The sequence below is a fragment of the Streptomyces sp. NPDC004111 genome (assembly GCF_042874215.1).
Lineage (GTDB): Bacteria > Actinomycetota > Actinomycetes > Streptomycetales > Streptomycetaceae > Streptomyces.
In genome coordinates this window covers 481,028-535,473 of sequence record NZ_JBIAMU010000003.1, presented here as the reverse complement: position 1 = coordinate 535,473, position 54,446 = coordinate 481,028, and the positions used below count along the sequence as shown (strand labels likewise).

The 54,446-nt window shown below is 73.0% G+C and carries 65 protein-coding genes and 1 pseudogene (1 of these 66 cut by a window edge); 23 read left to right on the top strand and 43 right to left on the bottom strand.

What is annotated here, in order from left to right; translation table 11 throughout:
• The 16 genes from ACFYVL_RS09430 to ACFYVL_RS09355 form a co-directional block, all read right to left on the bottom strand.
• Positions 1-987 carry the 5' portion of a type IV secretory system conjugative DNA transfer family protein gene (locus tag ACFYVL_RS09430; RefSeq protein WP_389242449.1) on the bottom strand. It extends 801 nt beyond the left edge of the window, so only the first 987 of its 1,788 coding nucleotides appear in the window; its start codon is at positions 985-987; the stop codon falls past the left edge of the window.
• 22 nt (positions 988-1,009) lie between these two features.
• A complete protein-coding gene (locus ACFYVL_RS09425) occupies positions 1,010-1,579 on the bottom strand; it encodes a hypothetical protein (RefSeq protein WP_389242447.1) in 570 nt (189 codons plus the stop codon).
• A 215-nt stretch (positions 1,580-1,794) separates the two neighbouring features.
• Positions 1,795-2,625, bottom strand: coding sequence for a DUF317 domain-containing protein (locus tag ACFYVL_RS09420; RefSeq protein ID WP_389242445.1), 831 nt, complete (start codon positions 2,623-2,625; stop codon positions 1,795-1,797).
• A gap of 72 nt (positions 2,626-2,697) precedes the next feature.
• Complete coding sequence (locus ACFYVL_RS09415; RefSeq protein WP_389242443.1) at positions 2,698-3,498, bottom strand: DUF317 domain-containing protein; 801 nt, start codon at positions 3,496-3,498, stop codon at positions 2,698-2,700.
• Positions 3,495-3,869 (bottom strand): hypothetical protein, encoded by a 375-nt coding sequence (locus tag ACFYVL_RS09410; protein WP_389242441.1) that lies wholly within the window; start codon positions 3,867-3,869, stop codon positions 3,495-3,497. The genes ACFYVL_RS09415 and ACFYVL_RS09410 overlap by 4 nt, the downstream gene beginning before the upstream one ends.
• A 258-nt stretch (positions 3,870-4,127) precedes the next feature.
• A complete protein-coding gene (locus ACFYVL_RS09405) occupies positions 4,128-4,877 on the bottom strand; it encodes a hypothetical protein (RefSeq protein ID WP_389242439.1) in 750 nt (249 codons plus the stop codon).
• Between the two features lie 26 nt (positions 4,878-4,903).
• Positions 4,904-5,575 (bottom strand): hypothetical protein, encoded by a 672-nt coding sequence (locus ACFYVL_RS09400; RefSeq protein ID WP_389242437.1) that lies wholly within the window; start codon positions 5,573-5,575, stop codon positions 4,904-4,906.
• A 33-nt stretch (positions 5,576-5,608) separates the two neighbouring features.
• Entirely contained in the window at positions 5,609-6,469 is an 861-nt protein-coding gene (locus ACFYVL_RS09395; RefSeq protein WP_389242435.1) for a relaxase/mobilization nuclease, read from the bottom strand.
• Entirely contained in the window at positions 6,466-6,900 is a 435-nt protein-coding gene (locus ACFYVL_RS09390) for a hypothetical protein (protein ID WP_389242433.1), read from the bottom strand. Before ACFYVL_RS09390 ends, ACFYVL_RS09395 begins: the two co-directional genes overlap by 4 nt.
• A 102-nt stretch (positions 6,901-7,002) precedes the next feature.
• Complete coding sequence (locus tag ACFYVL_RS09385) at positions 7,003-7,452, bottom strand: hypothetical protein (RefSeq protein ID WP_389242584.1); 450 nt, start codon at positions 7,450-7,452, stop codon at positions 7,003-7,005.
• A gap of 285 nt (positions 7,453-7,737) precedes the next feature.
• Entirely contained in the window at positions 7,738-9,537 is a 1,800-nt protein-coding gene (locus ACFYVL_RS09380) for a hypothetical protein (RefSeq protein ID WP_389242431.1), read from the bottom strand.
• Entirely contained in the window at positions 9,534-10,625 is a 1,092-nt protein-coding gene (locus ACFYVL_RS09375; protein WP_389242429.1) for an AAA family ATPase, read from the bottom strand. Before ACFYVL_RS09375 ends, ACFYVL_RS09380 begins: the two co-directional genes overlap by 4 nt.
• A 243-nt stretch (positions 10,626-10,868) precedes the next feature.
• Complete coding sequence (locus ACFYVL_RS09370; RefSeq protein ID WP_389242583.1) at positions 10,869-11,093, bottom strand: hypothetical protein; 225 nt, start codon at positions 11,091-11,093, stop codon at positions 10,869-10,871.
• A gap of 70 nt (positions 11,094-11,163) precedes the next feature.
• Positions 11,164-12,402, bottom strand: a complete 1,239-nt coding sequence (locus tag ACFYVL_RS09365; protein WP_389242427.1) for an MFS transporter — start codon at positions 12,400-12,402, stop codon at positions 11,164-11,166.
• A 98-nt stretch (positions 12,403-12,500) separates the two neighbouring features.
• Positions 12,501-13,598 (bottom strand): hypothetical protein, encoded by a 1,098-nt coding sequence (locus tag ACFYVL_RS09360; RefSeq protein ID WP_389242425.1) that lies wholly within the window; start codon positions 13,596-13,598, stop codon positions 12,501-12,503.
• Between the two features lie 594 nt (positions 13,599-14,192).
• Positions 14,193-15,299: a hypothetical protein gene (locus ACFYVL_RS09355; protein ID WP_389242423.1), complete on the bottom strand. Its 1,107-nt coding sequence runs from the start codon at positions 15,297-15,299 to the stop codon at positions 14,193-14,195.
• A gap of 736 nt (positions 15,300-16,035) precedes the next feature.
• Between ACFYVL_RS09355 and ACFYVL_RS09350 the strand changes: the two genes are divergently transcribed.
• Positions 16,036-16,389 carry a hypothetical protein gene (locus tag ACFYVL_RS09350; RefSeq protein ID WP_389242421.1) on the top strand — a complete coding sequence of 118 codons (354 nt, stop codon included), beginning with the start codon at positions 16,036-16,038 and terminating at the stop codon, positions 16,387-16,389.
• Between the two features lie 172 nt (positions 16,390-16,561).
• Positions 16,562-17,158, top strand: coding sequence for a cadmium resistance transporter (locus tag ACFYVL_RS09345; RefSeq protein ID WP_389242419.1), 597 nt, complete (start codon positions 16,562-16,564; stop codon positions 17,156-17,158).
• A 154-nt stretch (positions 17,159-17,312) separates the two neighbouring features.
• Here the strand turns inward: ACFYVL_RS09345 and ACFYVL_RS09340 are convergent, their stop codons facing one another.
• From ACFYVL_RS09340 to ACFYVL_RS09245, 20 genes are all read right to left on the bottom strand, one after another.
• Positions 17,313-17,648, bottom strand: coding sequence for a YnfA family protein (locus ACFYVL_RS09340; protein WP_389242417.1), 336 nt, complete (start codon positions 17,646-17,648; stop codon positions 17,313-17,315).
• 50 nt (positions 17,649-17,698) lie between these two features.
• A complete protein-coding gene (locus ACFYVL_RS09335) occupies positions 17,699-18,481 on the bottom strand; it encodes a MerR family transcriptional regulator (protein ID WP_389242415.1) in 783 nt (260 codons plus the stop codon).
• A 59-nt stretch (positions 18,482-18,540) separates the two neighbouring features.
• Positions 18,541-19,311: a glycosyltransferase gene (locus ACFYVL_RS09330; RefSeq protein ID WP_389242581.1), complete on the bottom strand. Its 771-nt coding sequence runs from the start codon at positions 19,309-19,311 to the stop codon at positions 18,541-18,543.
• A gap of 47 nt (positions 19,312-19,358) precedes the next feature.
• Positions 19,359-19,778: a hypothetical protein gene (locus ACFYVL_RS09325; protein ID WP_389242413.1), complete on the bottom strand. Its 420-nt coding sequence runs from the start codon at positions 19,776-19,778 to the stop codon at positions 19,359-19,361.
• A gap of 165 nt (positions 19,779-19,943) precedes the next feature.
• Positions 19,944-20,660, bottom strand: a complete 717-nt coding sequence (locus tag ACFYVL_RS09320; RefSeq protein ID WP_389242411.1) for a hypothetical protein — start codon at positions 20,658-20,660, stop codon at positions 19,944-19,946.
• 94 nt (positions 20,661-20,754) lie between these two features.
• The gene (locus tag ACFYVL_RS09315) at positions 20,755-21,630 is read right to left on the bottom strand and encodes a hypothetical protein (RefSeq protein ID WP_389242409.1); all 876 of its coding nucleotides are present in this window, start codon (positions 21,628-21,630) and stop codon (positions 20,755-20,757) included.
• A 214-nt stretch (positions 21,631-21,844) separates the two neighbouring features.
• Positions 21,845-22,309 carry a hypothetical protein gene (locus ACFYVL_RS09310; protein ID WP_389242407.1) on the bottom strand — a complete coding sequence of 155 codons (465 nt, stop codon included), beginning with the start codon at positions 22,307-22,309 and terminating at the stop codon, positions 21,845-21,847.
• Between the two features lie 32 nt (positions 22,310-22,341).
• Positions 22,342-22,776: a hypothetical protein gene (locus ACFYVL_RS09305; protein WP_389242405.1), complete on the bottom strand. Its 435-nt coding sequence runs from the start codon at positions 22,774-22,776 to the stop codon at positions 22,342-22,344.
• 153 nt (positions 22,777-22,929) lie between these two features.
• Positions 22,930-23,283, bottom strand: a complete 354-nt coding sequence (locus ACFYVL_RS09300) for a hypothetical protein (protein ID WP_389242403.1) — start codon at positions 23,281-23,283, stop codon at positions 22,930-22,932.
• 98 nt (positions 23,284-23,381) lie between these two features.
• Positions 23,382-23,894, bottom strand: a complete 513-nt coding sequence (locus ACFYVL_RS09295) for a hypothetical protein (RefSeq protein ID WP_389242401.1) — start codon at positions 23,892-23,894, stop codon at positions 23,382-23,384.
• Positions 23,891-24,073 (bottom strand): hypothetical protein, encoded by a 183-nt coding sequence (locus ACFYVL_RS09290; protein WP_389242399.1) that lies wholly within the window; start codon positions 24,071-24,073, stop codon positions 23,891-23,893. Before ACFYVL_RS09290 ends, ACFYVL_RS09295 begins: the two co-directional genes overlap by 4 nt.
• A 111-nt stretch (positions 24,074-24,184) precedes the next feature.
• Positions 24,185-24,922: a hypothetical protein gene (locus ACFYVL_RS09285; RefSeq protein WP_389242397.1), complete on the bottom strand. Its 738-nt coding sequence runs from the start codon at positions 24,920-24,922 to the stop codon at positions 24,185-24,187.
• A 503-nt stretch (positions 24,923-25,425) separates the two neighbouring features.
• On the bottom strand, positions 25,426-26,928 hold the full coding sequence (locus ACFYVL_RS09280; RefSeq protein WP_389242395.1) for an ATP-binding protein: 1,503 nt from the start codon (positions 26,926-26,928) through the stop codon (positions 25,426-25,428).
• Entirely contained in the window at positions 26,925-27,404 is a 480-nt protein-coding gene (locus tag ACFYVL_RS09275) for a DUF6238 family protein (RefSeq protein WP_389242393.1), read from the bottom strand. The genes ACFYVL_RS09280 and ACFYVL_RS09275 overlap by 4 nt, the downstream gene beginning before the upstream one ends.
• Positions 27,405-27,454: 50 nt before the next feature.
• Positions 27,455-28,048, bottom strand: coding sequence for a hypothetical protein (locus tag ACFYVL_RS09270; protein ID WP_389242391.1), 594 nt, complete (start codon positions 28,046-28,048; stop codon positions 27,455-27,457).
• Entirely contained in the window at positions 28,045-29,517 is a 1,473-nt protein-coding gene (locus tag ACFYVL_RS09265; RefSeq protein ID WP_389242390.1) for an SCO6880 family protein, read from the bottom strand. The genes ACFYVL_RS09270 and ACFYVL_RS09265 overlap by 4 nt, the downstream gene beginning before the upstream one ends.
• Positions 29,518-29,592: 75 nt before the next feature.
• Entirely contained in the window at positions 29,593-30,909 is a 1,317-nt protein-coding gene (locus ACFYVL_RS09260) for an ATP-binding protein (RefSeq protein ID WP_389242388.1), read from the bottom strand.
• A 35-nt stretch (positions 30,910-30,944) separates the two neighbouring features.
• Positions 30,945-31,634 carry a hypothetical protein gene (locus tag ACFYVL_RS09255; protein WP_389242386.1) on the bottom strand — a complete coding sequence of 230 codons (690 nt, stop codon included), beginning with the start codon at positions 31,632-31,634 and terminating at the stop codon, positions 30,945-30,947.
• On the bottom strand, positions 31,634-31,957 hold the full coding sequence (locus tag ACFYVL_RS09250; RefSeq protein ID WP_389242384.1) for a DUF6112 family protein: 324 nt from the start codon (positions 31,955-31,957) through the stop codon (positions 31,634-31,636). Before ACFYVL_RS09250 ends, ACFYVL_RS09255 begins: the two co-directional genes overlap by 1 nt.
• A gap of 111 nt (positions 31,958-32,068) precedes the next feature.
• Positions 32,069-33,187 carry a C40 family peptidase gene (locus tag ACFYVL_RS09245; RefSeq protein ID WP_389242382.1) on the bottom strand — a complete coding sequence of 373 codons (1,119 nt, stop codon included), beginning with the start codon at positions 33,185-33,187 and terminating at the stop codon, positions 32,069-32,071.
• A 493-nt stretch (positions 33,188-33,680) separates the two neighbouring features.
• On the opposite strand from ACFYVL_RS09245, the gene ACFYVL_RS09240 reads away from it, so the two are divergent.
• The 21 genes and pseudogenes from ACFYVL_RS09240 (at position 33,681) to ACFYVL_RS09140 (ending at position 49,587) form a co-directional block, all read left to right on the top strand.
• Positions 33,681-34,436, top strand: coding sequence for a DNA-methyltransferase (locus ACFYVL_RS09240; RefSeq protein WP_389242380.1), 756 nt, complete (start codon positions 33,681-33,683; stop codon positions 34,434-34,436).
• A 235-nt stretch (positions 34,437-34,671) separates the two neighbouring features.
• Entirely contained in the window at positions 34,672-35,223 is a 552-nt protein-coding gene (locus ACFYVL_RS09235; protein ID WP_389242579.1) for a DUF4913 domain-containing protein, read from the top strand.
• Complete coding sequence (locus ACFYVL_RS09230; protein WP_389242378.1) at positions 35,220-35,687, top strand: hypothetical protein; 468 nt, start codon at positions 35,220-35,222, stop codon at positions 35,685-35,687. Before ACFYVL_RS09235 ends, ACFYVL_RS09230 begins: the two co-directional genes overlap by 4 nt.
• A 22-nt stretch (positions 35,688-35,709) precedes the next feature.
• Complete coding sequence (locus ACFYVL_RS09225; protein WP_389242376.1) at positions 35,710-36,402, top strand: hypothetical protein; 693 nt, start codon at positions 35,710-35,712, stop codon at positions 36,400-36,402.
• A 26-nt stretch (positions 36,403-36,428) separates the two neighbouring features.
• Positions 36,429-37,133 carry a hypothetical protein gene (locus tag ACFYVL_RS09220; protein ID WP_389242374.1) on the top strand — a complete coding sequence of 235 codons (705 nt, stop codon included), beginning with the start codon at positions 36,429-36,431 and terminating at the stop codon, positions 37,131-37,133.
• A gap of 309 nt (positions 37,134-37,442) precedes the next feature.
• The gene (locus ACFYVL_RS09215) at positions 37,443-37,922 is read left to right on the top strand and encodes a hypothetical protein (protein ID WP_389242372.1); all 480 of its coding nucleotides are present in this window, start codon (positions 37,443-37,445) and stop codon (positions 37,920-37,922) included.
• The gene (locus ACFYVL_RS09210; protein ID WP_389242370.1) at positions 37,919-38,347 is read left to right on the top strand and encodes a hypothetical protein; all 429 of its coding nucleotides are present in this window, start codon (positions 37,919-37,921) and stop codon (positions 38,345-38,347) included. The genes ACFYVL_RS09215 and ACFYVL_RS09210 overlap by 4 nt, the downstream gene beginning before the upstream one ends.
• 14 nt (positions 38,348-38,361) lie before the next feature.
• Positions 38,362-38,763, top strand: coding sequence for a hypothetical protein (locus ACFYVL_RS09205; RefSeq protein WP_389242368.1), 402 nt, complete (start codon positions 38,362-38,364; stop codon positions 38,761-38,763).
• Between the two features lie 37 nt (positions 38,764-38,800).
• Complete coding sequence (locus ACFYVL_RS09200) at positions 38,801-39,625, top strand: winged helix-turn-helix transcriptional regulator (protein WP_389242366.1); 825 nt, start codon at positions 38,801-38,803, stop codon at positions 39,623-39,625.
• Positions 39,622-40,131, top strand: coding sequence for a regulator (locus ACFYVL_RS09195; RefSeq protein WP_389242364.1), 510 nt, complete (start codon positions 39,622-39,624; stop codon positions 40,129-40,131). The genes ACFYVL_RS09200 and ACFYVL_RS09195 overlap by 4 nt, the downstream gene beginning before the upstream one ends.
• A 41-nt stretch (positions 40,132-40,172) precedes the next feature.
• Positions 40,173-41,492 (top strand): MFS transporter, encoded by a 1,320-nt coding sequence (locus ACFYVL_RS09190; protein WP_389242362.1) that lies wholly within the window; start codon positions 40,173-40,175, stop codon positions 41,490-41,492.
• Positions 41,381-41,680 (top strand): hypothetical protein, encoded by a 300-nt coding sequence (locus tag ACFYVL_RS09185; protein ID WP_389242360.1) that lies wholly within the window; start codon positions 41,381-41,383, stop codon positions 41,678-41,680. Before ACFYVL_RS09190 ends, ACFYVL_RS09185 begins: the two co-directional genes overlap by 112 nt.
• A 37-nt stretch (positions 41,681-41,717) precedes the next feature.
• A complete protein-coding gene (locus ACFYVL_RS09180) occupies positions 41,718-43,001 on the top strand; it encodes an acetyl-CoA carboxylase biotin carboxylase subunit family protein (RefSeq protein ID WP_389242358.1) in 1,284 nt (427 codons plus the stop codon).
• Positions 42,989-43,866 (top strand): annotated as a pseudogene (locus ACFYVL_RS09175) (DUF317 domain-containing protein). Before ACFYVL_RS09180 ends, ACFYVL_RS09175 begins: the two are co-directional and overlap by 13 nt.
• A 26-nt stretch (positions 43,867-43,892) precedes the next feature.
• Positions 43,893-44,369, top strand: a complete 477-nt coding sequence (locus ACFYVL_RS09170; RefSeq protein ID WP_389242356.1) for a hypothetical protein — start codon at positions 43,893-43,895, stop codon at positions 44,367-44,369.
• Positions 44,370-44,496: 127 nt separating this feature from the next.
• Positions 44,497-45,048, top strand: a complete 552-nt coding sequence (locus ACFYVL_RS09165; RefSeq protein WP_389242355.1) for a hypothetical protein — start codon at positions 44,497-44,499, stop codon at positions 45,046-45,048.
• A 103-nt stretch (positions 45,049-45,151) separates the two neighbouring features.
• Positions 45,152-46,132, top strand: coding sequence for a collagen binding domain-containing protein (locus ACFYVL_RS09160; protein WP_389242353.1), 981 nt, complete (start codon positions 45,152-45,154; stop codon positions 46,130-46,132).
• Positions 46,133-46,227: 95 nt separating this feature from the next.
• Positions 46,228-46,929 carry a hypothetical protein gene (locus ACFYVL_RS09155; RefSeq protein WP_389242351.1) on the top strand — a complete coding sequence of 234 codons (702 nt, stop codon included), beginning with the start codon at positions 46,228-46,230 and terminating at the stop codon, positions 46,927-46,929.
• Between the two features lie 320 nt (positions 46,930-47,249).
• Positions 47,250-47,537 carry a hypothetical protein gene (locus ACFYVL_RS09150; RefSeq protein WP_389242349.1) on the top strand — a complete coding sequence of 96 codons (288 nt, stop codon included), beginning with the start codon at positions 47,250-47,252 and terminating at the stop codon, positions 47,535-47,537.
• 16 nt (positions 47,538-47,553) lie between these two features.
• Positions 47,554-48,375 carry a DUF317 domain-containing protein gene (locus tag ACFYVL_RS09145; RefSeq protein ID WP_389242347.1) on the top strand — a complete coding sequence of 274 codons (822 nt, stop codon included), beginning with the start codon at positions 47,554-47,556 and terminating at the stop codon, positions 48,373-48,375.
• A 153-nt stretch (positions 48,376-48,528) separates the two neighbouring features.
• Positions 48,529-49,587 carry a hypothetical protein gene (locus ACFYVL_RS09140; RefSeq protein ID WP_389242345.1) on the top strand — a complete coding sequence of 353 codons (1,059 nt, stop codon included), beginning with the start codon at positions 48,529-48,531 and terminating at the stop codon, positions 49,585-49,587.
• 56 nt (positions 49,588-49,643) lie between these two features.
• Here ACFYVL_RS09140 and ACFYVL_RS09135 read toward each other — a convergent pair whose 3' ends face one another.
• From ACFYVL_RS09135 to ACFYVL_RS09105, 7 genes are all read right to left on the bottom strand, one after another.
• A complete protein-coding gene (locus tag ACFYVL_RS09135) occupies positions 49,644-50,324 on the bottom strand; it encodes a hypothetical protein (RefSeq protein ID WP_389242343.1) in 681 nt (226 codons plus the stop codon).
• 77 nt (positions 50,325-50,401) lie between these two features.
• Positions 50,402-50,851: a hypothetical protein gene (locus ACFYVL_RS09130; protein WP_389242341.1), complete on the bottom strand. Its 450-nt coding sequence runs from the start codon at positions 50,849-50,851 to the stop codon at positions 50,402-50,404.
• 383 nt (positions 50,852-51,234) lie between these two features.
• Complete coding sequence (locus tag ACFYVL_RS09125; protein ID WP_389242339.1) at positions 51,235-52,956, bottom strand: relaxase/mobilization nuclease domain-containing protein; 1,722 nt, start codon at positions 52,954-52,956, stop codon at positions 51,235-51,237.
• Positions 52,953-53,567, bottom strand: coding sequence for a hypothetical protein (locus tag ACFYVL_RS09120; RefSeq protein ID WP_389242337.1), 615 nt, complete (start codon positions 53,565-53,567; stop codon positions 52,953-52,955). Before ACFYVL_RS09120 ends, ACFYVL_RS09125 begins: the two co-directional genes overlap by 4 nt.
• Complete coding sequence (locus tag ACFYVL_RS09115) at positions 53,564-53,797, bottom strand: hypothetical protein (protein WP_389242335.1); 234 nt, start codon at positions 53,795-53,797, stop codon at positions 53,564-53,566. The genes ACFYVL_RS09120 and ACFYVL_RS09115 overlap by 4 nt, the downstream gene beginning before the upstream one ends.
• Before the next feature lie 88 nt (positions 53,798-53,885).
• Positions 53,886-54,077 carry a hypothetical protein gene (locus ACFYVL_RS09110; protein WP_389242334.1) on the bottom strand — a complete coding sequence of 64 codons (192 nt, stop codon included), beginning with the start codon at positions 54,075-54,077 and terminating at the stop codon, positions 53,886-53,888.
• A complete protein-coding gene (locus ACFYVL_RS09105) occupies positions 54,074-54,292 on the bottom strand; it encodes a hypothetical protein (RefSeq protein ID WP_389242332.1) in 219 nt (72 codons plus the stop codon). Before ACFYVL_RS09105 ends, ACFYVL_RS09110 begins: the two co-directional genes overlap by 4 nt.
• Positions 54,293-54,446 lie beyond the last annotated feature (154 nt).

Genomic DNA, 54,446 nt, shown 5'->3' with positions numbered 1-54,446 from the left:
GCCTTCGACGGTGCCCTTCAGCTGGGCGGCCACGGCGTGGAACTTGTTGTCGCGGAGGATGTCGAGCGGGGCGCGGTCGGCGGGGAAGGCGAGCCATCCCATCACGTCGGTGATCGGCCGCTCGTCCAGGGCGGCGGCCAGGAGCAGCTGGGCCAGGATGTTGGAGCCGGCCTTCGACCAGAAGTCGCCCGACTGCGAAGCGTCGACGGACGCGGCGAGGAAATGGCTGGCCAGCCGGTTCGCGCCGTCGAGGGTCTTTGCGGTGGCCAGCGGGTTCCACCACATGGTGCGTTCGGCGTGGGCGATCTGCTGCGGGTCCATCGTCCACGTCCGGCCCTTCTGCGCGCGGGCGTCCAGGCAGGCGGTGTAGGCGTCGTTGGCGGCCTTGTTGGAGGTGAGGAGGACGGGGCCGGGGGCGGCCAGGATCGACGGGATGGCCAGCGAGGTCGTTTTCCCGGAGCGCGGCGCCATGATCGCGACGGCCACGTCCTCGTACCCCATGCGCAGTTCGGTCTTCGTTCCCTGCAGATTGCCGATCAGGATGCCGGTGTCGGCCGGGGCGAGGGTCTTGGCGTCCTTCAGGCTCGGCCGCAGTGAACGGGCCTTGGCGGTGGTCGCCTTGATCAGCAGCGGCTGGATGTCTCCGCGTTTGGCCATCCCGGCGATGCGCTTCTTCTTGCCGCCGCCCGCGTTCTTGTACCGCTGCCACAGCAGGACGGTGGCCATGGCCAGGCCGGTGGTGAGGAGGACCGGGGCGATGCGGGAACCGATCAGCAGGGCGGTGCTGTCCGCGGTCGGCCAGAGCCGTTCGGGGTGCAGGAGGGCGGTGGTGGGCCGGTAGGGGGTGGTGGGGGTGCCGGTGAGCAGGGCGGTGAGGTTGCCGCCCAGCCAGGCGAAGTGGGCCAGCGGAACGGCGACGGCCATGGCCCCGAGGAGGGCCTTGAACAGGACGTCGGTGCTGTCGGTCGTGGAGGGGGCGGAGGGCAAGGAGATCCAGGGGCAGGAGTGGTCAGCGGGAGTGGCGGGCCGGGCCGCACGCGGGGCTCACGGCGGGAGCCGGGGCCAGTGGTGACGGGGCCTGCTGGGCGGCGGTGTTGATGTTGATCAGGGTGTGGCCGTAGGACTGCCAGTCGTCGAGGTGGCTCCAGGTGTCGGCGTGGTACCCGGCGAGCGCGTCGTCATAGGCCGCGGTGCCGGGCCCGGCACCTTCGGGGAGGCGGGCCAGGGTCACCAGCCACTCCTGCTGCACCTCGTCGAGGATGTCCAACGCCTGGCGCAGGAGGCCGAGTTGGTAGGCCCAGTGCTGGGGTGCTGTGCGCGAGGGCAGCCGCGCGAGCTGGGATGCGGCCGTGGCCAGCAGGAGAGGGGCGCCGTCGCGCACGTCCGCGAACGCGGCGTAGGTGTCGGCGTCGCGCCTGCTGGCACGCCGGTCGTAGGCATCGTCGTCGAGCGGATAGCCGTCGTCGTCCGTGTGCCGGTCGGTGTAGCGGTCCCAGTCGTTGAGGATCGTCGAGCTGCGCTGGAGGAAGCCGGCCAGGCTCTGCAGGTGGCCGCGGTGCGCAAGGTGGTCGGGAGGCATGGGGAGGGTCCGTTCGTTCGGCGGCGGGCGGTCGGCCGGGGGGCGCTGGCCGGTGCCGCGCGGGGGCTCGCGCTCCGGGTGTTCACCGCCGCCGGGGGTCTTCCTGCGGTACCGGGGCGCCAGCGCGACTGCTGACCGGGGGCGGGCGGGACACGGGATCTGTGCGGGAGAGGGCAGTTCGGTGCGGGGCGGCCGGTTGCCGCCCGGTCAGGGACTTACCGTGTGTTCGCGCCGGACGGGGCCGCCGTCCGTGGTGGGGCGGGGGTTCCCGGGGTGGTGGTGAGGCCGGTGCGGCGGGCGGCGCGGCGCCGGGCCGCGGCGGCCTTGACCCGTGTGCGGTGGGCGAGGGCCACCTGCCTGCCGCTGACGGTGCTGGGTTCCTGCCGGGCGGTGTAGTGGCCCATGCTCTCGCCCCAGGCGTGGCGCTGCAGCGGCTGCGGGTCGGCCAGGGCGCGCGCCAGCCCGGACATCAGGTGCGGGGGAAGTGTGCCGTTCAGGTAGCCGCGCCAGACCGGCGGGCCGTGTTCCCCGGCGACCTCGATGCGCCAGGTGAAGGTGTCGGGTACGTCCACGTAGGCCACTTCGCACTCCCAGCGGACCAGCTGGTCCGGGGAGGTCGCGCGGGCGGCTTCCCCCTCTTCGCGCACCTCCCACCCGGCTTCTTCGAGCACGGACCAGGCGTCCGGTACCGGGGCCTTGGCCGGTGCCGCCCACAGGGCGTCGGTGAGGCCGGCCAGGATCTCTACCGGGGTCTGCCGCCCGAAGCTGGCGTAGACGTGTCCGCCGTCGGGCGGCGAGCCGGTGAGCCGCCACCAGGCGCTGTCGCGGTGGGCGTTGCAGTGCAGTTCCCACCGCAGGTCCGGACTGACCAGATGGACGCTGGGGGCGGCGGGGTCCGAGCGCAGGCTCCAGCCCGCGGCGAGCAGGACGTGGGTGACGTGGCGGGCGTCCCCGGGGCCGGCGAGGACCCGGGGCTGGACGTCGTCCAGGATCAGGAAGGAGTGGTCGGAGTCGTAGGCGGCGAGCTGCCGTTCGCCGACCGTCACGGGGTCGGTGCGGCGGCGGGTTCGGTGTGGGGCATGGGCCTCCTCGGATGGCGAGCGTGCTGAAGTGCGGCCTCAGCGGCGGCTGGTGCGGGCGTAGCTGGTGGTGAGGCGGGTGGCGGCCGTGGTGCCGGGCTTTCCGGGACGCCAGTTCCGCGCCCACAGGGTGGCGCGGGCGGCGGCGGTGCGGGCTTGCTGCCACGCGCTGAGCTGGGAGGGCCGCACGGACACGGAGGTGGTGCGGATCTGCGGGCTGGCCGGGACGTGTCCGCGGGGGCGCAGGACCGGGTCCGGGCTGGCGAGTGCGGTGGAGAAGGCTTCGACGAGGTGCATCGGGGTGCTGGGGGTGAACGTCGCCTTCCAGCCGGTGCCGTGCTGGTCGCCGGCGGAGGCGCACCATATGGCGTGGCCGTCGGGATCCTGGCGGAACTGAAGCCACGCGGTGTTGTCGGGACTGGCGGCGGTGGGGTGCTTGGCGCCCGGGACGGGGCGCCAGTGCTGTTCCTGCAGCGGTGCCCAGACGTTGGGGGCGTGCGCGGTGCGGGGCCGGTCGAGGGCATCGGTCAGCCCGGCAATGATCTCCACCGGGGTCTGGCGGCCAAACGTGGCCGTCCAGGCGGCCTGGCGGGCGGTGGCCTGGCCGTGGACGGTCCACCCGCCGGGCTGGGTGTAGGGGTCGTAGCCCAGGCGCAGGGTGCGGTCGGGGCTGACCAGGACGAGGGGGCCGCCGCGTTTCGACTTGTCCGTCCACCCGGCGGCGCGCAGGTAGGCGGCGACGTGCTGGACGTCGCCTCCGCCACCGAGGCTGCGCGGCTGGACGAGGTAGTGCTGCTCGGCCTGTTCGGCGGGGCCCCAGCCCTGCCACTGCCGGGTCATCGGCGCCGCCGTACGACGAGCGGGGCGGCGGCGGGTGTGCCGGCCGGTGTGGTGGTCGGGCAGGTGCTCACCGCTGCCAGGGTGGTGTGGTGTTCGTCGAGGTCGGCGGAGAGGGTGTCGAGTTCGTTGGCGGCCCGGCCGAGGGCGAGCCATGCCTCGGCGGGCAGGGCCCCGCGTTCGGCCTGGTCCCTGGCGAACCGGCTGGAGGTGGCGACGAGGTGGGCGAAGCCGGAGAAGGCGCCGTTGGGGCTCAAAACACGGGCGATGACCTGGGTGGCCTGCGGGGCGGGGAGCTGGTCGGTGAGGGAGGCGAGCAGGACGAGCTTGTGGGCGATGTCGTCGGCGAGGCGGATGGCCGTGGGGTCAGGCATGGTCCTCCGGGACGGGCCGGGTGCGCCGGGTTTCGGCGAGGGTTCCTTTGGGGCGTGCCGGGGCCAGGGGGAGCGGCTGGCCGGGGCCGGTGATCAGGCAGGCGCGCAGGTAGCGGCGGAACAGGGCGGTGGCCAGGCGGGGTGTCAGGTGGCCGGCGAGCGGCGGGGGCGTGCGGGGTGGGACGGGGTTCTCCAGACGGCGGTCGGGCCCGGGGCCCCGGGCGGGTGCCGGGCCCCGGGCGGTGTACGGCGGGCGGGTTACCGGGTGTGCAGCGCCGGGCGGGTCGGCGGCGGCGGTGCCGGCGCGGTGGCCGTGGGGGCGGGCCGGGCCGAGGGGTGCTGGACCGCGGTGGTGATGCCCAGCATGGTGAACTGCCTGCTGACCTTGCGGACGGCGCGGGCCAGGGCGGTGGAGTCCTCGCCGTTCAGCCGGTAGGTGCCGTCCGGTTCGCGGGCGAAGCCGTTGGCCTGCAGGACGGCCTGGGCGGTGCCGCTGGTGGGGGCTGCGGTCAGGTCGCCGTTCGGCTGCCAGGCCAGGACGACCCGCTCGGTGGCGGCGGCGGAGGCGTCGGCCGCCAGGTCGGCGGCGTTGCGGCGGACCTGGGCGAGGGCGGCGTCGTGGCGGGCGAGCAGGTCACCGGAGACGGTGGCGGCGGCGATGAAGGGGTCATCGCTCAGGGCGATCCCGTGCGGTTCGACGATGCCGCGGAACGCCTCGGGGTCGAGGTTGGGGGACAGCGCGGCGATAAGGAAGCCGCCCCGCTCGTCGTGACGGTCCATCACCGCGAGCTGTGCCTGGTCGTGGACGCGGGTGAGGACGGCCGCGTGGTGCAGCGGGTGCTCGGCGAGCGAGGCGACGATCAGGTCCATGTCCCAGGTCCGGTCGGTGACGTGGGCGAGGGCGGCCTTGTCGTCCGACGGGTGGAAGGTGCTGGTCCAGACGTCGGGCAGTTCACCGGCGAGGATGTCGGCGAACGAGGCGAGGCGGTCGGAGTCGGGGGCGTGCATGGCGTCCTTACATAAAGGCGGGGAAGTCAGCGGCGCAGGCCGGAGAGGGCCGGGGGTGCGGCGGGTACGGGGCGCGGCGGGGGCGGGCAGGCGCACACGGCGGAGGCTTCGCGTTCGGTGCTGGGCACCTGTTCGGCGCAGGTACTGCGGCCGGGGTGCGGGGCGTGCCGGTCGGCGAGGTCGTTGCGGGTGTGGGCGAGGTCGCTGCGGATGACGGCCAGCCCTTCCTCGGCGAGGTAGCGCAGCCGGTCGGCGATGTGCTTGTCGACCGGGGCGCCGAGCCCTTCGTGGAAGACGGCGGTCGCGGTGAGGACCGCGTGGAGCCCGGCGAGGATGCCGTCGTGGGGAGCGGTCAGTTCGGTGAGGACCTCGGCCGCGTCCTCGGTGGTGGTGGCCGCATCCAGGCTCTCGGCGAGCTGGGCGACCTGGCCCCCCAGGGACGGATAGCGCGGCAGGCGCCGGTCGGAGTCGAAGGCATCGTCGCAGTCGACGGAGTAGCCGGCGGTCCGCACCCGGGCGACTGCCTGGGCTGCGAGGGCGTTCTCGGCGTCCTCGTCGAGGCCGGTGGGGGCGCGGTGGTAGAGGTCGTGCACGCGGTGGACCGGCACGAAACCGGTGCGCTGGAGGAGGCTGTGCGCCTCCGGATCACCGCCGCGGGCGAGGACCTCCGCGGAGTGGGGGTCGCGTCGGATGGTCACGTGGCGGTCGGCAAGGGGCAAAGAGCGAATCTCCTAGGGGGCGGGCCGCCCGGAGGGTGCGGCGAACGGCGTGGCGGGGAGGGCATGGTGGGGTGCGGCGCCTTGCGGGCGGGGCGGGGTGGTCAGGCGGACCACGACGGCATCGAGGTCCTGCTGGACGGCGTGCAGGCGGCGTGCGATCAGCTCCAGGCGGTGGGCCGCCTCGCCGTGCGCGGCCTGCGGCTGGCGGGCGAGGCGGTGCGCGGTGTGCTCGACGAGGCCGCGCACGGTGGCCAGCGGACCGCTCTGTTCGTCGACGAGCGGAGCAAGTACGCGTGCCAGCTGCTCCGCGGCACCATGCGCGGGCTGCTGCACGGACGCAGTTTCGGATCGGGCCGGGATCAGGTGGAGGTCCGTCTCAAGGCGACGTGCCTCGTCCGCGAGGCGGGGCAGCACACGGTGCGGGGCGTACCAACTGCCGTCAAGGCGGATCAGGTTGCCGAGCACGTCGAGGCGGGCGCGCTGGGCCTGGACGGCGATCCACCGGCAGCCGTCCCTGCCGGGGACCTCGATGCCGGCGCTGCGGGCGAGCCGGTGGCCGATCTCGGCCCACTCAGTGCCGGTCAGATCACGGTCGGCCGGGTGCAGGCGGACGGAGAGGTGGAAGATCGCCCGCCGGTCGCCCTGGGGGCCGGCGGCGAACGGCTGCTCCAACAGCGGGTCCTGCAGGTGTTCGGCCCACTGGGCGGCGGTCCACATGCGCTGCTCGTCGTCGAGGGTGTAGCGGTCCAGGCCCGGCCAGTGTGCGACGACGGTGTGCTCGGTGAGCCCGTCGTGCGGGGAGACCGGGCGCCCCAGGGCCGCGCTGAGCGGTTCGGTCGGGTCGTGGGCGCGCTCGTGCAGGCGCGGGATCACCGGTTGCCCCGGGCGTCGTCCATGTGCACCAGCTGTCCCAGCGCGGTGGTGGTGTACCAGGCGCAGTCGGTCAACGCGTTCGCGGAAGTGAGCTGGGGCAGGAGGTGGTCCTCCATGGCGCGCAGGTAGATCAGGCAGTCCGGGCACCGGCGGGTGAGGTGCACGAGGTAGCGGGGGTGGGCGGTGAGGTAGGACTGCTGGCCGCCAGTCGCATCGCGCAGCCGCCAGCCGTTCTCCTCGGTCGGGGTGTGCCAGGACGGGGCGACGACGCGCATCGCGTCGCCCCACAATTCCCCGCCGACCGCCCCCTTGAGCACGACCACCCGGTCCCCGGCCTGGAAGTGGCCGTGAGCGACGGTGCGGGTGGGGGTGAGCGGGTCGGGCAGCGGCACGGGTACCGGGGAGTTCGGGGGCAGGCAGGGCGGGGCCATGAAGACGTCCTTCCACACAAGGGGGCGGCAGCGGTGGGAGGAACAATGGTCCGGAGGAACGCCGGTTTGGCTAACCGGCGATCACCGGTTATGTTCCGGCGCTCAGCGGAACGGGTTCTCCGTCCCCAGGTCGGCTGCACTTGCGGCGTCGAGGAGTTCGAGCAGATCGGCGCCGTCCGCGTCGCGCTGGTCGATCCACCATCCGGCCCGGGCGATGCCACGGGCCTTCTCCTCCAGGTGCGCCCAGTCCGCCTCGTCCCAGGTCCCCTCCGCGACAAGCGCGGTGTGCGCGGCCGTCATCAGCTGGTGGCGGGAGCGCTCACCCCATTCCAGAGCCCGCTCGGGGCCCTCCAACGGCGGCATGTCGAACTGGAGGGCCCAGTCGGCGGCGGCCTGCTGTTCCTCGGCGCGCTTGGCCGCGAGCCACTCGGCCTTGGACTGGGTGTCGGTCTCCCGCGATGCCTTCCAGCAGTCGGTGCACTCGCGCCCGGCCAGCCAGCGTGCGTATCCGGCCCGCCGGTCGGCAGGGCGGTCGGACAGATCATGGACCAGGGTGTCGCCGCAGGAATGCTCGACGGTCCAGTCGGTCGCTACCCCCGGGGAATTCCTTTTGATGGGCGTTACTTTCGCGGTCGGGCGGCTGGTCGGGGGATTCAAATCGGGTGCCTTTCGTTGGCGGTTGGGGTGGTGGCCTGCGTGATTGCGGAGGGTCGTGCATCAGATGCGCGATTCATGCGCAGGACGGAGGTGGCCTGGAGTCCTAGGCGGTGGTCTCGGGGACTCTTCCGCGCGGTTGGTGCTGTTGCAGTGGGGGCGCCTTCTGTCTTCTGCGTCGTTTCAGCGTGTCCTGCGGATGGCGTCTGTGGCCGCCTTGGCGATGGCGACGGGAGCGCTGGAGGGCCGGGGCAGGTGCAGCAGGGTGGTCCCCGGCAAGTGGAGGGACTGTGCGGTGAGGGTGAGCTGGAGTACGGCGCAGCCGGCGGTCGTGAGCTGCTTGACGCGGGTGACGGCCTGAAGCGTTTCGGCGCTGCCGTATTGGGCGTCGGTGACGATGACCAGGAGGCGGCCGGCGCCGGGGCGGCGGAGGTCGAGGCCGTGGTCGAGCGCGTCGATGGCGTCGCCGAGGTTGTGGTGGCCGCCGTCGGCATCGAAAAGCGTCACGCGCTCTGGTGCCCGGTGGGTGGGGCGGATCAGGGCGGTCAGGTGGCGGTCGTAGGCGATGGTGGCGGTGAGGGAGTCGGGGTCGGTCAGGGCTGCTGCGCGTGCCACGATCCAGGCGGCGGACGCGACGGGCTTGCAGGCGGCATGCATGGAGCCGGAGACGTCGACGGCGATACCCACACGCAACGGTGGAGTGGGCGAGGTGCGGCGGCGGGTGTGGGTGAACGGTTCCGCGGTGGGGACCGACCCGGCCGCGCGTTGGGCGTCGCGGGCGAGGGCACGGCCCATGTTGAGGCGGCCGGGCGGGGTGGGGCTGGTGGTCCGCTCCTCGGTCCGCTCGCGGTAGGCGGCGGCACGCAGGGCGCGGCTCAGGCGCGCGGCGGCGCTCTGCTCGGCGGCGGTGGGCCGGCGGGTGCCGGTGACCGGGTTTTCGCGGGGTGCCGGTGTGCCGTCGGGGTTGACGGTGGCACCACGGGCGTTGAAGACGCTCTTGGCGGTGGCGGCGGCCTTGCGTCGCTGGCCGGCCCGCTTGGCGCGGTCCTGGGCCTGCGCCGTGGACTGCGCGGCCACGGCGGCGGTTGCCGCGGCCTCTGCCGCGAGCTCGGCGGCGTCGGTGGCGGCCGTGCTGTCCATGACGACCTTCACGGCGCCGGACAGCAGATCGGCGAGGCCCGCGGGCACGGGCAGGGCGGGCGCCGCGGCGTCCAGGGCGTCGCACCATTCTTGGCCGTGCGCGAGCATGGCCGTGGCGTCGTGGTCGGCGCACTGATGGGCTGCGCTCCAGATGCGGGCGAGGGTGGCCAGCAGGTCTGCGCCCAGTACCTTTTCGCACAGGTCGGCGACGGCCCGGGTCTCGCCGGCGTCCAGGATGCCGACGTCACGGCGGCCGAGGACCAGGGCCGCCACGGAGGCGGCCTGCTCGATGCCCTGGAAGGTGGGCTGGGCGAGGTCGGGCATGACCAGGGTGCGGGCGCTGGTGCGCAGGTAGGTGCGGTCCGTGGGCCGCGTGATCAGGTGTGCGCCTTCGACGCGGCTTTCCTCCAGCAGGAGCGCGGCCTCGACGACACGCCGGTTCGCTCCGGCAGGCTCCGTCCAGACGGAGTGGGCCGCGTGCGCGGCCTCGTGGACGAACACCCCCCAGGCGGCCGGATAGTTTCGCTCGTCGCCCACGATCCGCGGATGGATCTCGTGGGGCTTCAGCGGGGCGAACAGGCCGGCGTCGAACTCGACCTCTGCCAGAGCGGGGAAGTATGCGGCCGGTGCGCCGCTGCGCGTGCCGGGGCGGCAGGTGACGAGGAGGTCCTGGCGGCCGGAGAGGGCGACGAGTCGGTCGCCGAGTTCGGCTCCCACGCGCAGCCAGGCGGCCGGGGAGGTGCGGGGTTGTGCGGGCGGGGCGCCGTCGTCGTCCCAGCGCGCGAGGTCGGCGTCGTCGTCCCGTGTGGTGGCGGGGTGGTGGACGTGGCGGTGGGCGCTCATCGCGCGCGGCCCCGGTGCGCGGAGCCGGTGCTGCCCGGGGTCGGCAGCCTGGCCGAGGCGGGGAGCTGCTTGCCGAGGGTGAGGGGCGCGATCTTCTTGACACCGACCGTCTTGATGACGGCGTCGGCGACGGCGTCGCGGTCCTCCACAGGGGCGATGCCGACCAAATTCGCGAGCGCGGCATTGGTGCCGAGAACGGCCTCGGCCTTCTGATAACTGAGCAGCTCCCGCAGCTGGGGCGCCCAGCCCAGCTCGCCGAGGTCGACCTGACGGGCGAGGTGCCGGGCTACCCGGACCACCCGGGCGTCGATCTTCAGCGCCAGGGCGAGGTCATAGTCCGTGCCGATCTGGATCTGCACGCTGAACCGGCTCGCGAGCGCCTCCGTCAGCACCGCCCCGTGGACGCCGGGATTGTGGCCCGCCACCACGTAGAAGCCGGGCTCGGCCTTGATGGTCTCGCCCTTGTGGGCCTTGACCTGGATCTGTCGGCGCCCGTCCATCGCGGGATACAGCGCGGCCAACACTTTCGGTGAGATCAGGGTGGCGTCGTCGATCAGCAGGGCGCGGCCCTCGGTCATCGCGGTGACCAGTGGCCCGTACTGGAAGACGTAGCCGCCGCTGTCGGCCTGTGTGTACTCGCCGATCAGGTCTCCGACCGTGGTGTCGCCGTCCCCGGCGACGGTGATCAGGTCCGAGAACGCCGCCTCCACCAGCGATGTCTTGCCGGTGCCCGGAGGGCCGTAGAGCAGCACCGGTACGTCGCTGTCGCGCAGCCGGTGCAGCGCTTCGACGTCGGGCAGATCGGCCAGCTCCCGGGGGTGGTAGAGCTGGCCCCCCGCGCGGCGGATCGGGCCGGTCTGCTTCGGCGCGGTGGCAGCGGTGATGGTCGTGCGGGCCGTGGCCGCCTGAGCGCGGGCAGCGTGGGTGCCCGGTGGACTGATCACAGCGGCCTGCGCGGCTGCGGCGGTCTTCGCGTTCGCCCGGAACTCCGGCTGTCCGGTACCGCTTTGGTCAGCCTCACCGCGTGTCACCAAGGTGAGGGCCGCGTTGCGGACAGCGCCGTGGGAGTGGCCCAGCTGCCGGGCCATCTCTCCGATGGTGAACGTGTCCGCCGACCGGGCGGACAGGAAGCGAGCGACCTTGGCTCGTAGTTCGCCGCCCTTGGTCCGCGATGGGCTGGTAGGCGGTCCGGGTGTGGTCAATGAGGGTCCTTCAACAGATGCGTGTGCGGGTTGGGTTGGAGATGCGCTGGAGAGGCTGGCCGGTTTTGGCGTGGATCACGGACTGTGCCGACATCGGCGACCGGGCCAACCGGGGCGTTCCGTCGGCGCTCACCGGCCGACCGAGGTCTCGGTGGTCCAGGTGCAGGGGATGGCCGGCGACGAGCAGCTCGCCGGCTGTCGAGCAGGCCCGTGCGTCCGCTCCGTACCGGGGTCCGTCGCTCGGCAGGCGCAGACTGGCGCCTCCTCGAAGCCGTCCTGGAGCAAGATGCGCAGCGCTGCTGCGTTGTAGCCGGTGGTGGTGATCTCGCCGGTCATGGTGTGCCGGATCGGCATGAACGGCTCTGCTGGTTCGGGCACGGCGGATCTCCGATCGGTGGTGGCGGAAAGCGGTGAGGTGGTGGGGTTAGGCGGGGATGGCAGGGCGTGTGTGTGCGGTGCGCCGGTGGCGGCCCCGCGGCACGGAGCCGGTGGGCGCCAGTGCACGGCGGCCCGCGAGCAGGACGAGCGGGGTGGTGGCGGCTGCGGCGGCCGGCAGTGCCGCCCCCAGGGCGTGGTCTCCGGAGAGGTTCCCGGCGAGGGCGGTGCCGGCGGCCTGCCCGACCCCGACCGCGGCGATCAGCCAGGCGTACGCCTCGGTGAGGGTCCCGGCCGGGGCGAGCGTCTCGACCGCCAGGAACGCGGTGGTGATCGTGACGGTGAGGAACAGCCCCGGTAGCACCGGGGCGGCACCCGCCGCCCACGGCCCCGCCGCGAAGGTCAGCGGCAGCCACGCCATCGCGAAGGATGCGGCCGACACGGTGAGCTGGGCGCGGAGGGAACCGGGCCAGGTGCGGCGCCCGTACAGGAGGCCGCCCAGGAGGCTGCCGACCGACAGCGCTGCGGGGATCGCTCCGGACAGGAGGGCGATGCCGGTGCGGTCGGCCTGGGTTACCGCCCACACGGTGAGCGCGCCGAGCGCGGCCCCGGTGCCGGTGAGGGCGACGAGCAGCCACCGCAGCCCCGGGTCGCGCAGCGGCCCCAGCAGGCCGGTGGTGGCGGGTGCGGCGGCGGGCTTCCACCGGCGGGACGGGGCCGAGGTGACTACCAGCAGCGCGCCCAGCAGGCCGAGCCCGGCGGTGGCCGCCAGCGCTACGGCTGGCCCGGTGGTGGCGGACAGGACGGCCACCAGCGGGGGCCCGGCGATGAACACCAGGCCCTGGGAGCCGGTGTCCAGGGCCAGGGCGGCTCGCCGCTGGACCGGGTCGGGCAGCACCACAGGCCACAGCGCCCGCAGCCCCGCCTCCAGCGGAGGGGTGCTCGCCCCGGCCAGCAGCACCGCCGTGACCGCATACGCGGGCTGGGCGGTGGCGTCGGTCAGCGGCAGCACAAGCAGGCCGGCCGTGGTGACGAGCACCGCCAGCACGGTGACCAGGCTCTGGCCGCGACGGTCGATGATCCTGCCCAGCAGCGGCTGCCCGAGCGCGGCGGCCAGGCCGTAAAGCGCGCACAGCAGGCCGCCCTGCGCCAGGGTGCTGCCCTGGCCGGTGGCGAGCAGCAGGATCGCCACCGGGGCCATGCCGGTGGGAAGCCGCCCCACCAGGGTGCCGACGAGCAGGCGGGCGACGTACGGCTGGAGCAGCAGGCGGCGGGCGGGGGAGGGCAAAGAAGCGGGACCCTTCGGCTCGGGGCGGTCGGCCGGGCGGGCGCACCCGCCCCGTCTTCCGGAGGGCCGGGCCGCTGCGGGGCCCGGTGACAGGGGCGTTAGCGGGAGCGGGTGGGCGCCGTGGCGCGTCCCGGGGACGGGGGCGGCGCGGTGTCCACGGCGGGGCGTGGCCGGGCGCGCGGCAGCGGGGTGCGGTGGGGAGGCAGGACCGCGACGGTCGCGCCCAGGTCCTCGGCAGCCACCTGGACCTCGTCGGTGAGGAGGCCGAGCTGGCGGGCCAGCATGGACAGCCGGCCCGAGATCTGCTGGCCCTGGACGGTCTCCAGGGCGGCGGCGGCCTGGCCTGCGGTGTGCAGGAGTTCCTGCAGGCGGACCAGCGGGCCCGCACAGTAGCCGGGTTCGGTGGCGGTGAGCAGCGCGTCGCTGACCTCCCCGGCGCTCTGCGCCACGGTGATGTCGCGCAGCAATTCCTGCAGTCCGCGCTCCGGTGCAGGAGCCGGGTGGTCGAAGGGCGAGGCGTCGGCCCGGAACACGCCGGGCGGCACCGGGGCGGGCAGCGCCTGCCCTGCGGTGAACATGTCGTCGAAGTGCCCGAGGACCTGCCAGCCCGGGGCATCGGGATCCCCGGCCAGCGCGATCACGGTGGAGTCGTCGTCTTCGACCAGAAAGGCCAGGGTGATGATCCGCCCGTCGGCGGCGTACCAGGAGGTGTGCAGGTCGAGGTCGCCGCGTTCCTGGGCGGCCCGGGCCCGCTCGGTCCACCTCCGCCGCTCCTCCTCGGGCAGTGGGTCCGCCGGTGTGCGCGGCTGCTCGGCGAGTGCGGTGGCGACGGGGCCGTGGTCCGCCCAGGCGGTCAGGTACGGCCAGACCCGGGTCCTTCGCAGATGCTCGGCGTCCGAGCCCGGCACATCGGGCTGGGCGAGCACCTGGCGGATCTCGGCGTCCGCGTCGGCGAGGCTGCCGAGCAGGGCCCGCCATCGCGGGAGGTGCTGGGCGGGCGGCAGTTCGTCGAGGGCCGTGCGGGCGGCGGCGAGCAAGTCTGCGGCATGCGGGGCGAGGTGGCTGGCGTAAGCGTCGAGGGCCTCCTGGTGCTGGGCGGCCTCGATGGTGCGTGCGACGTCGGGGCGGACGGTGCGTCCGTAGCGGTCGCGGTTGGACGCCTTCGCGTCCTCGGCGCTCTGGTCGATGACTGCCATCCGTGCGCGGAAGGTCAGGGCGCCGGTGATGAGGTCGGCGAGGGCGGGCGGGGGCCGTTCGGGGATCGGGTGCTCCTTTGCAGCGGGGCGGGCGGAGGGGCGGATCCGCTACCGGGCCCGTCCGCCCGCCGGGGCCGTCAGGTGGACGGTCGGGGCGTAGGTGGGCTTCGGCGGAACCTGCCGGGCCGAGGGCGGCGAGGTGGTCAGGGCCGGGCCGTGTTGCGGCGAGTGCCGCGACGCGGCCCGCGAGATGCGCGCCCGGCGCCCCGTAAGCCCGTGTACCGGGGCTGGCCGTGTTGCGGGCGGAGGGTCGAGCGCGAGGTCGGCGTGCACGGTGAAACCCTGCTGGCGCAGGTCGTGGACTGCCTGGCGGGCACGGCGCGCGCCGTCGCGGTCCGGGTCCGCGAGCCGGTAGAGCCCCGGCAGTGCGGGGACGGGTTCGAACGTCTCGTGGTGCAGATACCAGTGGGCGAGGTGCCCGGAGACGGTGGCGGCGAAGGCGGCGACGAAGCCGTGCTCGGGATCGGTGCCGAAGGTGAAGTGGGGGCCGGATTGCAGCGGGGGGTTCTCCTCACAGCGGGGTGGCGGAGCAGGTCAGCGGCGCAGCGCGGGACGCACCACCGGGGTGTGGGGTGCGGCAGTCAGGGCCAGGGCCGGTCGCTTGTGCAGCGGCGAGGTGCGGGCCTGACGGTGGAAGGCGGCGCGGCCGTCGAGCCAGGTGCTGATGGCGGGCCAGGCCCGTGCCCGGTCCCCGCTGCGCACCAGGTCCCATCCCGTCTCGTTGTGCAGGAGGTGGGCATCGTCGAGGGCGTGGGACAGTGCGCTGAGCACCGGGGCGTCCTGCGGCCACGGGCCACGGCCGGGATCACACCGCTCCAGCACCGGTGCGGCATGCTCGGCGACGGTGCGAAAATTCCGCCAGGACGTGCTCAGGAACTCCTCGGTCAAGGCGCTGAACGTGTTCGCGCCGAGCACCGTCCCGTCGCTGTAGCGGCCGGAGAGCGCCATTGCCTTCCAGGCGTCGTGCTCGCCGCTGATGCGGTCGAGCGCCTCGCTCACCGCTGCGCTGCGCCGGTGGTGGACGGCCTGCTCGTAGGCGGGCAGGAACCGCTCGGTGATGATGCGGGCGCCCTGGTCGGGCGACGCGGGCAGGACGGCGCTGCGCGGGGCGTGCGGATCGTCGTATCCGGTCTCCAGGTCCGCCGGGGCGAATGCCCCGACGCAGTAGCCCGAGGGGTGTCCGGGGCGCTCGACGAGCAGCAGATCGATGCCGGCGTCGCGGTGGGTGAGGATCGCCGCGTACGGGAGGCGCTCCGTCTGGACGGCCCGGCCGAGTTCGCCGCTGTCCCAGACGTAGGACACCAGGTCCTCCTGTCCCGAGGGGTGGGAGTAGACCTCGATGTCGGCCGACCAGGTGCCGGGCAGCAGAGCGATGAGGTCGCGGGCGGCGTCCATGAGGAAGGGGCGGCTGCTCGTGCTCACGCTCGTGCGATGGCGGGCGGCACAGGAGACGAGGGCGCGGCTCACCATGGCGGGAGAGGCATCCGGGTCGTGGCCCGACAGGTGGTAGACGCCGGCCTCGCCCTGCTCGAATCCGCTCTCGGTGAGTGCGGTGCGTGCCCAGGCGTAGTTCTCGCCGGAGACGACCGCGACGATCCCCCGGTCTCTGCTGTAGGCGAGGGTGATGTGCGGGTCAGCCACGCGGGTTCTCCGGCGTCGGAGTTGTACCGCTGCTGAGGGGCCTGCGGGGGTTTGGGCGTGGGGAGCGAGGGTGCTTCGGGTGGGTGTGGTGCAAGCGGTCTTCCTGCTGTCGTGCGTGGAACGTGGATCTATCAAGGGGCACCAGGAACGCCGGTTGGGCCAACCGGGGCTCTTCGGCTATGTTCCCGGCCGGCCCCCGCACGAGGGGCGTCTCACGCCCTTAGGTTCCGCGACTTCGTGAGCACCGGCTGTCCGGCTACCTGGGGCGTTGACCGCAGTGAGCATTCTTAGACCTGGTGCTCGTCGCGCGATCATGAGCACTCGCCTTCGCGTTCGCTGCCCGGATGGTGGCTGCGAGTAACGGACTTCGTCCTGTGTCGCCAGGCTCGTGGTCGTGGTCGAGGTCGTGGTCGTGTGGGAGAAATGGGACTGCTCCTTCGACGGTCGGCTTCGCGGGCATGCGCGTGCCGACTCGCTGAGATTCGCGGCTGGAGGGGAGCTTCAAGTGTCGTGACGATCGCCGGTTGGGGTAACCGGCGATCGTCGGCTATGTTGCGCGCCGCGACGCTGCCGGTGGGTACCGCACATCAGGACCTGGTCAGGGCGAGGCGCCGATGCCGGGGCCGACCGCTGCCGACGCACCGTGTGCCATGCTGTGCCGTCGCTCCAGCGGCCAAGACCAGGGGCGGAACGACAAGGAGGGGGTGCGGTGGGACGGCGGGGGTGGCAGGTCGTCGTGCTGCTGGCCACCACGTTGCTGGTGTACCTGGTGATGCCGAACGACCTCGCTGTCCCTGTGACCGCGCCCCAGGATTCCTCGGCGGCGGACCTTCGTTCCGGCCCGGTCCTCTCGGATGTCATTCACGACGACTCTGGGCGCCCGATGGCGTTTTCCGACGAGGTGACGATGCCGCCGCGCGATCTGCCGCAGGCGCACCCGCCGTCCGCAGAACGAGATCCCGCCTGGCACTCGCACCCCGCCGTTCCCTCGTTCAGCCTCGGGCATCGCGCGGGCGCGGAGACGGTGAGCGACGGCGCCCTCGCCGCGCTCAGTCCCCAACTGGACGATCTGCAGATCCTTCGCTGCTGAGCGGCCCTTACAGGGGCTGCGGGCCGAAGGCTCGTGCGGCTCCATCAGCGTCCGGACCGCTCGACATTCGAAGGTTGATCATGAAGTTGCAGTCTCACTACACCTCTGGCCGCCGAAGGCTCGGCGGCCCCTCGGCCGCCCCGTCGTCCGTCTCCGTCCGGGCGGTGTGGGCGTGAATCTCGGCATCATCGGCCAGGCGGCGGGCTTGTTCGCCGTCACCAACATCGACGACATCCTGGTCCTGGCCCTGTTCTTCGCTCAGGGCGCCGGACACAAGGGATCGACCCGCAGGATCGCCACCGGCCAGTACCTCGGCTTCGCCGCCATCCTCGCCGTCGCCATCGCTGCGGCGTTCGGCGCCACCTTCCTTCCCGAGAAGGCCATCCCCTACCTCGGTTTGCTGCCGCTCGCGCTTGGCATCAAGGCCGCCGTGCAGGCGTACCGGCACCGCAACGAATCCGAGGACGAGAAGGAAGCGGCCGACGGCGGTCCGAAGGTCCTGGAGGTTGCCGCGGTTACATTCGCCAACGGCGGCGACAACATCGGCGTCTACGTCCCCGTCTTCGCCACCGCCGGCATCGGCGGCATGAGCATCTACGCCGTGGTCTTCCTGATCCTGCTCGCGGTGTGGATTGCGGCCGGACGCTACTTCGCGACCCGCCCCGTCATCGCCAAGGCCCTGTCCCGCTGGGGCCACATCCTGCTGCCCGTCGTGCTGATCGGCATCGGCCTGCTCATCCTCATCGAAGGCGGAGCCTTCGGCCTTTAACGGACATCAGCGAACGAGCGGCGGCGCTATCGGTGCCGCCGCTCTGCGATGCCCACGAGCTACACGGGCCGCAAGGCCGAGAGTGCGCCCGGGACTTGCCTCTTTCCGCGTCGCGGTCGGACGATCTCTGGCGCTGCCACGTCAGGCGGCCGGGTCACTGGCCGCGCGGGGCGTACATGATGACGGCCATCCCGGCGAGGCAGACCAACGCGCCGATGATGTCGAAGCGGTCAGGGCGGTAGCCGTCGGCGACCATGCCCCAGGCGATCGACCCGGCGACGAAGATCCCGCCGTACGCGGCGAGGATGCGGCCGAAGTTGTCGTCGGACTGGAAGGTGGCCACCACCCCGTAAAGGCCGAGCGCGATGACGCCGGCGCCGATCCAGATCCAGCCCTTGTGCTCGCGGATGCCCTGCCAGACGAGCCAGGCGCCCCCGATCTCGAACAGCGCGGCGACGACGAACAGGGCGATGGAGCGGGCGACGAGCACGGCAGGAACTCTCCGGAGCAGGGGAAGCGGGCGGGACAGACAGGGCGCGGTCAGGCGGCGCGGCCGAACAGGTCGGCGAGAAGTTCCGCACCGTCGGCCGGCGCTCGGACTTCCAGATGCAGGCGTGGGCCGTCGAGGTGGAGGCGGAAGTCGAAGAACGGGCAGCACTGCTGCTCGGCCGCCGCCAGCTCCGCCACCCGTGCCGTCCGGTCGACCGGCAGCGTCAGCCGCAGCCCGTCGGGCACCGTGATCCGCACGGCGCCGTCGACCGCCACGCGCCACTGCGCGGTCCGCTCATGTAGTCCGTCGCCAGCGAGGGAGCAGGCCACCGGCGCTGTCCGCCACGAGTCCGCCTCGGCCTCGGCTGCCTGGCGGCTGGGCGCGAGCACCACGTCGACCGGCCGCGGAACGGCGGCGGCCGGGGTCGGCGGGGCGAGGAAGCCGCACTCGGGATCGCACGGGCTCGCGCGATCGGGCAGCGCGTCCAGATGGTCCAGGGCCGTGTGCAGGGAGGCGGTGAACGCGGCCAGCTCGGCGGCGCGGGCCTCGGCCTCGGTGAGGCGGGCGGCGAGCCGCGGACGCAGATCGGCCTTCACATCCCGGCAGGCGCCCGCCTCCCACACCCCGAGCAGGTCACCGATCTCCTCCAGTGGCAGCCCGAGGTGCTTGGCCGCCCCGATGAACGCCAGCCGCTCGACCGCGTCCTCGCCGTACAGCCGGTAGCCGGCCGGGGTCCGGTCGGCGGGCAGGAGTCCGGCGCCCTCGTAGAAGCGCAGGGTGGTGGCCGGCACGCCGGAGCGCTCGGCGAGCTGAGAGATTCGCATCGTGCTCACACGATCGACGGTAGACCTTCGACTCGGGTCGAAGGTCAAGCCGACTCATTTACTGAGCGTCACCGCTGCCCATGATCACGCGGAAGTGCTCGCGGAACTGCGGAACCTACAGCCGTCGAGTGCCGCAGGATCGTGCGCAGGTTTTGGCCGTACTGCCAGGCGTGCTCGCGGGCAGCCGGTTCGAGCTGGTGGTATGCGGTCTGCTGCGTCATCTGGCCCTCGTGCTTGCGGTAACGGTAGACCGGGAGCGGTAGGAGCATTCCGGGGGCAAGGTTGGTGACGGCGAGCGCGCAGTAGTCCTCGCCCTGGACGAGGCCACCCATCGGGGCTGCGCGGACGAGGTCGGTGCGGGCGAGGACGGTGGTGGGCCCGAGGGGGATGGTGTCGGCGGGAGTCGGCCAGTACCCCCAGACGTCTCCGGCGTCATGGGGGCCGGGTGGGGTGGGGCACTGCCACAGGGTGGTCGTGCCGTCCGGGTGCAGGTCCTCGCTCCATCCGGCGCACCAGCCCAGGTTGTTGGTCTCCAGGGCCGCCAATCGGACGGCCATCGCGTGGTCTGTGAAGAGGTCGTCGTCGTCGGCCCAGTTGACGTACTTGGTGCGGACCATGGTGAGGGCCAGGTTGCGGGCGCAGGCGGCACCGACCGGGGGCAGTGCGAGGGTGCGTACCCGTGGGTCGTCGGCGAGTGGGACGGGCAGCCGGTCGGCGCCCACGCCGTCCAGGGCGATCACTACTTCGACCGGGACGGCCTGCCGGGTGAGGCTGGCGTGCATGGCGCTCAGGTAGGCGAGCCGGTCCTCGCGCAGGCGGGTGGCAATGACGACGGTGATCTGGGGCGTGGCGTGCGGCGACAGGGGGGGCTCCGGGAAGAAGGTGGCTAGTGGCGGGTGTTGGTGCGCGTGGCGGTGGCCTTCGCCGGTGCGGCGGTGGCGAGCGGTGGTGTGCCGCGCGTGTGCCGGGCAGCAGGGGCGGGCCAGGGGGCGGCGCAGACGGTGCGTGGATCAGCGCTCCAGGCCACGACGGGGCCGGGCTCCTCGTGAAACACATTGCGCACTTCGATGCCGTTGGGGCGCAGGATGTAGCCCCATTGGAAGTCCGACGTGATGACGGACTCCTGGTCGACCGTCATGCGCCTGGGTGGGGAGCCGTCGGGCTGGACCAGGTGGTCCAGGGTGCGGCTGGCCCATTGCTCGCCTCCGGTGAGCGCGATGAGCAGGGCGGGTGGTGCGCCGTCGAGGAGATCGGTGCCCAGGGTCTGCCAGCCGACCGCCACCTTGTCGATGAGATGACGGGACATGGCATCGAGGTTGTCGGCGAATCGGTGCTGGTAGGCCGCTAGCAGAAGGGGCAGGCAGTAGTCGGGGGTGCCGTCATCGTGGACGTGGATGCCATGGAAGCCGGTGGGGGTGGGGCGGGCGAGGTAGGCGCGTGTGGTCAGGAGGGGCTCCGCAGGGCACGGTGGTCAACGGACGGGGCGGGGCGCCGGGCGGATTGCCCGCGGCGGGGGCACGGAGGCAGCAGGTCCGTGGGGTGTGCGGACGATCGGGGTGAAGCCGAGCGCCTCCAGCTCCCGCACGGCCTGCCAGGCACGCTGGAGAGCGTTGTGGCTGCCGAGGCCGGCGGGCGGATGGCACCGGCCGGTCTCCGGATCGAGGCGGAAGTCCTCCTGGGCGAGCAGGTGATGCAGGGCGCGTGTGTAGGCGGTGGAGACGACGGGGCTGCCGTCATCGCCTAGGGAGAGGTGGACCGGCCGGTGAGGGCTGCGGCTGGCGTTGGTCTGGGCTTCGACTGCCGCGAGGCGGTAGGAGAAGAGCTGGCGCCGGCGGACGTGGGCAGCGGCCCGGACGGGATCGGCGGGGACGGTGATTCCGCGTGGGGCGCGGACACCGAGGGTGTGCCGGTGATCGGTTCCTGCGGGAAGTAGCGGGGCGACGATGAACTGGGCTTTGCGGCTGGGGTGGTTGAGGAGGTAGAGCTGCAGGCCGCCTGCGGAGGTGAGCACCGTGCGGTGGGGGCCGGAGGCGAGGAAGGGAGTGTGGGCGAGCGGGCCGGTGTCCCAGAGGCGGTGGCGAGCCGGGTCGCCCGCCATGGGGGTGGTTCGGTCGTCGGCGTGCCAGCGGCCGGGCAGTCGGGCGGCGAGGGCCGGGGCGAAGGCGAGGAGGTCGTGGTGCGCGGGCACGTGCGGGGCTGTCTCCCTGGGGCGGTGGCGCAGCGCGCGGCGGGCGCGGGCTGGGCGGTCGGGTGCTGGGGCGTGGTGCGGCGGGGAAGCCGGTTCAGACGGTGGTGCGGGTGCCGGTGACGTCGGTGCGGGCGCAGGTGTAGTCCAGGAGGCGGGAGGGGCCGCTGCCGTAGGGGACGAGTGCGGCGTCGTGGCACTGGAACGTGTAGCTGAGGTAGGGCTGGGGGGCCTTGCCGAGCCAGGCGCGGTCGCGCGCGCTGGGCACGATGCCCATCCCGGGCTTGGTGACCGTCACTTCCTGGACGTGTTCGTGGGTGTACAGGACGAGGGCGCCCTGGGCGGTCTTGAGGGCGTACGCAGCGAAGGTGGTGTCGGTGCCGCGGAAGGCGGTGCGGGCGTTGCCTGCGTAGCTCTTGGCGACGGCGCGGCTGGTGGTGATCTGCCGCTGACTTGCCGGGGTCGGGGTGAAGGTCCGTCCCCCGATCGTGCCGCCGGTCGCGTAGTTGTCCGTGGTGGCGTCGCGCAGCTGCGTCGTGGTGGCGGCGAGGTCCGTGCCGTTGGGGTTGACCGCGGTGGCGAGCCCGGAGCTGTCGAGGGTGATGGCGGGGAGCGGCTGGGTGAGCAGGGTGAGCGAGACCGCCTTCCACTGCTTGTTCGGCGTCTCGGCGAACACGGCGAGGCGCGAGGCGCCGGCCGGGCCCTTGTCGAGCGGGAACGCGGCGGCGAACCAGTGCGGTGTGCCGTTGCTTTGGAAGGGGCGGGCGGCAGGCAGGCGCGGGATGTAGAGGCGGGCGGCGGTGGCGTTGAGGGGCGGCGGCGTGAGGGCGGACCGGTCCTTCGCGGGCAGCGAGGCCGCGTCCTTGTACCGGGCCAGTGAGCGGGTGAGCATCGGGCCGTCCTCGATGCTGGCCAGCCGGGCCCGGTCGCCGGCCGCGAACGCCGGTCCGGCGGTCTTCGCGTAATGGGCCACGACGGTGCGGGCCTGCTCCAGGGGGAGGGACGGCGGGAGGGGGAGGGCCGAGGGCGTCTTCGCGGTGCTGGTCGGCGCGGGGACTGCGGCACGGTCGGAGGAGCCGCAGGCGCTCAGGGACAGGGCCAGCAGCGCGGTACCCAGAAGGAGGGCGGGATGCCGGGCAGTGAGGTGAGGGATGGTGGGCTCCGTTCGCGGGGTGAGGCAGGGGGTGTCAGGGCTTCTGGCGGGCGGGTGGTGTGCCGTAGGCGGCCTGCAGCATCTGCTCGGTGGCCAGGTCGGCCAGGACGAGCGGCGTCAGGGCGGCGGCAGACGCGCGGTAGAGCACCTTGGGCGGTGAATCCGGCGCCGCCCGCCGGTGCTGGTCACGCCATTGGGCGGCGGCCAGGAGGTACTCGCTCACCGCGCGGAGGGCGGGGTTCGCGGCGTCCAGGAGATGCCGGGTGACGGCGTGTGCCTCGGCGGGCGTCTCGGCAGCGGCGAGTGCGGCGAGGTAGGGAGCCAGGTCCGGAGTGGGCAGCGGACGGTCCGGCAGGGGGTGCTCGGCGAGGTGTTGCTCGGCGTCCCGCCGTGCCCGGTGCAGCAGGTCCGCGCGGGTGGGCGCGGTGTGGTGGCCGGGCGGGCCGTGGAGCGTGGTGCGGTCGGCGGGGGCGTCGGAAGTAGGGGTGGGACGGGACAACAGCACTCTCCAAGGGGCGTGGCGGATTGGGGTCAGCGGGTGCGGGCGGTGGCCGGCGGGGCGGCGGGCTGCGCAGCGGGCCCGGGGGACGGCCGGCGGGCGGGGCGGCTCGGGGCGGTGAGGCGTTCGGCGTCGCGGTGCAGTTGCCGGCCTGCGTCGTTCAGCAGCAGGCGGGCGCCTTCGAACCGGTCGTCAAGGACGGCGTGGGCCGCCCGGAAGGCGTCCGCGCGGTCGGCCGACCGGGGCATCGCGGCGGCCAGGTGGAGGAGTCCGACCTGTTCGACGGCCTCTGCGAGGGTGGCGAGGGCGTGGCCCACCGGGGGAGCCGCGCGGGTCATCGCGGCGACCGCGCGGCGCGCCGTCACTGTCCCTCCGGTGTCACCGGCTGCGGTCCTGTGCATCGCGAGTTGGTGGGCGAGCGCGTGGAGAACCCCGGCGACGTCGCGGAGTTGGTCTTCGAGGTCCACGGCCAGCCCGCCTCCGTGGCGTGAGACCCCCACGGGGATCTGGTTGGCGCACCGGTGGATCTCCGTGGCCAGGAAGCGCAGTTGGCCGGTGGTGCCGAGGTCGGTCAGCAGGGGTCCTCCCGGGTGACGCAGGCGGTGGAGGAGAAGTGGGTGTCAGTGGCCGAGCCCGCGAGCGGGCTGCGGGAGCGCCGGGGGAAGGGCCGGCGAGGCTGTGGGCAGGGCCTGCGGGGATGGTGCGAGTGCCCGCAGGCGGTCCGTGGCCAGGTGCAGGGTCTCGCCGAGGCTGCGGATCTCCGCCGCGGCATCGGCCAGTTGGTACGCCAGGTCGATGCCGTCGTCCTCGGCGGCGTCCTGGGCTACCTCGCTCGCGCTTTCGAAGAAGTCACCGAGGCGCTCCAGCAGTCCGTCGGTGGGCTCCAGGACCTGGTCCAGAAGGGCGGCGGCCTCGGCGGGCGAGCTGGCCGCGTTGAGCTGGTCGGTGAGAGCCAGCAGCTGGCGGCCGTACACGTAGTGACCCTGGGGGTCGCTGGGAGTGGTGGGTGCGGCAGTCTCGCGCGGTGCGGGGGGACGGGCAGACAGGAGGACCTCCCGGGGCAGAGGGCGATTCAGCGAGGGCGGCGGCTGGCGGGAGCCGGCGGAGGATGCGGTGGGGCAGGCAGGGCGACGGGTGTTGGGGCTTCGGCGGGGTGCCCGCGCAGCAACCCGAGGCGGGCGAGCTGCTGGTCGAGGGCGTCGATCATGCGCCAGGCGCTCCCGCCGTACCGTGCCTCGGGCCGGTCGGTCACGCCCGGGTCGGCGCCGGGGCACGAGTCGTAGAGGACGTCCGCCGGGGTCAGGCTGTCGGGGAGGTAGCGGGTGACCGTCCACCCCTCCGGGTCGCCCACCGGCCGTTCCTTCTCGGGTTCTTCGCTGGGCGAGATGATCAGGTAACTGCGGTCCGGGAGTGCGACGTGGACCACGTAGTCGTTCATCGCGAAGACCACGTCGCAGACCAGCCCCCGCTGCCGGAGCGGGGTGGTGATGCGCGCATGCCGGCGCCACAGGTCCTGCCACCGGGCGGTCGGTACATCGCGGTGGTCGGGCAGCGGTGCCAGCGGGGCGGCGCGCTGCGGGCTCAACGGCCGCGGACCGGCCGGGAGGGGGCCGGCACGGCAACGGCGGCGGCAGCCCCCTGCCGTGGGGCGCTGCCCGCGGGCGTGATGCGCTGGTACGGTTCGGGCCGCTCGACGGTGTCGCCCCGGCGGTCGGCTGGTGGGGTGTAGAGCTGCTGCGGGGTGTGGCCGAGCTGGGTGAGCACGGCGTGGGAGGCGATGGCGGCGGGCGGATGGGAGGGGGTGGCGGGTTGGGGAATCCTTGCGGGCCTTTCGTGCGTGCGGGCCGGTGGCTCGGCCCGGGCGGTGCCAACGGTTCAGCGGGCTCTGGTGCGCGAGCTGTGCGGGGCGGGCAGCGCGGGGGCTGAACCGGCCGGTGACGGCAGCCGTTTCCTGAGGGGTGCGCCGGCCGAGGTGCCTGCTGTGACGCGGTCCGCCCGCGGGGTAGGGGGCATCGGTGTGCCGGGGGCGGCGAGGGGGTGTGCGGTTGCGAGGGAGGGACGGCCGTGGAGTTCGTCGAGCCAGCTGAGGAGCTTGGGCAGGTTCTTGTCCGGGCCGAAGGCCAGATAGGTGCCATCGGCACTGTCGCACCCGAACCATTCGGCTATCCCCAGGCGGAGCCGGGAGTTGACGCGCCCCATGTGCACGCCCTTGCCGCGGGTCTTCGCCTCCCGGGCCAGCCGCTCGGCGACCGGGCCCAGCTTCCAGTCGGTCGTCCCGGCCAGGAACAGCACGTCGAACCGGTCCCAGGGCAGAAGGCCGGGCGCCTCGCATCCGTCCTGGGCCGCGTAGGCGGCTGGGATGCCGAGGTCGCGGATGCGGGCCAGCCACGGAAGGGACTCGGTGAGGGTGCCGGCGGCGTCGAACGGCTGGTCCGGGGCGAGTGCCCACAGGCAGCGATCTGGCCCGTAGCGTTCCACGGTGCGCTGTAGCCAGGCGAACCACGCGGCACTGCCGGGCCAGTAGCGTCCCTTGCCGTCGCTGCCGAACTTCGAGTTGTCACAGGCGTACAGGGCGCCCTCGGGGATCCGTGCGCCCTGCGCGGGGGTGGTCATGCAGCCGAGGCGCCCGGCACTCATCGCGGCCCGGATCTCAGGCCCCGAGGGAGTGCCGAGGTAGCGCAGTCTGCACCTCCCCGCAGGCGCGGAGGGCCACCCGCCTCCAGTGGGGGCCGGCCCGCGGGGCGGGAAGGACGCGGTCTTCACAGCGGGTGGGCGGAGGCGCGGGGCGTGACGGGTTCAGCGGGGGCGCCGTCGCAGCGGTGCGAACCTGCGCGGGGAGCGGAGCGATGGCTCGGGAAGCGGGTGGGCGTTGAGTTCGTCCTGGTCGCAGGTGCTGGACGCGGTGTCGTGGGCCAGGTTGGCTTCGTGCTCGGCGAGCTGGGCCGTGAGGTCGTCGTGCTCGGCCTGGCGCTGCTGGTACTCGGCCCATTCGGCGTCGGTGTAATAGGTGGGGCGGTGCAGAGGGACTCCTGGGGGGGAGCAGGCGGGTGTGGGCTGGTTGGATCGGGTGCGGCCGTCGGTGTCCCCGGCCGGATGGACGGGAACGCGCGGGGCTCTCAGTGCATGCGGGCGTCGGTGTCGAAGAGTTCCAACTCGGCTTTGTGGAGCTGGTGTTGGACGATGAAGCTTCGGCCTGCGACCTTCCACAGGCCGCGTCCGCGGTTGAGGTGGGAGATGGCTTCCATCTCCACGGAGGTCAGCCCGAGCAGAGCGGCGGCGGCCTGCAACTGGTCTGATTCCTGGCGGTAGATGATGCGGGTGGAGCAGTCCGCGAGGAGCCCCTCGGCCAGGGCGCGGCCTTGGGATCCTGCGTCGCCCGCGGTGAGCAAATCGGACAGCCGGTGGATGACCATGAGGTTGGCGATGCCCAGGCCGCGGCTGAGTTTCCACTGTGACTGCATGCGCATCAGCAGGCCGGGGTGGCGCATCAGGCGCCATGCCTCGTCGTAGACGATCCAGCGCCTGCCGCCGGACGGGTCGGTGAGGGCGGATTCCATCCACGCCGAGGCGCAGGTCATGGCGAGGACCAGGGCGGTGTCGGCGCCGGAGCCGCCGAGCCGGGACAGGTCGATGCTGAGCATGGGGGACTGCGGGTCGAAGCGGACGGTGGAGGGGGCGTCGAACTGGCCGGCGAGGTCGCCGCGGACGAGCCTGCGTACGGCGTGGGCGAGGTCGCGGGCGGCGGCTCCCAGCTGCCGCGACCTCATCCCGGCGGTGTCGTCGAGCAGGTCGGCGTCGTCCAGGGCGGCGGCGACGTCGCCCAGTACAGGGGTGGCTCCCCGGGCGGCGGTGCGGGTGACAACCGCGTCGAGGGCCACGTCGAGGGCGGTGTGCTCCATCGGCAGCAGGTCCCGGCCCAGCACGGTGCGGGCAAGGGAGCCGAGCAGCAGCAGGCGCCGTGTGCGGACCTCTGCGGCCCAGTCTTCCTTGGTGACGCTGGGCGGGCGGGGTGCGGCGTCCAGTGGGTTGAGCTTGCCGGGCAGTCCGGGGCCCAGGGCGATGGAGGTGCCGCCGAGGGCCTGGGCTACGGCGGTCCATTCGCCCTTGGGGTCGCACGGCACGTACACGCGGTAGCCATGGGCGACCGACCGCAGCGCGAAGCTCTTGGCCAGCGCGCTCTTGCCCTGGCCGATCACCCCGGCCAACAACACATTGGGGTTGGTGAACCCCTCGACCTTCCCGTACAGGGAGAACGGGTCGAACACGAAACTTGCTTCGGCGTGCACGTCGCGGCCGACGTAGATGCCCTCGGCGCCGAGCCCCCCTTCGGCGAGGAACGGATAGGCGCCGGCCGCGACTGCGGTGGTCATGCGGTGGGCGGGCAGTTTCAGGCGGCCGGTGCGTCCCGAGGCGGGGCCGGGGCGCCCGCTGGGCGGGAAGAGCGGGGCGGGCATGGTGTGCCCGGTGGGGCTGTCTGTTGGGCGGGCGGCGGCGTCCGCGTGGGCCTTGGCGGCGGCTTCGGCGAGCTGGCGGCGGGCCGCGCGGCGGGTGGCCCGGTCAGCGCCGTGCGGGGTGAACAGCGGGGTGGCGCTGGTGCGGCGGGCGGGGCGGCGGCTCATCGGCCGCAGTGGGTGGTGTGGCCGTGCGGCGGGCCCTCCAGGTCGCGGGCCGTGGTCTTGCGGCGGATCGCGTGGCCGGAGGAGACGTGGCGCTGGCAGATGGTCAGGACCGGCGAACCGTCGGGCAGCCGATCGGGGCGGCACTCGGTGACGGCGGCCCCGGGCGTGCTGACGGCGTCGTGCGGCAGGGTGTGAAAGGCGTCGTGGGCGGCGGTTGCGGCCTGCCAGAGCCGGGTGTGCGCGGTGGCGAGGTGGGCTCCGGCGGCCGGATGGCGGGGCCGGGCGGAGTCGGTGAGCTGGTCGAGGAGCCGGTGAAGGGCGGTGAGGTGGCTGTGCAGGGTGTCGAGGTGGACGCGGTCGACGGAACGGGGCGTGAGCGGCGCGCGGGCACCGATGGCGGTGGTGTGGTGGCGCAGTCCGGCGGTGGCGGCGCGGAGGTAGGGGTGCGCCTCGTCGGCGGTGCGGGGGGAGGACAACGGGCGAGGGCCCTTTCTGCGGGGGCGATGGATGGCGGGACAGGCACAGGTCAGCGCGAGCGCCGGGCAGCAGGCGTGGCGGGAGGCGGGGACGGGGGCACGGCGGCGGTGCGCGGGGAGGACTGGCCCCCGGCGGTCCGGGCCTGTTCGTCGCGCAGGTCCCAGTACATTCCGGGAGCCGGTGTGCCGGCGTGGCTCCGCCGCAGGGACAGGTACGGGGCGCCGCTGTGCTCGTTGCTGCCGGGCCGCATGTCGTCGAGCCACTGCCGGTAGGTGGGCAGCTGGGAGAGGGTGCGGGCGGCGTCGTCGAGGGCGGTGGCATTGACGACGAAGTGATACCAGTCGTCCACTTCGGCGTGGGCAGGTCCGGCGACCACGAGAGTGTGGGCACGGAGCGGAGGGTCGGCGACGAGCTGCTCCAGGCGTTCGAGCAGGCTGTCCAGCGCGTCGCTGGCTTCGATGGCCGTCTCCCGGCGGGTTTCCTCCCAGGCGGCGATCTTGTCCCAGAGCGGTTCGCCGTCGCTGTCGCGGTAGTGGCCGAGGCGGGCCTGGTGGTTGTCCCGCATCTGCCGCAAGGGACCGAGGAGAGCAAGTACGTCGTCGACGAGCAGCGGCGGCGGTGACGGGCGCGGTGGGGTGGTCACAGGGCGGTCCTTGCGAGAGGAAGAGCGGCCAGGGTGAAGGCTTCGGGCTGCTGGTAGTTCAGGCGGCGCAGGTCGACGCCGGCGGTGACGGCGGCGGTCTCGATCTGTGCGCAGGCTGCGTCCAGGAGGGCGTCGGTGGCGGCGGTGACGGTGACCAGCCCGGTCAGGGCGACGTCGGCGTGCCCGGCGATGAGCTGCCGCTCGCGGACCTTCACATCGGCGTACTCCACCGTGTCCTCCTCGCTGTCGACCTGGCCGCGGCGGGAGCGTTCGTTGGCGTCGGCCACGATGGCCGACTTCTTGCGCTGGACGTCGCGCAGCGCGGACTCCAGTTTCTGCGGGGCGTAGAGGAGGGAGAGGGTGCGCCGGACGCCGGGGGCGAACAGCAGGCCGTGCAGGAATCCGGCGCCCACTTCGGTACGCGGCCAGTTCTCCACCCAGTAGGTGGTGTGGCGGGCGGTGTCGGTGGCGAGCCGGTCGTACTCCTCGACCTGGACGACGGGGCCGGCGGCTGCCGGGTCGGCTTCCGCGCGGCCGGTCGGCGACCACTGCTGGAGGGCGGCCAGCGCCTGGGGGTCGTAGGCGGTGCGGATGGTGGCGGCGATCTCGCGGCTGCTCAGCCAGCCGGTGACCGTCAGTCCGGCGGACCGGGCGGCCTGCGCGAGGGAGGCGGTGGTCTGTTCCATGACGGTGAACGCCCCGGGCAGTCCGCCGCCCGCCTGCGTGATGAGCCGTTTCGCGGCCCGCAGGTCGAGGGAGACGACGAGATAGGTCTCGTGCGGGGCGGCGGCGGGCCCGGCAGAGGCCACAAGTTCGGCGTAGACCTGTCCGGCCAGCGGGGCGTCGGGGCGGCCGTGCTGGGCCCAGTGGCGGGCCAGGGTGTCACCGGAGTCGGGCACGGTGCGCTCCAGGACCTGCACGGTGGCGATGTGCCCGGTGCGGGCCAGGCCGGCCAGGGTCCGGCCCCAGCTGGTGACGTGGTGGTTCTGGACGCCGGTGTCGAGCAGGGCGAAGGCGCGGGAGGTGATGCGGGCGACGGCGGTCAGGGTCTGCTGGTGCGGGTCGTGGACGGCGGCGGCCCCGTTGGCGGAGTCGCCGGGCGTGACGACCCTGAGGGAAGCGGCGGTGCCCGGCAGGTGCACGAGGCCGTCCTGCCGGGGCCGGCTGACGGGCCGGGCGAGGTAGAGGGTCTGGCCGGTGTGCCGGCGCCGGGCGTACCGGGCGACGACGGGTGCCCAGTCGATCAGGGAACGGCCGTGCCGCCGGACGAGGACGAGGGCGGCGACGGCGGCCCACAGTGGGCTCAGCAGCAGGGCGCCGAGCAGCCCGGCGGAGATCACCGTCATCAGCAGCAGGGCCAGGGCGGCGGAGACGAGGGCGAGTTGGGGGGCGCTGAGGCCCAGGAGTATTCCGCGCCGGGAGCGGTGAGGGAATTTCACCGTCAGCGGTGCGGCGGAGAGGTCAGACACAGGAAGGCGGATCCAGGGGAGGCGGGGGCGGGAGGTGCGGGGCACGTCCCGCCCCCGGAGGGAACGGGCGGAAGGTCAGGGGCCGGCCGGTGACGGCCGGTCGGGTGCGACGGTCTCCTGGCCCGTGGGCGGGGCACCCTGCGGCGGCTGGGCGGGGGCCGGCGGGGCGGACTGCCATCCACCGCCCTGCCCGGGGGCCGTGGTGCCCGGAGGGCTTCCGGCTGCCTGGCCTTGGCTGTTCTGCGCGGTGTCGTCCCCGGTGCGTCCCGCTGCGGGCGGGGCCGCCTTCTTCAGGAGGTCGGCGAGGCCGTGGCCGTCCGGTTGGTCCTGGCCGGAGCCGGTGGGGTGGGAGGCGATATCGCCGGGGAACCCGCCGCCGGGGGAAGCGCTGGGGCCCTGCGGGGCTGCGCCCGCTCCGGCTGCGCCGGCGCCGCCGGTGGTGGCCATGGCGGCGGCCTTGCGTCCGGCCTTCTCGGCGTGCTGGCGGGCGATCTGCGCGCCGGCACCGCCGGCGCGGTGAATGGACTCGCCGTCCGTGCCCTCTGCGGCCCAGTGGACGAACTTGAAGGTGGCGTAGGGGCAGAGCAGCACCAGGATCATGATCACGATGCCGGCCATCACGTCGGCCAGGGCGCCGACGCCGTCCTTGGCGTCGGTCTTGCCCATAGCCGCGATCCCCAGCACGAAGATGATGGTCATGAGGAGTTTGGAGACGACCAGGGTGGCGGTGGCTTCGATCCACCCCCTGCGCCAGCGGCGGGCGGCCTCCCAGCCGCCGCCGGCTCCGGCGAACACGGCCAGCGTGACCATGACGAGGATGCCGACCTTGCGGACCATCATGACGCACCAGTAGAGGAACGCTCCGACGGCGGCGCCGAGTCCGGCGACCACCGGAACCAGCCAGCCCAGCGGGGTCAGCGAGGCGATTGCCTGGACCTTCACGATGCGGCGCACTGCGGCTTCGATGTTCAGGTTCGCGGTTTTGAACAGGCCGTTGCTCAGCGCGTCGACGACCTGGACGGCGACCGTGGTCAGGGCGATGGCCGCAAACGCGAACAGGGCGCCGGTGATGGTGCCGGTGAGCGCCTGGGCCAGGGCCTGTCCATCCCGTTTGACGGCCGCCCTGACGAGTTGGGCGCAGAACGTGGCGACCAGCAGCACCAGGCCCAGCGGCAGCAGCATGGCGTAGTTGTCGCGGAACCATGCGGCACCCAGATCGACCTTGGTGGTGGTGTTGACCGCCTCGGCCGCCAGGTCGGCTGCGGCTGCGGCGAGTTCGCCGGCGCTCTTGGCCATCCAGTTGCCGATGGCCTGGCCGGGGTCGGAAGCGAAGGAGATCGCGTCGCCCGCGGCGCACAGCTTGTCCGCGAGGGGGAGATCACAGAAACCCAAGGGGAGTTGCTCCTCCTTTCAGTCAGAGGGGAGGCTCACTGCGTGACGCGGGGCGCGACGGCGGCCAGCGTGCAGTCATGGGCGGGGCGGCACTGCACGGCGAGGGTCACCGAGCGCTCTTCGGCCCCGCCGCCGCCCTGCTTCCAGGCGATCTGCTGCTTTCCGGTGACGGTGACGACGTAGATGTACGCCTCGGTGATGGCCGCGGGGTTCTCCGCGAGGGCCGCCTTGAACGCGGCGGGGAAGTACCCCGCTGCGGGCGAGCCGGTGGCGTGCTGGTCCTGGTCGGCCATCCGTGACCAGAGCAGCGGGTCGGGGACCTGCCCGGCCACCGAGGACCAGTCGGCGTATTTCGTCTCGCGGCTCATCCAGGCGCGCATCCCGGCGAGGTGCTGGTCGCGGCCGGTGGTGCGGGTGTCGTAGGACCAGAGCATCTGGGCGGCGGCGCGGGCGTAGGCGACCGGTTCGGCGAGCTGGGGCGGCCGGGGCAGGGACGGGGAGGCGGTGGCCGCGGGGGCGGGCGCAGGGGGCCCGGTGGTCGCGGTGGGGGAGGGGGTGGGCGCGGTGTGCTGCGGGTCCTGCGGGCCGCGCCCGCTCAGCCAGGCGACGAGCACCGCGACGGCGAGCAGGCCGGTCAGGCACGCGGCGGCGAGCACGAGGCGTCGGGCAGGTGGGGAGCCTGCAGTACGGGCGGGCGCCGCCAGAGCGCGGAATCGTTTCTGCATCACTGGACCTGGGCGCCGAGGTTCGAGAAGAAGGCGACGATGCCGTTGGCGGCGCCGAGCCCGAGGGCGGCCCCTGCGGCGACGACCGCGCCCTTCTTGCCGTTGCTCTCTGCCTGGTGGCCGCCGGTGTGGTGGCCCCAGGCCCATACGCCCAGGGAGACGGCGAGCGCGCCGACGACGGCGATGATCCCGAACATGTTGATGCTGTTGACCACGTTTTTCAGGACGGCGAAGCCGGGCAGGCCGCCGCCCTGCGGGGATACGCCCGGGTCGAAGGCGAGCTGGACGGCGCGGTCGGCCAGGGGGAGGTGGGGGACGGGCATGGGTGTGGCGGGGCTCCTTGCGGGCGAGTGCCGACGGGAAGAGGCGCGGCGAAGGGGAGGGGGACGCCGTGTGCGGGGCGGGCGGGCCCGGAGCGTGCTCCGGGCGAGGCGTCAGAGGACGCGGCGGACGGCGAGGATCGTCCAGTCCTTGACCGGAGTGATCCGCACGGGCTTGGAGGTGCGCGGCGCCTCGATGACGAGGCCGGCGCCCATGTACATGCCGACGTGCTCGGGGCGGGCGGCCGTGCCGCGGGAGAAGATCAGGTCGCCGGGCTTCATTGCCGCGGGGGCGACCGGGGTGCCCTCGGCCACCTGGGTGTAGGTGGTGCGGGTGAGCGTGATGTCGGCGCGGGCGTACGCCTGCTGCATCAGGCTGCTGCAGTCGCAGCGGCCCATCGGGTCGGGGCCGTGCGCGTTGGTGCAGCTGCCGCCCCACTGGTAGGGGGTGCCGAGCTGTCCCATGGCCCAGGTCAGGGCGGTGCGGGCCCGGGGCGCGGCGTCCTGGGGGATCGCGTAGCCCTTGGGGACGGCTCCTTCGGGGATGCGGCCGAAGCCGGAGCCGTCCGGTGCCCGCGCGCAACCGGTCGCGGGGCTGGGCCTGAGGGTCTTGTCCGGTGCCGCAGTGCCCGGGGCGCCGGTGGTGGGGAAGGTCGCGGCGATGGCCTTCTGCAGTTCGGCGGCCAGGCTTTCCCACTTTGCGTAGGCGTCGGGGAAGGCAGATTTCTGGACCGCCTGGGCCGCCTGGGCGACGGTCATCTGCTGCCAACCGCCGACCTTCAAAAGCGCCGTGTAGAACTTCTCCGCGGCGTAGACCGGGTCGCGGATCTGCTGGGCGGTGCCCCAGCCCTGCGAGGGCCGCTGCTGGAACAGCCCGAGTGAATCGCGGTCACCGGAGGCCAGGTTGCGCAGGCGTGATTCCTGCAGGGCGGTGGCGAGCGCGATGATCTGCCCCTTGGCGGGCACGCGCAGGCTGAGGCCGGTCGCGATGATGGTCTGCGCGTGGGGGAGCTGCTCGGTGGGCAGGTCGAGGCCCTTGATCCGGATGGTCTTGTCGGTGGCCCCGTCGAGGATCTTGGTGATGTCGCTGGCGTCCACACCGGGCAGACAGCCGGTGGCGGCGCGCGCGCCGCTCTGCACGGCGTCGGCGGTGGAGGCCAGCATCATGCCGGATCCGGCGATCAGGAACGGGGCGAGTACGACGACCCCGAGGCCGGCGGCGAGCGCCTTCAACCGGGGCGGACCGCACGACTCCCGGCGGTCTCGGGCAGGAACGGATACAGCGTCATGAGCACGTCCTTCGACGGGGGAGGGGGCCTGGCGTGTGCCCGCTGAAGGGCAGGGGCGCGGCGGCAAGAGGGGGTGCCGGGCGGGCCGGGCGCGGACGGGGTGCCGCTCACCGGCAGGTGCCGGGCATGCCGCAACCGTGCAGCGCCAGGCGCGGAGCGAGAAGAGGGGGCTGTCCGCGGCGCGGTGCACCAGGCGGTTCAAAAACAGTAGGGCCGGAACGGCCGTTGACCAAAAGGGGTGCGGGGCACGGGTCGGAATCCGCCCCCTGGGCGGAGACTTCTTGGCCGTCGGCGCATTCGCCCCTACAGTTTTTGGACTCCCCTCTCCCCTCCTCGCACGGCCCCGGGCTTCTGCATGCCCTCGCGTTCCGGCCGGCGGGGACAGGCGTGCGAGAGGGCAGTTCCTTCGCGCCTTCCACCCGAATCGGGGTACCTCTTTGCCGTTTTCCCTCCACCAGGGCGACGCCCTCAGCGTCCTGTCGACGCTCCCGGACCGGTGCGTCGACTCCGTCATCACCGACCCGCCCTACAACTCCGGCGGCCGTACGGCGAAGGAGCGCACTTCCCGGACCGCCCGCCAGAAATACACCTCCGCCGACACCAAGAAGGTCCTGCCGGACTTCACCGGCGAGAACATGGACCAGCGGTCGTACGGATTCTGGCTGACGCAGATCATGACCGAGGCGCACCGTGCGACCAAGACCGGGGGCACCGCCCTGCTCTTCACGGACTGGCGCCAGATGCCCACCACGACGGACGCGCTGCAGGCCGCCGGCTGGCTGTGGCGCGGCGTGCTGGCCTGGCACAAACCGCAGGCGCGGCCCCAGAAGAACCGGTTCACGCAGAACTGCGAATTCATCATCTGGGGCAGCAAGGGCCCCGTCTCCGCCGACCGCAACCCGGTCTACCTGCCCGGCCTCTACAGTGCGTCGCAGCCCTCCGGGGCCAAGCGCCAGCACATCACGCAAAAGCCCGTCACGGTGATGCGAGAGCTGGTCAAGATCTGCCCCGAGGGCGGCACCGTCCTCGACTTCTGCGCCGGGTCGGGCTCCACCGGGGTCGCCGCCCTGCTGGAGGGCAGGGACTTCATCGGCGTGGAGATGACCGAGCAGTACGCCGCCATTGCCGCCGACCGGCTCACCGAGGCCACCCGCGAGGCCCTCACCCAGGACGACGTGGGACTCACGGCCTGAACGCCCATCACAGAGCGCCGCAGCGGGCATTCACCGCACCCCGGGGCCCGCGTGTGCCGAGCACCGGCGGGCCCCGGCGTTCCCGGCCCCGCACCCCCCTTTCCCCGTTTCCGGCTTCCAGGAGGCCCTCTCTTCCATGTCTGAATCCGCAGGCCCCCCGCCCGAGGGGGAGTTGGAGCCGATCCGCATTCCCGATGCCCAACTGGAGGGGATCGAAGCCAGCGTCCGCCGCCTGATGGAGCAGTCGGCGCAGCAGGCCCAGCAACTCGATCACCTCGCCGCCGCGCCGGACCCGGTCGCCTCGCCGTTCGCGGCGTTCGGCATGCCCGGCCTCGGCGGACCGCCGCCCGCGGCGGCCCCGGAGCCGCGCCCGATCCTGGAACTGGCCGGGGAGGAGCGCGAGGACGAGATCGACGCCCTCGCCGACTGGGTCGACTCCTTCCTGCTGCCGGTCTACGGGGCCGAGGTCACCACCGCGGCGCCCTGGTGCCTGCAGTGGGAGGAACACGACGACGTGGTCGCCTGGCTGCACGCCCTGTGGCTGTCCTACCAGCAGCACAAGGACGCCGAGGCCGGACTGAGCGGGATGCTCGTGTGGCACCGGGACTTCCTCACCCACACCATCGCGGCGATCCGCGCCCCCGGCGGCCCGCTGTCGGCGTGCATGACCTCGCCGGAGCGCCCTGCCCACCGGATGCTTTCCTCCCCGCCCGCCTCGGCCCGCTCCGAGCGGACCCCGGCGGCCGAGCCGACGGGCGCCGGTGAGCCGGACGAGCGGGTGGCATGAGCACCGACCGGCAACCGGCCTTCAGCCTGAGCTTCGACCCGCGCGCTCTGACCGATCTCCTGCAGGCCCCGGGGGACATCCGCGACCTGGCGCTCGCCCAGCTCCAGGACGTGGTGAACGCCGACCTGTTCGGCCGCAAGCTCACCGGGGACCTGAACGGCTACCGCAAGGTCGTTGTCGATGCCCGCCGGGCCTGGCGCATCGTCTACGCCGTGCGTCCCGCACCGCCCGCCTCCGCGCAGTACAAGGAGGTGCACGTGGTCGCGGTGCGCCCGCGCGCGGGCAACGACGTTTACGACACGGTCGGGCACCGACTCGGCCTGCCCCGGCGTCCGTTGAGCGCCCGTACCCACGCGGCGCGCTCCCGCTCCCCGCAGATCACCGCCGCGCCCGCCCCCGGTCTGCCGCCCGCCGCCCCGGCAGGGCTGGCGCGCCCCCAGCCCACACCCCGGTACGCACGCTGAGCATTTTGGAGCAGGCACCCCTATGACCTCTGACGAACCGCCGTCCGCCCGCCCCACGGTCTCCTCGCTCGACCATCGCATCGAGGCGGTCACCGGCCACGACATCGACTCCCTGTGGACCCAGCGGGACTGCGGTGTACTCGATGCACCGCACACCCTTCTGGTCGACCGGCACCGGCAGCTCGTACAGGCCGAGACCAGCGTCCGCTTCTACCGCACCCTGCTGCACCGGCTGTCCAGCGGCGAGTTCCCCATCGACACACCACTGTTCGAGCGCATCGACCGCACCGTGGACCAGCTGGAGGACGCCGCGACGGTCCGCGACGGGGCGGCCCAGCGGGTTCTGGCGGCACTGCAGCCGATCGAGACGGCACAGCGGGAGACGGCGGACGAGCAGGCGCCGCTGCCGGCCGCCGACCGGGCCGCACTGCTCTCGCTCGCAGGCGGTGCCAAGGTCCACGCCCACCTGCTCACCGGGCGGATGTCCGTCCCCACCGCCTCCGGCACCCGGGTCCCCTACGAGCGCCTGCAGGCGCTCGAATCCGCCGGGCTCGTCTCCCGGGACACCACCCACCCCGTGGAGGCAGGGCAGCCGGTCGCACTGACCGAACAGGGCCGCGCCGCCCTGGTCCGCCGCCCCCCGCCCAGCCGGGCCGCGGTCCCGCCGGCCTCCCGCCCCGGCCTGTGGCCCGTCTCTGTGCATCCCCGCCGCTGACCGCACTCCCCGCCCCGAGGACCCCATTGACCTATCCCGAACCCGACCTCCGCCTCGACGGCCTCAAGGACCACACCGGCCACTTCAGCCGGACGATCGGCCTGCTCCTGGGTGATCTGACGTTGCTGGCCGAGCACCACAGCCCCAGCGGCGACAGCTTCCATGTCCTGCACGACCGCTCGGCCACCTGGGGCATCCCCGGCGCCCCGCAGATCGTTGCCCTGCACCTGCAACGCGACGCCAAGGCCGGGACGTTCCGCTACGAGAGCAAAGAGCTGCCGCTGGCACCGATGGCGCAGTCCTGGCTCGTTGCCCGCGGCTGCCCGCCGGAGGCCATCGCCCTCAACCCCGACCTCGGCCCGGAGCCGGCCGACGACACGACGCGCGCGCTGAACAAGCGGCTGGTGAACGACGGCGACCACTTCGCCTGCGGGTACTCCTACACCAGGGACGACCCCGACAACTACGTCGTCGTGGTGGCGCTGCGCTCCATGGACGAGAAAGCTGCGGTGCCCTACCGCGTGCTGGTCGAGGAGATCGACTCCCAGGCGGAGGTCGTGACTCTGCGCGAGGGCGGCTTCGCCACCGTCCACGACGCCCTGCAGTGGTGCGACGACCGGCTCGGCGGGACGGCCGGCCCGCTGCCGCCCGTCCGCCCGGCCGCATCACCCGCCCGCCCGTCAGCCCTTCCGGCAGCCCCCCTGCCACCGCGGTCCGGCCGCGCCCGCTGACCGGGCGCCCCGGCGGGCGGGGCGCAACATAACCGGCAACCGCCGGTTAGCCAAACCGGCGAATCTGCGGACTCTTGTACCGCCGACGAGACCTGAGTCTTGTCCGCTCCTGCCATCCCTGTCGGTGCCTCCCGGAGGTTGCTTCCGCATGCGTACCACCCCCATCGCCCCATCCACCCTGCGGCACGGCGCAGTTGCCGGTGTCCGACGGCGCCCGTGCTGACCGCCAGCACCCCTGTCCTCACGCAGCCGCCCCAGGAGCCGATCCGGCATCCGGCCGGCTGCCCTTTCCCCGAGAGGAAGACCCCCTTGCACGACGATCCTCGTGACGGCACGGACTTTGTCGTGGGCGTGATCACCGAGCGGATCGAAGCGCATTTCGGCATGCCCCTCGACCGCCTGCGGGACGCCGTCGCGGCGGACCCGGCAGCGCGCCCCGCCGCCACCGAAGTCGTCTCCTGGCACGGACTGCTCGTCGACGCCCAGGCGGTTCTCGACCGTGCCGAGAACGACCTGCTGGCCGCGCTCGACACACAGCCCAGCGAGGTCGACGACCCGACCCTGGGCCTGGCCTTCCGCGTCGACGCGGCCGTCTCCGTGCGCGACGGGCGGGCCATGGTCGTGCGCTGGCTTCTCGACCCGGACGCGCACGGGCAGACGGGAGTGGCCGCCCAACGGCTGACCCGCCTGCGCGCCCGCACCCACCAGGGCCCGGCACTCCCCACCAGCCCGGCCGCCCGCCCTGCCGTCTCGGCCGTGGCACCGGCGGCCCGCAGGGCGCCGCGATGAGCGCCTCGACCAGGCCCAGTTCCATGGACGAACCGCTGGTCAACCTCTACGGCCGCACGGTCGCCGAGCTGCAGGGCCTGGCCGGAGGACCGGACGCCTCCCCGGCGATGGTGCGGGCACTGGAACTGCGGTCCTTCCTCGCGCTGGCCGAGGAACAGGTGGCCCAGGTCCGCGACCGGGTACGCGCGGCCATGGCGCCCGACCGCGACATGGGCGACCTGTCCGCGGAGAGCCTGCGGTTCGACGCGCAGTGGCTGGAGGCGGCACTGGCCACCCGGGACGGCTACCGCAACGCGCTGGACGACCTGCTGCGCACCATGCCGCCGCCCGCGCCGTCCTCGCGCCCGCTGAGCACCACCCCAGCGGCTGCCCCTCCCCAACCCGCCGCACCACTCCGGCGCGCCGGGGCACCGCAGCCCCGCTGACGAAAGCCCTTCGCTTGCCCCACCTCACGTCCACCGAGATAGCCGGACGGATCGAGGACCTGTACGGCGCCCCGCTGCCCGGCCTCACGGCCCACGCGCAGGAGCAGCCGCCCGGCATGCTCCATGCCCTGCTCAACATGCACACGGCGCTGGCCGCCGCCGAGCAGAGCACCCACTTCCACCGCGACCGCCTGGCCCAACTGGTCCAGCCCGGACGGGCAATCGGCGGGCCCGAGGTCTCCCACGTCCTGGACTGCGCACGCCGCCTCGCCGAGGCCGTCGCCGTCCGTGACGTCCAGGCGGTGACGGCCACCGCCGTCCTGCAGAGCCTCACCCGCACCCCCGCACCCCCGCCCGCGGCGCCCCCGCCTGTTCCCTCCGCCACGGCTGCTGCCCCACCCGCCCCGAGCCGCTGACACCCGCAGCCCCCCTTCACCTCCAGGAGTTCCTCCCATGGCCCTCACCGGCATGCCCCCCGGCACCGACGCTGACATCGCCCGGGTCACCGAGGCACTCGCCATGATCACTCCGCGCTGGAACGCGCGGATCCTGCTGGCGCTCGCCGGGCGCCCCCTGCGCTACAGCGAGGTCGCGGCAAAAATGCCCTGGCTCCAGCCCGGACAGCTCCACCCCAAACTGCGGCACCTGTGCGAATCCGGGCTGGTCGAGCGCACCGAGTACAGCGGCCGGCACGTCACCTACGAACACACCGCCCGGGGAACGGCGCTGCTGCCGGTGCTGCCGCTGATCAGCACTTGGGCGGAGGCACATCTGGAGGAGAGCGAGCGCCCGCTGCCCGCGATCGAGCAGATCGAGGACGGCCTGACCCTGCTCACCCGGCGGCACGCCGCCGCCATCCTGTGGGTCCTCAAGGCCCGCCAGGAGACCAGCGGCCGGGCGCTGGCGCAGACCATCCTGCCCACCGGCGAATGGACCAACATCTACCCGCCGCTGCGCCAGCTCGTCACCGACGGCCTCGTCGACAACCCCGGCACCGGACAGCCCTACCGGCTGTCCGCCGCCGGCCAGGGACTGGCCCCGGTCCTTGCCGCCCTGTCCGCCTGGGCGGCCGGACGGCCGCTCGCCCAGGCCGCCCAGCACCCGCTGTGGGGCCGCCCGCAGAAGCCCGCGGCCAGCCAGTGGGTCAGCAACCCGCCCCGCCCCATCCCCGCTGCCGCGCCCGACCGCACCGCCGCCGGGTACAGCCGCGACCTGTTCTCGCACCCCGCCGCACGACGTGTGCAGCCCGCCCTCCCGGCAGGAGGCCCGCGCCGATGACCTGCACCCCCGCCCCCGAGGACCTCCGCCACGCCCTCGCCCTGCTGTCCACTCCGGCCCTGATCCGCCTGATCACCGAGATCGACGACAACGGGCCGATACCCCCACGCCGGCTGAGCACCACGCTCTGCGACCTCCCCTCGCACCACCTGCGCCGGGCCGCTGACCAGGCCCGCACCCTGGGCCTGGTGCACGCCGGCCCCGGTGGCGGACTCGCACTGGCAGCTCCCGGCGTGGCCCTGGCCGACCTCTACGACGCCACCGCCCGCTGGGCGCGGCAGCACGCCTACCCGGCCCGCCTCTGCGGTTTCACCCGCCGTGTCCAGCACACCTTCCGCCTCCTGTCCCAGCCCACCGCCGACACCACGTCCCCGGGCCCCCGCGCCGCCGTCCCCCTGCTCTCCAGCCGGGCCGCCGCCGACCTCACCGGACCCCGCGGCCTGTTGCTCCAGTGGCTGTCGGCCAACCCGCAGGTGCTGCACCCAGAGGCCGAGGCCGCCGCGTGAGCGAGGTGGGCATTCCCCGGCACGCCCGGCACACCGCCGGGATGCTCCGCAGCCTGTATCTGCCGCGCACGGCGGATGCCGTGGCGTCCGCCATGTCGACCTACGGCATCCCGCTGCTGGTCCTGGCCACCACCAGGAGCGGCGCGCTCACCGGGCTCGCGTTCGCCCTGGAATGGGTCCCGCGCCTGGCCGCCTTCGGGTGGGCCGGGGCGGTCGTGGACCGGCGCGGGGCCTCGGTGGTCTTCTTCCTGGCCGCCCTCGGACGCGCCCTGGTGCTGGCGGCCGGTGCCCTCGTGCTCCTGGCGCACCCGGCGGGCCCGGTGGCGAGCGTGACCGTGATGGTGCTGGCCGCCTCCACCGGAATGCTCACCGAGGTCAGCTACCTTGCCGCCGAGACCGCGGGCGCCGCCGCCGGCCGCCGGGCGGGCTCCCATGCCCACCGCGTCCAGGCCGTGCTGCTGGGTATCGACCAGACCGCAAGCCTGGCCGGACCGGCGCTCGCCGGGCTGCTGCTGCTCACCGGCCCGCCGCAGATGCTGGCCGTGATCACCGCGTGCTCCCTGCTCGCCGCGCTGCTGGCCCTGTGCACCCCGCCCTCGCCCCTCACCCCCGCCCGCGCCCCGAAGAACCCGGGCGCCGCGCTGCGCACCGGATGGCGCACCCTGCGCACCCTGCCCGCGCTCGGCTGGCTCGTGACCGGCCTGATGTGCTCCAACCTTGCCGTCGGCGTCCTCCAGGCCGCCGGCCCGGTCATCGTGGTCACCCACTACGGGCAGTCCACCACCGCGGTGGGACTTCTCTGGAGCGCCGCCGCCGCGGCCACCCTCCTGGCGGTGACGATCTGCCGGTTCGCCCTCGACCGCGTGGGCCTGTGGCCGGTCGGCGCCCTGTGCGCGGTCCTCGCCTCGCTCGCCTGCCTCGCCACCGCCCAGGCCCCCGACTACCGCTCCTACCTGCTGCTGGTCGCCGCCTTCATGGCCGCCGAGGGCGGTCTGACGATCGTCCTGCGGACCCTGCGCGCCCGGCTGATCCCGCCCGACCGGTTCGGCGCCACCCTGTCGGTGACCGTGCTCATCCTGCTGCTGCCCTTCCCCGTGGCCGGCGTGCTGACCGCTCTCGCCCCGCCCGGCGTGCTCCCGCACGTCCTCACCGGCTGCGCGGCCCTGCAGGCCCTCGGCCTCCTCGTTGCCTTCACCCGCCTGCGCAGCGACCCCGCCCTGCGCCCGCCCCCACCCGTGGAGATCCCGCCATGCCCGCTGCCTGCCCCGAGTCCAGCCGTGCGCGCGGTCGCACCATCGCCGACCAGTTTCACAGCTTCCACGCCCAGCACCCGGGCATCTACCGGGCGCTGGAGCGCATGACCGCACAACGGCTCGCCTCCGGAGCCACCCGCATCGGCCTGAAGAACCTCTTCGAGGAACTGCGGAGCCAACTCCCGCCCGGCTTCGGCCTGAACAACAACTACACCGCCCTGTACGCCCGGGAGCTGATCGCCGCGCACCCGCACTGGGCCGGAGCCTTCGAACTGCGCCGACGTCGCACCCCCTGAACCTCCCCTGTCACCTCCCGATTCGGAGAACCCCGCGTTGCCCACACCCCGCCATGTCGTTCTTGTCGTCGCACCCTCCGAGGAGGTGGCGGAGGGGTACAGGTCGTACTGCCTGGCGCACATCGCCGCCGCCTACGACGTCGTCCTGGTCACCAGTGAACAGCCCACCTGGGAAGCCCAGTTCATCGTCGACTCCGAGGTGGCCGACCCGCTCGACGAGCAGGCCCTCGCCGCGGCCGGGCTGGCACTGGCTGCCCGGCACCAGGTTGCCGGGGTGATGACCTGGACGGAGGACTACCTCGTCCAGACCGCCCGCCTGGCCACCGTGCTCGGCCTGCCGACCAGCAGCCCGGAGTCGATGCTCGCCGCCCGCGACAAGGCCAGCTCCCGCCGCGAGTTCGCCCGCCACCACGTGCCCTCGGCGGATTCCATGACCGTCACCTCCCTGGTGGAGGCCGCCGTCGCCGCCGAGACGATCGGCTACCCGGTCGTCGTCAAACCGGCGGCCGGCATGGCCAGCATCGGCGTGCGCCGCGTCAACACGGCCGAGGAACTCTTCACCGCGTACGATGCCGCCGCCGTCGAGGCCGGCCACGCCATCGAGAGCACCCAGGTGCTGATCGAGGCGTATCTCGACGGGCCGGAGGTCTCGGTTGAGTGCGTCACCCACCAGGGCCGTACCAGCGTGGTTGCCGTGACCCGCAAAAAGCTGGGGGAGGAGCCGCACTTCGAGGAGGTGGCCCACTCGGTCGAGGCGGGCGACCCGCTGCTGGCCACGGTGGCACCGGTGGCCACGGCCGCCGTCCAGGCCCTGGGCATCGACAACGGCATCCAGCACGTGGAGATGCGGCTGGTCGCAGGCAAGCCGCACCTGATCGAGGTCAACGGCCGGATCGGCGGAGACATGATCGGCCACCTGGTACACCGTGCCACCGGCATCTCCCTGCCCCGCGCCGCCGCCGACATCGCCTGCGGCATCGCCCCGGACCTCACCGCCACCCGGACCGAGGCCGCCGCGGTCCGCCTGCTCTACCCGGACACCAGCGGCACCCTCAGCGTGCGCCAGTTCCCCGGACGGCCCACCGACCGCCCGCCGTGGCTGGAGCGCCTGCACTGGCAGCGCCAGGTGGGCGACGCGGTCCTGCTCCCGCAGGACGGAGGCGACCGGGACACCGCCCGCCTCGGCTACGTAATCACCGCCGCCCCCACCGCGGCGCTCGCCCAGGCCCGCGCGGACGAGGTGTCCCGGACCCTCCTGATCGGCGTGGAACCGGCCGCTCAGCCTCAGCAGGCAGCCACCGGGGCCACATGCGCGAGCTGACCGCACGTACGGGCACCCACGACACGATCGACGGCGACGTCTACGTCTCTCCGCGCTATCTCGCCCGCGCCACGGCCACCGGCGACCCCGCGCTTGCTCCCCTCCTGGCGGACGGCTGGGGCCTTCAGCACGACAGCCTCGGCAACATCCACGTCCGCGCACCCGACGACCGGATCCGCCTCGGCTACCTGCCCGAGGGCGAGGACGACGGACTCTGGCGCATCAACGCCTACCAAGATCCCTTCGGTGCCCCAGCGTGGGGCGTCTGCTTCAACGACGCCTGCCCCACGGAGTTCGTCCAGGCATTCACCACCGCGCTCGCCACCCTGTACGAGGCCGGCCCGAACGCCTATCTCGCCCACCCCCTGGCCGGAGACGCGGACCACGATCCCGCCCTCGCCGTGGAACCGTTCTACACCGCCGGCTGGCTGCTCGACCGCCCCCGCACGGACCGCTACACCGCGCAGCCCGCCGATGGGCTCGCCGGCCTGGAATACACCTCCGGCCCGCTCGACCCCACCGATGAGCTGGACACCCGCGCGGCCCGCTGGCAGCTCTGGGCGGGCACATCCATCGACCGCCCGGCCTGGTACGCCACCTTCAGCACCTTTACCCCGTTCCGCTGCTCAAGGCGGTCACAGAGTGCGTGGCCGATCCCAGGCCCCTGCCGCGCTGGCGCAGCCAGACGTCCAGCTACGTCAAACGCCTGGCACAGCTGACCCCGATTTTGCCGCCCAGCCCGCCGGTCCCGACGCCGCTGGAGGTCAGGAAAGCCTTCGCCCGCCAATCGGCTGCTCCCACTACCTCCAGCCTCCCGCGCGGGACCACCACCGGCCGCCCCGCCCTGCCCGGCCCCCGCCGGTAGGACCCCAGCCACCACCGGAGACCCGCGTGTCCCTGCAAGCCCGCGAGTTCTTTGCCGAACTCGGCCTCCCCTTTCGCGGAACCACTGTGGGAAACACCCACTACGTCAATCCCGGCGCGGGCTCACCGCTCCGGCTGAAGATCAGCTTCACCGACACCCGGTACAGGAACACCTACGGCGGCCTGCTTCTGACGCTCACGCACGTGGACCGAGGCCAACTCGATTCCGTAGCCCTCAGCTTTGCCGACCACGGCACCTTCACCCTTGAGGATTCCCTGCGGCGCCGGAACATTGCCGACACCTTCAACGTCACGCTCGCCGGTGCGGGCCAGCCGGCGTGGGCCGGAGCTGACACCACGGGCCTGAGCGACGCCATCGAGCGGTACGCCTCAACCTGGTTTCCCGGTGAAGGAATCGCCCCCGCGCCGCTCCGCGCCCCGTCCCGGGCGCCCCACACCACGCCCGCTCCGCCGGCCGCCCGCCAGGGCGCCCGCGCCCGCTGACGTGCGGCCCCCGACCTTCCTCCCGCGCCCCGCTCAAGCGGCCTTACGGCCCGGCGCGCGAAGAGCCCCGTCCTCATCCGTCAGGACACCAGCCCGCGCAGGGCTCCACAGAACCGTGAGGACGCCCATGCCAGACATCACCCACCCCGAGTACTTCCGCCGGCTCGCCCGAACCGTCGGGAGGATCTCCAAGGAACTGCCCCGCGCCCAGCACCTGAAGCGCGGCGACGACATCACTCCGGCCATCCATACAGCCGTCAGCGATCTCGGGTACATCCTGGCGGAGATCACCAGCGAGCTGGTCGCCAGCGCCCACTACGACCGCACGGAGCCAGCGGCATACACGCAGGCCGAGCGCTCCGGGACGGCCGCCCTCACACGCAGCGCACCGGCCCTCGGTGCCGCTCTCGGCCACCTCGCCCAGATCGTCGAGAGACTCGGCCATCTCCATGAGATGTCCCCGGCGCCCGCCGCGGACAGCGCGGCCCGGCACCACCCGCACCCGCCCGGCGTACAGAACTGGCTCCAGATCTATCTCGACAGCACCCGCAGCAATCTCGCCGCCGCGCGACAGCAGCTGCACAAGCACGCCGTGCAGGGCTCCACGACCGCCGCTTCCCGTACAGCGACGAGCCCCCCTCCCGGCGCCGCCGTACGCCGCACCGCCGCCTCGCGGTAGAGCCACCGGCCTGCTGACCTTGTTCGCCCCTCTCCCTAGGAGCACCTTCGTGCCCGTCCCTTCCGTCCGGAGCGCTGCCCGTTCCGCGGTCGTCGCTGCTGCCGTGACCAGCACCCTCGCCGGGGCACCGGCAGCAACCGCCCAATCCACCGCACCCCCTTCACCGGCCCCCGCCGTATCCGACCCGCCCCCGGCCCCGGAGGAGGGCAGCGTCGAGATCACCGCGACGGGCCCGGGCGGTGACGCCCTGCCCGGTGCCGCGTTCACCCTTCTCGACTCCGCCGGGAAGGAAGCCGGGCGCGCCACGAGCGACGCCCAGGGACGCCTCTCCTTCCCCGGGCTGCCGCCCGGCATCTACCGGCTGAAGGAGACCGCCTCGGGCAGTCCGCTGCACGCAGCGGTGGACGACCGGGACGTCGTCGTCACCCCCGGCACTGCCACCAAGCTGACGCTCGCCCACCCGTTCCGGGCCGCCCCGTTCCTCCTGAAGGCCAAGGACAGCAAGTCCGGCCGCCTCCTGCCCGGCAGCACCGTGAACATCGGCTCAGGCACCTCCACCCTGCTCACCCTCACCACCGGCCCCCAGGGAACCGCCACCGCGCAACTGCCCATGTCGAGCCGCACGGCCTCCCTGTGGGTCAGGCAGGTCAAGGCCCCGGCCGGCTACGACCTGTACCGGCCCTCCACGAAGTTCACCGCGACCCCCGGAAGCCCGGTCACCGTGACACTCACCAACACCCGCACGGCGCCCACCCTGCCCCCGGACCCGACCGGCAGGCCGACCACCGCCCCCTCCCCGGAGCCCACCACAGAACCTCCGACCGGGAAGCCCTCCAACGGCGCCCACTCCCCTCCGGGCCGCACCACCCCGGGCACCGGAGCGCCGACCACCCCCTCGGCGAAGGACGCCAGCCTGCCCCTGCCGCCGGCCGCGCACGGGTCCCTTGCCCGCACCGGAGCCGATGCCACCGCGTGGGCGATCGGCGGCGGACTCCTCCTCGCCGCCGGCGGCGGCACCGTCCTCGCCACCCGCCACCGCAGGGCAACCGAACCGGCACACGCCAAGAGGCGCAACAGCCACTAACCCCGCCCAACCCAGCAGGCCCCCGGAATACCCGGGGGCCTGCTGCGTGTGCAGCACCTCGATTGCCCCACCGGGCGCCCGACTAGGCTTTTGCTGTGACCGAGGCCCCTCTTCCGCCGGCAGACCCCGCGCAGCTGTGGCTGCGCATCAGCCACACCGACGACCTGCTCGACACCCCGCACGCGGACGCTCTGGAGCGATGGGACGTGACCGTGCGCCACGGCCGCCACGTCCCCGGTGATGCCCTCGGCCCAGGGCAGGCCACGGATGCGGAGGTCGGGGCCATGACCTTCTACCGGGTGCATGTGGACCGCGGCCAGAACGCCCACCGGGCGCTGGAAGAGGAGTCGGACGACCTCTACGAGATCGCCCAGGCCGTGCTTGACCCGGCCACCGGCAACCTGACCGAGGCGGCCAGCGAATCACTGGAGTACGTCGGGACCGGGCTGCTGATCATGGACCGGGTGTACCTCGCCCCCGAGTGGCGCGGCGCCGGCCTGGGCAAGGCACTCGCCGTGGAGGCGATCCGCCGCCTCATGCCCGGCGCCCGGGCCGTGGTGTGCACTCCGGGCGTCACCGACCTCACCGGCAGCGCCCTGTGCGACCGGGCCGAATGGGACCGGGTGACACGGAAGATCACCCGAGGGTGGGAGCAACTGGGGTTCCGCCACCACCAGGGCGACGTCTATCTGCTCTCTCCCGCCTCCCTTGAGCTGGAGGAGCAGTGCGACGAGCAGCGGCGCCACCTTGCCACCCTCGCCGTGCGCTGGCGGGCGGCCCACCCCGAGGCCGGATAGCCGCCCGTGCCGGGGCACACAGCCCCGGCGGCGCCAGGCACGGACCGTGCGATCGGAGCCGACCAGGCCAGTTCGCCGCAGGCAGACGGGAAAGCTGCCGGAAAGCCTTCCCAAGGTGGGCCGGGCATGTCAAGGTAAACGACCTTGCAGGAAACCCCAGGTCAGAGACGGGACTTGTGCAGAGCGCACCCGTCCTGGCCCATCGTTTCCGCGCTCGCCGAGCACCACGGCCGGAGGGGCGGCGGCACCCAAGACACGCCTCGCGCGCTCCGCGCCGCCGGCCGCCACGCCTTCCCGGCCCGCACTTCAGGAGGCTGCCCGTGATACGTCCGGAGATGACCGTCGGCGACCTGATCGACTGTCTGTCCGCCCACGACCGCGACCTCCCCGTCCGGTTCGCAATGAACCCCTTCTTCCCGATGGCGCACCGCCTGGAGCAGGTCGTGCAGTCCACGGACGCCTGCCGGCGCCCCGTGGTCTACCTCGCCGAAGGGCGGGCCGCCGACACCCAGATCGGCCATCTCCCGCACGAGGCAGCCGTCGCCCTGACCTGGCACGGCCCCGTGCAGGCGCCCCAGCGCCGCCCCCGCCGCACCGCCGGCAAGTAGTTCCGAACCCCAGCCCTTGGAGGCGCCCCTGTACCCCGACTTCTTCCGTGGCCCGCCCACCCCGGCCGACACCCCGAACGCGTACTGGGTCGGCCCCCGGCACCTCGCCGGGGACGACGGGCGGCTCTACGACGCCGTCGCCGAGGCCCTGGACGGTCTCGGCTGGACCAGCCTCACGCTCGTGCGCGGGCGGCAGGAGCCGGACGAAGCACCGGAGGGCCGACAGGTCCTGCGCAGTACCGTCCTGCACATCAGCCCCGACACGCTCCGCTGGGCCCAGTGGGTCCTGGCGGACGAACCCTTCCACCTGGGGGACCTGCCGATCGCCTGGCAGGTGTCCGCGCGCGCCGACACCAGCAGCCCGCTGGCTGCCTGGTCCGCGTACTTCTCCCCGGACGTCCCCGGAGAGGTCCTCGCCGACTTCCTCGGCGCGCTCGATGCCCGCGACCAGCCGACGGCGCAGCTCGGCGGGCCCAACCTGGTCCTGGACGCGGTCACCGCACACGGCTGGCTCCGCGACATCGACCACCCCCAGGCGGGCGCCACCGACCCCAGTTTCACGGCGCACGTCACCTTCGGTGAAGTACCGGCCCTCATCCAGGACGCCAACCCGCGCGCCCTGACCACCGGGGCCGACGAGCCGGGCCTGGCCGGGTGGCAGGCATGGGCCGAGCCCACGTTCGGCGGTCCGTGCCTGTGGACGGTGTCCTTCGGCGCCAGCGTGCCGCAGGACCTCATAGCCGTCTTCGCGGCCTCCATGAGCGCGCCCACTCCGGCGCTGCGCCGGGTGCTCCCGGAGGCGACCCGCGATCAGCTCCTGCGGGCGCCGGCGGGCTGATCACCTAGCCTGCTCGATCCACGGAACACGCAAGCCCGGCCTCCCCGTTCAGGGGAGGCCGGGCTTCGTGCTGCTCCGGTACGCAGGCCGTGCCGCACGTCGGCGGTGGCAGCAGCACGGCAAGGGGGATCGGCAGGTCTCTAGGATGCGCGGATGATCAAAGAAGCGTCATTGCGCGGGTACCTGCTGGAAGAAGTCCTTGCCTGGCTGCTGCGGTCCAGCGGGTTCGAGGTGCTGACCGCACAGGACGACCAGCCCCCGGGGAATGTGCTGCGCGAGAGGAACCGGGGCTTGGAAGTGCGCGGGCGCGGCGCCTGGCATCAGGCTGACGCGCTGGGGGAGTTTCGTTACGTTCCGCCGTTCTCCCTTCCGGTCCGTCTGTTCGTCGAGGCGAAGTACTACGCGAGTTCCCGGGTCGATCTGCCCACGGTCCGCAACGGGCACGGCGTCGTCCACGACGTGAACGAGGGCGTCACCACGACGCTCGCATGGGACCCGAGCCGCGGGCGGCCCGTGACCCGCTACCGGTACAATTACGCGATCTTCTCCACCAGCGGGTTCACCCCGAACGCTCTGGACTATGCCCTCGCACATCAGATATCACTGATCGATTTGTCCATGCCGGACTTCCAGGGACTGAGACACCTGGTCAAGCACTGCGCCCAAGATCTCCATGCCGCATTGACCGCCACCCCCGAATCCCAGCGCCCCCAGATATTCCAGCTGCGGCAGTATCTCCGCGCTCACCTGCTCGACCTGGAAGTCCCGGACGGGCATTTGCCCGCCCCCTTGCGGGTGCCGTTGGACGTGATGGCGCAAACGCTGTCGAGCCGCTCCACCCTCGGTCTCATCCTTGCCTTTCCCGCCGCGCCCTTCGTGCTCGGACTGGCCTCCAGCGACCTGTACGGCTTCGTGAAGTATGCGAAGGCCCAGCCCACCCATGCGGTTCGGCTCCGCCGCCGCGGAACCGCCTCGCCGCATCCGGTCTGGGAGGTCCGCTCCGCTGGCGACCCGGACGCCTACGCGCTCACCTTCAGCCTGCCGAAGCGGGTGGAGGAGTGGATCCTCGCCCAGGACGAAGGCAGCAGCTCGCGCACGCGGTGGGTGAAGAGCAGCATGCTCTCCACTATGACCCTGTACTGGATGTCCGGCGACCATGCCCACACCTTCCAGCTTCGGTACGCAACGGGTGAACTGCGCGGCGCCCACTGACCGTTACGCAGGATTCCCGCCGACGCGCCACGAGACGGCGCGCCGGCGGGAGCCGTTCAACGGGAAGTCCGGGCCTTGCCGACCGCCTTCGCCAGGTGGGCGTCCACCAGCTCCGGCGAACCGGCCACCACCACCAGAACGTTCCCGGCGAGGACGGCCGTCTGCTTGAGGGCGGTGCGCTGTCCCCCGGCGGCATAGGTGAGCTGCAGGCTCCACTGCCGGTCGCCGAGTTTCGGGGCGGACAGCGGCCGGGTGGTCACGCCGATGCTGGCGCCCCCGATGCCGACCTCGTACGTGGGGCACCCGGTCATGGCGTCGAATATCCGGGCGATGCTCTCGGCAAGGGTGCGGGCGCCGTTGCTGTAGAGCTCCTCGGAGAACTCGGCGCTGCCGCTGGTGGTGAAGGCGGTCTTGGCCCGGTGGGGGAAGTCGAGCGAGACGGTCGCCGCCTCGCTGCCCAGCGCGCTCAGAGCGGGGCACCCGTGCACCGTGGTGTCGGCGGCCTGGTGGGCGCGGTCGGGCTTGCGCTGGTACCCGATGCCCAGGTCGCTCTCGGTGAGCAGGCGTGCCTCCAGTGCTGCGGAGGACAGCGGGGCGGTGGGGCGGCTGGCGTCGGCATGGGGCCCGGCGGGGGAGTGCGATGGCCGGACGGGGGCGGCTCCGGAGGGGGAGCAGGCGGGAAGGAGGAGAGAGGCGGCGGCGGTGAGAGCGAGGGTGGTGGTGACGCGAACGCGCATGACGGAACTGACCCCTTGGTGCTGGACGACGGGCGGTCAGTGCGGGCCCGGAGGGCCCTGGGGTCGAAGGGGTGGGGTCAGTGTCCGAGGTGGCGCAGGCAGTCCTCGAACGTAGCGTGTGTCGCGTCCGCGGGGCCGGTGCGGCGGTTGTACCAGGCGGTGTCGAGACGCGTCTCGTGCTGCTGGTGGCCGGCCCGGCACCGCAGCCAGATCTGGTCACGGGTGGACAGGATCAGCCAGTCCCGGTAAGTGCCGCACTCGGCGCAGGTCACCATCTCGCCGTCGAGGACGAGGGGGGACGGCCAGGCGGTCATCCGGCCGTCGAGCTGGTCGTGGCTGGGCACCCGCAGCTCCGGCGGGAGGAAGTCGTCCACGAGCGGTGCCGGCGCGCTCCGTGCGCGCTCGGCCTCGGCCCGCAACTGCTGGATCTCCGGCGGCACGTAGTCCTGCAGCTGTGCGGCTGCCTCCAGGTGTCGGCGCTCCGTCTCGCTGATCTCCGCCGCCCGGCGGCGTATTCGGTGAAACACTCTGGCGTTCTCCCTCGGCTCGTCCTGCACGCGTCATGATCGTGCCCCAGGTGACGGGCAAGCTCAATTCACAAGTTCAACAGTCGCGGCCGGAGGGTGCATACTGCGCCTGCCGTGCCCGAGAGGGAGATCACGAGTACGCCACGGCACGTGCCCGTCGGGGGCGCAACGGCGTTGGCCAGGTATGCCTTACGCCGTTCCGCCCCCTGTTGTGGCCCAACTACGCGATGCCTACTGGCTCGAATCGCCGTACCTGACGCATCCGCCGTCCTGCCCATGTGCGGGTGCCGACGTGCTGCCCGAGCCGCCGCGGCCGGAACAGGGCTCGGCCCGGCGCCCGCGTCCGCAGTCGTGGTGGTGAACTCCTGCCAGGAGCCGAGGGGTCACCGCGCGGGCCCCGGCTGCTTCCCGCGGGAACCTCGGGCGGAGGCCCGGCCCGGCACCTTGCCCGGGACGGACGGGCTGTTCGCCGCGGCGGGCTGGGCCAGCGCGGACGTGTCGGCGGGCAGACCGGCCATGCCTCGCAGCCGCCACACCAGGACGTCACTGACCGAGTCCGCCGTGGCCAGCTCGCGCCGTGCCGCAGCCCTGGCCAAGAGGTGGCCCGGGTCGTTCCCCGCTGCTGCGGCGTCGGCCATGGTCACGGCCAGCGCATGCCAGCCGGGCTCGGCGAGGATCTGCTCGGCCAGCTCCGGCAGCGCTTGGCGCACCAGTACTGCCTGCTGCTGGCGGACCGGCCGGTGCATGAGCCGTCCCCGCCGCTGCAGGACGCCCATGGGCTGGGATGCAGCTGCCTGATAGGCGGACCGCAGGTGTTCGGCGGCCTGCTGGGCGGCGGCGGCCTGCTGCGCGTGTCCCTTCCGCGCGTGCCAGTGCATGGCCGCGGTGAGAAGGAAGGCGAGCATGTCGATGACCATGGCGGTCGTGGCACCGTCCTCGCCCCGGCCCATGGCGGGCCCCCCGGCCACGAGATCGCGGGCAGCCTGCCGCAGCGCCCGGTCGTGGCCACGCTCGGCCCGCACGTGGGAGCGCGAGGCGCGTTCGAACGCGATGGCCGCTGCCCGCAATTGGCTGCGAGTGTGTGCGGCCGATGTCTGCACGAGCGCGTCGAGGACCTCGCCGGCCGAGGCGATGTGCGCGGCGACAACACCCTCACCACCGAGGTCCACCACGGTGATCGCGGCCCAGACCGCCGAGGCGGTTCGCCTGCGGGCGGAGGACGGGCTCACCGGGGCCGGGCCGTCTGTCGAGGCGGCCGGGCCGGGCTGGTCGGCGGACCAGCGTTCGCGGATCCGCGGCAGGGACAGGTCCGGGGCGAGACGCGCGCCCGGATAGAAAACCGGCTGGTTGTCCTTGTTGCGGTCATCGGGCAGGGCCACCTTGTAACCGAGGAGGTCTCCGGAGGGGGCGACGCGTTTGTCGATCAGCAGGCCGGCGGTGGCCAGCCTGCGGAAGAACTCCTCCTCGCTCCGGACGCCCACCACTGCCTGCCGCACGGTCGTGCGCAGCTCTTCCCGTGCCGTGCGCGCGCGGCCCTGACGTTCGGCCTTGTGCCGCTCGGCACTGGTGGGACGCTGCGCTGCGGTGCCGTCGCCGGGAACTACCCGGCGGAGGCCGAGTTCTTTCTCGATGAGCCGCGCTTCGGCCTGTGCGCGGGCGCCCGAGCGGTAGTCGTCGGGGCGGTGCCCGTCCTCGGTGACGAGGGTCGCGACGATGTGGATGTGGTCGTCGGCGTGGCGCACGGCGGCCCAGCGGCAGCCGATCTGGCCGCCGCCTGGGTCGATGCCGGTGGCGGCGACGATGCGGCGGGCGATGGAGGCCCACTCCTCGTCGGACAGGATCCGGTCGCCGGGGTCGGCGCGCACGGAGGTGTGCCAGACGTGCTTGGCCGGGCGGGCGTGCTCGGCAAGGGCCCAAACCGGCTGATCCAGGAACTGCTGGAGGTCGGTGAGGGTGGCTTTCGGGTCGCGGCCGGGATCGGGGGACATCCCGTCGAAGGACGCGACGAGGTGAGGATCGGTGTGCTCTTCGTGCTTGCCCGGGCCGTAGAGATAGGCCAGGAGCCCGATGGTCCGGGACCCCGACTTGTTGACGCTGGGGATCATGAGCTGCGGCGTTCGATCAGATGCGTGGCGGCTTCGTGGGCGGTGTCGGCGGCACGACGAACAGCGGCGATGGCTGCTTCGAGCTGAGGAACATCGGCACCGGAGTTGAGTGCTTTGACTGCCTGGTTGAGGTTGCTGCCGGCCCAGCCGAGCCGACGCCGACTGTCGAACAGGGCGGTGATCACTTCACGGTCGTCGGCGATCTCGGCAGCGGTGCGGTCGAGATCGCGGGCGGCGGCAAGCGCGGAGCGGGCGAGGAAGCCGGCGATAGTCAGGTTGCACCGGACGGCGGCGGCGGCGATCAGGGCGATTTCGGCGTCATTGAAGCGGGACGTACGCAGGTGACGGCGCTTCTTCTCGGGCGGCTGACGTGGACGCTGACGTGCAGGTCGCTCACGAGGTCGACGAGTCGGCTTGGGTTCCTCCTCCGGCTTCGATCCGCCCTCGGTCGAAGCCCTTAGGACCTGCGCCCCCTGGTGCAGGTCCTCTTCCGCCCTCTCAGGGGTGGAAGAGGCGGAAGTACTACTTCCGCCCCAACTTGCTCCTCGTGAGGACGGGTTGACGGTCGCCTCGTCGTCCGGGGTGGTCAGGTGCTGATTCGGTTGCGTCATCGTGATGGGGGCCTCGTGGCGAGTCGGTGCTGGATGGTGGCGGCCAGTTCGACCATGTCGGCCGGCCCGTCGAGGAGCAGGACAGGCCCGTCGGACGCGTACTGGACGAGCCACTGCCCATTCGGCGCCGTCAGCGCCGCGTACAGGAGCCGTCGGCGGACCAGGACGGTCGCCCAGGCGTCGGCCTCGGCGGGTGTGGGCGGGGACGAACGGGCAGAGCGGCGTGTCACGGGCAGTCTCCTGGAAACCGGGAGGTGGCCCGGCCAGAAGCCGGGCCACCTGTAGCGATAGGGGCGGTGAGCTGCACGTTTGCCCCAGTTAGCCGCACTCGGGGCAGCGCCCCACATGGTTGGTGAGGGCCCGGGCCATCCGTGCTTTCGCCGAATCGGCCTGCTTGGCACTCGACTTCCCCGAGGGTTTGTCGGCGTACCGCGCGGCGTGCGCGGCCATGTAGCCGATCTCGCGTACGTACTCGTCACGGACGGCCTTGAACCGGCGGCAGGTATTCATTGGGGGCTCCTTGCGTTGGTGTTGGTGCTCTCTTCGCTCCACAGCCTGTGGAGTACGGATCCGATTCGTTCGTTCCGGACACCGGGAAGGTTGTTCACTCGGATGATTTCCCGCAGCTGCACCCGGGTGAGGGACTCGTTGCCGTCCCGCGCGAGCACGTCGGGGACGAAGGGGTGGGCCAGCTCGACGAGGAGTTCCACCGCCGGATCAGCCACGCGCTGCGCACGCTTCTTCCGTGGGCCTCGCTGACGTTCCTTACTCCGGCTATTGCCCGGCGCCTGCACCTTCTTCGTCTTCCGAGACGCGACCTTCGGTCCCCGGTCCCCGGTGGGTTCGGTCCCCGGCTTGGTGGGGGTCGGTCCCCGGTCC

What these genes read in the sequence shown, in the direction of transcription:
- ACFYVL_RS09425 (WP_389242447.1), bottom strand. Translation starts at nt 1,579, where the DNA reads ATGCCTCCCGACCACCTTGCGCACCGCGGCCACCTGCAGAGCCTGGCC.
- ACFYVL_RS09415 (WP_389242443.1), bottom strand. Translation starts at nt 3,498, where the DNA reads ATGACCCGGCAGTGGCAGGGCTGGGGCCCCGCCGAACAGGCCGAGCAG.
- ACFYVL_RS09410 (WP_389242441.1), bottom strand. Translation starts at nt 3,869, where the DNA reads ATGCCTGACCCCACGGCCATCCGCCTCGCCGACGACATCGCCCACAAG.
- ACFYVL_RS09405 (WP_389242439.1), bottom strand. Translation starts at nt 4,877, where the DNA reads ATGCACGCCCCCGACTCCGACCGCCTCGCCTCGTTCGCCGACATCCTC.
- ACFYVL_RS09390 (WP_389242433.1), bottom strand. Translation starts at nt 6,900, where the DNA reads ATGGCCCCGCCCTGCCTGCCCCCGAACTCCCCGGTACCCGTGCCGCTG.
- ACFYVL_RS09380 (WP_389242431.1), bottom strand. Translation starts at nt 9,537, where the DNA reads ATGAGCGCCCACCGCCACGTCCACCACCCCGCCACCACACGGGACGAC.
- ACFYVL_RS09375 (WP_389242429.1), bottom strand. Translation starts at nt 10,625, where the DNA reads ATGGCCCGGCAGCTGGGCCACTCCCACGGCGCTGTCCGCAACGCGGCC.
- ACFYVL_RS09370 (WP_389242583.1), bottom strand. Translation starts at nt 11,093, where the DNA reads ATGCCGATCCGGCACACCATGACCGGCGAGATCACCACCACCGGCTAC.
- ACFYVL_RS09360 (WP_389242425.1), bottom strand. Translation starts at nt 13,598, where the DNA reads ATGGCAGTCATCGACCAGAGCGCCGAGGACGCGAAGGCGTCCAACCGC.
- ACFYVL_RS09325 (WP_389242413.1), bottom strand. Translation starts at nt 19,778, where the DNA reads ATGTCCCGTCATCTCATCGACAAGGTGGCGGTCGGCTGGCAGACCCTG.
- ACFYVL_RS09285 (WP_389242397.1), bottom strand. Translation starts at nt 24,922, where the DNA reads ATGACCACCCCCGCGCAGGGCGCACGGATCCCCGAGGGCGCCCTGTAC.
- ACFYVL_RS09280 (WP_389242395.1), bottom strand. Translation starts at nt 26,928, where the DNA reads ATGAGCCGCCGCCCCGCCCGCCGCACCAGCGCCACCCCGCTGTTCACC.
- ACFYVL_RS09255 (WP_389242386.1), bottom strand. Translation starts at nt 31,634, where the DNA reads ATGCAGAAACGATTCCGCGCTCTGGCGGCGCCCGCCCGTACTGCAGGC.
- ACFYVL_RS09250 (WP_389242384.1), bottom strand. Translation starts at nt 31,957, where the DNA reads ATGCCCGTCCCCCACCTCCCCCTGGCCGACCGCGCCGTCCAGCTCGCC.
- ACFYVL_RS09235 (WP_389242579.1), top strand. Translation starts at nt 34,672, where the DNA reads ATGGAGCAGTCGGCGCAGCAGGCCCAGCAACTCGATCACCTCGCCGCC.
- ACFYVL_RS09230 (WP_389242378.1), top strand. Translation starts at nt 35,220, where the DNA reads ATGAGCACCGACCGGCAACCGGCCTTCAGCCTGAGCTTCGACCCGCGC.
- ACFYVL_RS09225 (WP_389242376.1), top strand. Translation starts at nt 35,710, where the DNA reads ATGACCTCTGACGAACCGCCGTCCGCCCGCCCCACGGTCTCCTCGCTC.
- ACFYVL_RS09210 (WP_389242370.1), top strand. Translation starts at nt 37,919, where the DNA reads ATGAGCGCCTCGACCAGGCCCAGTTCCATGGACGAACCGCTGGTCAAC.
- ACFYVL_RS09200 (WP_389242366.1), top strand. Translation starts at nt 38,801, where the DNA reads ATGGCCCTCACCGGCATGCCCCCCGGCACCGACGCTGACATCGCCCGG.
- ACFYVL_RS09195 (WP_389242364.1), top strand. Translation starts at nt 39,622, where the DNA reads ATGACCTGCACCCCCGCCCCCGAGGACCTCCGCCACGCCCTCGCCCTG.
- ACFYVL_RS09190 (WP_389242362.1), top strand. Translation starts at nt 40,173, where the DNA reads ATGCTCCGCAGCCTGTATCTGCCGCGCACGGCGGATGCCGTGGCGTCC.
- ACFYVL_RS09185 (WP_389242360.1), top strand. Translation starts at nt 41,381, where the DNA reads ATGCCCGCTGCCTGCCCCGAGTCCAGCCGTGCGCGCGGTCGCACCATC.
- ACFYVL_RS09165 (WP_389242355.1), top strand. Translation starts at nt 44,497, where the DNA reads ATGCCAGACATCACCCACCCCGAGTACTTCCGCCGGCTCGCCCGAACC.
- ACFYVL_RS09140 (WP_389242345.1), top strand. Translation starts at nt 48,529, where the DNA reads ATGATCAAAGAAGCGTCATTGCGCGGGTACCTGCTGGAAGAAGTCCTT.
- ACFYVL_RS09135 (WP_389242343.1), bottom strand. Translation starts at nt 50,324, where the DNA reads ATGCGCGTTCGCGTCACCACCACCCTCGCTCTCACCGCCGCCGCCTCT.
- ACFYVL_RS09125 (WP_389242339.1), bottom strand. Translation starts at nt 52,956, where the DNA reads ATGATCCCCAGCGTCAACAAGTCGGGGTCCCGGACCATCGGGCTCCTG.
- ACFYVL_RS09120 (WP_389242337.1), bottom strand. Translation starts at nt 53,567, where the DNA reads ATGACGCAACCGAATCAGCACCTGACCACCCCGGACGACGAGGCGACC.
- ACFYVL_RS09110 (WP_389242334.1), bottom strand. Translation starts at nt 54,077, where the DNA reads ATGAATACCTGCCGCCGGTTCAAGGCCGTCCGTGACGAGTACGTACGC.